Source organism: Mesorhizobium sp. M0410, assembly GCF_040321435.1.
In the GTDB taxonomy this organism is placed as follows: domain Bacteria; phylum Pseudomonadota; class Alphaproteobacteria; order Rhizobiales; family Rhizobiaceae; genus Mesorhizobium.
In genome coordinates this window covers 1-56025 of the sequence record NZ_JAMYRN010000030.1, presented here as the reverse complement: position 1 = coordinate 56025, position 56025 = coordinate 1, and the positions used below count along the sequence as shown (strand labels likewise).

48 protein-coding genes are annotated in these 56025 nt (G+C 62.5%); 17 read left to right on the top strand and 31 right to left on the bottom strand.

All coding sequences use genetic code 11. The features are described from left to right. Positions 1-119: 119 nt before the first annotated feature. From NKI63_RS27830 to NKI63_RS27815, 4 genes are all read right to left on the bottom strand, one after another. Positions 120-1925 (bottom strand): ABC transporter ATP-binding protein, encoded by a 1806-nt coding sequence (locus NKI63_RS27830; RefSeq protein WP_352691109.1) that lies wholly within the window; start codon positions 1923-1925, stop codon positions 120-122. A gap of 374 nt (positions 1926-2299) precedes the next feature. Further along, the gene (locus NKI63_RS27825) at positions 2300-2713 is read right to left on the bottom strand and encodes a GNAT family N-acetyltransferase (protein WP_352691113.1); all 414 of its coding nucleotides are present in this window, start codon (positions 2711-2713) and stop codon (positions 2300-2302) included. Between the two features lie 27 nt (positions 2714-2740). Further along, positions 2741-4426, bottom strand: coding sequence for an NAD+ synthase (locus tag NKI63_RS27820; protein ID WP_352691107.1), 1686 nt, complete (start codon positions 4424-4426; stop codon positions 2741-2743). A gap of 65 nt (positions 4427-4491) precedes the next feature. Then, positions 4492-5205, bottom strand: coding sequence for a DNA-3-methyladenine glycosylase I (locus tag NKI63_RS27815; protein WP_352507839.1), 714 nt, complete (start codon positions 5203-5205; stop codon positions 4492-4494). An 83-nt stretch (positions 5206-5288) separates the two neighbouring features. Between NKI63_RS27815 and NKI63_RS27810 the strand changes: the two genes are divergently transcribed. Both NKI63_RS27810 and NKI63_RS27805 read left to right on the top strand, forming a co-directional pair. Continuing rightward, entirely contained in the window at positions 5289-5852 is a 564-nt protein-coding gene (locus NKI63_RS27810) for a DUF1003 domain-containing protein (RefSeq protein WP_352479010.1), read from the top strand. Beyond that, on the top strand, positions 5849-6436 hold the full coding sequence (locus NKI63_RS27805) for a DedA family protein (protein WP_352823974.1): 588 nt from the start codon (positions 5849-5851) through the stop codon (positions 6434-6436). The genes NKI63_RS27810 and NKI63_RS27805 overlap by 4 nt, the downstream gene beginning before the upstream one ends. A 3-nt stretch (positions 6437-6439) precedes the next feature. Here NKI63_RS27805 and NKI63_RS27800 read toward each other — a convergent pair whose 3' ends face one another. The 6 genes from NKI63_RS27800 to NKI63_RS27775 form a co-directional block, all read right to left on the bottom strand. Next, positions 6440-7027 (bottom strand): hemerythrin domain-containing protein, encoded by a 588-nt coding sequence (locus NKI63_RS27800; protein ID WP_352508811.1) that lies wholly within the window; start codon positions 7025-7027, stop codon positions 6440-6442. A 102-nt stretch (positions 7028-7129) separates the two neighbouring features. Continuing rightward, positions 7130-7489, bottom strand: a complete 360-nt coding sequence (locus NKI63_RS27795; protein WP_352508812.1) for a diacylglycerol kinase — start codon at positions 7487-7489, stop codon at positions 7130-7132. 77 nt (positions 7490-7566) lie between these two features. Beyond that, positions 7567-7986: a GFA family protein gene (locus tag NKI63_RS27790; protein ID WP_352823973.1), complete on the bottom strand. Its 420-nt coding sequence runs from the start codon at positions 7984-7986 to the stop codon at positions 7567-7569. Between the two features lie 125 nt (positions 7987-8111). Next, positions 8112-9485: a class II 3-deoxy-7-phosphoheptulonate synthase gene (locus NKI63_RS27785; RefSeq protein ID WP_352508814.1), complete on the bottom strand. Its 1374-nt coding sequence runs from the start codon at positions 9483-9485 to the stop codon at positions 8112-8114. 180 nt (positions 9486-9665) lie between these two features. Then, positions 9666-13166 (bottom strand): transcription-repair coupling factor, encoded by a 3501-nt coding sequence (mfd, locus tag NKI63_RS27780; RefSeq protein ID WP_352508815.1) that lies wholly within the window; start codon positions 13164-13166, stop codon positions 9666-9668. 13 nt (positions 13167-13179) lie between these two features. Further along, a complete protein-coding gene (locus NKI63_RS27775) occupies positions 13180-13467 on the bottom strand; it encodes an FAD assembly factor SdhE (RefSeq protein ID WP_352491635.1) in 288 nt (95 codons plus the stop codon). A 91-nt stretch (positions 13468-13558) separates the two neighbouring features. Between NKI63_RS27775 and recG the strand changes: the two genes are divergently transcribed. After that, the gene (gene recG, locus NKI63_RS27770) at positions 13559-15667 is read left to right on the top strand and encodes an ATP-dependent DNA helicase RecG (protein ID WP_352691101.1); all 2109 of its coding nucleotides are present in this window, start codon (positions 13559-13561) and stop codon (positions 15665-15667) included. Here recG and NKI63_RS27765 read toward each other — a convergent pair. From NKI63_RS27765 to NKI63_RS27750, 4 genes are all read right to left on the bottom strand, one after another. Beyond that, on the bottom strand, positions 15619-16371 hold the full coding sequence (locus NKI63_RS27765; protein WP_352479017.1) for a DUF502 domain-containing protein: 753 nt from the start codon (positions 16369-16371) through the stop codon (positions 15619-15621). The two genes, recG and NKI63_RS27765, sit on opposite strands and share 49 nt — an antisense overlap. Positions 16372-16451: 80 nt before the next feature. After that, positions 16452-18275 (bottom strand): glutamine--fructose-6-phosphate transaminase (isomerizing), encoded by a 1824-nt coding sequence (gene glmS, locus NKI63_RS27760; protein ID WP_254820154.1) that lies wholly within the window; start codon positions 18273-18275, stop codon positions 16452-16454. A 235-nt stretch (positions 18276-18510) separates the two neighbouring features. Further along, a complete protein-coding gene (gene glmU / locus NKI63_RS27755; protein WP_352691099.1) occupies positions 18511-19872 on the bottom strand; it encodes a bifunctional UDP-N-acetylglucosamine diphosphorylase/glucosamine-1-phosphate N-acetyltransferase GlmU in 1362 nt (453 codons plus the stop codon). A 130-nt stretch (positions 19873-20002) separates the two neighbouring features. After that, positions 20003-20950 carry an AraC family transcriptional regulator gene (locus NKI63_RS27750; RefSeq protein ID WP_352508818.1) on the bottom strand — a complete coding sequence of 316 codons (948 nt, stop codon included), beginning with the start codon at positions 20948-20950 and terminating at the stop codon, positions 20003-20005. A gap of 129 nt (positions 20951-21079) precedes the next feature. Here NKI63_RS27750 and NKI63_RS27745 point away from each other — a divergent pair, with 129 nt between their 5' ends. Continuing rightward, positions 21080-21973 carry an SDR family oxidoreductase gene (locus tag NKI63_RS27745; protein WP_352691096.1) on the top strand — a complete coding sequence of 298 codons (894 nt, stop codon included), beginning with the start codon at positions 21080-21082 and terminating at the stop codon, positions 21971-21973. A 23-nt stretch (positions 21974-21996) separates the two neighbouring features. Here the strand turns inward: NKI63_RS27745 and NKI63_RS27740 are convergent, their stop codons facing one another. After that, on the bottom strand, positions 21997-22743 hold the full coding sequence (locus tag NKI63_RS27740; RefSeq protein WP_352508820.1) for a cytochrome c biogenesis CcdA family protein: 747 nt from the start codon (positions 22741-22743) through the stop codon (positions 21997-21999). Between the two features lie 55 nt (positions 22744-22798). Continuing rightward, entirely contained in the window at positions 22799-22936 is a 138-nt protein-coding gene (locus tag NKI63_RS27735) for a hypothetical protein (RefSeq protein WP_352508821.1), read from the bottom strand. A gap of 14 nt (positions 22937-22950) precedes the next feature. Between NKI63_RS27735 and NKI63_RS27730 the strand changes: the two genes are divergently transcribed. The 8 genes from NKI63_RS27730 (at position 22951) to rpmG (ending at position 32003) form a co-directional block, all read left to right on the top strand. Next, positions 22951-23328: a COG4315 family predicted lipoprotein gene (locus NKI63_RS27730; protein WP_352508822.1), complete on the top strand. Its 378-nt coding sequence runs from the start codon at positions 22951-22953 to the stop codon at positions 23326-23328. Between the two features lie 446 nt (positions 23329-23774). Further along, positions 23775-26390: a type I DNA topoisomerase gene (gene topA / locus NKI63_RS27725; RefSeq protein ID WP_352823972.1), complete on the top strand. Its 2616-nt coding sequence runs from the start codon at positions 23775-23777 to the stop codon at positions 26388-26390. A 6-nt stretch (positions 26391-26396) separates the two neighbouring features. Further along, complete coding sequence (gene rnr / locus NKI63_RS27720) at positions 26397-28700, top strand: ribonuclease R (protein ID WP_502900519.1); 2304 nt, start codon at positions 26397-26399, stop codon at positions 28698-28700. Next, on the top strand, positions 28700-29152 hold the full coding sequence (locus tag NKI63_RS27715) for a DUF983 domain-containing protein (protein WP_352823971.1): 453 nt from the start codon (positions 28700-28702) through the stop codon (positions 29150-29152). The genes rnr and NKI63_RS27715 overlap by 1 nt, the downstream gene beginning before the upstream one ends. A 72-nt stretch (positions 29153-29224) precedes the next feature. Then, entirely contained in the window at positions 29225-29959 is a 735-nt protein-coding gene (locus NKI63_RS27710; RefSeq protein WP_352706600.1) for an NUDIX hydrolase, read from the top strand. 16 nt (positions 29960-29975) lie between these two features. Continuing rightward, positions 29976-31151, top strand: a complete 1176-nt coding sequence (locus NKI63_RS27705) for an MFS transporter (RefSeq protein WP_254820145.1) — start codon at positions 29976-29978, stop codon at positions 31149-31151. Between the two features lie 109 nt (positions 31152-31260). Next, complete coding sequence (locus tag NKI63_RS27700; protein WP_352706598.1) at positions 31261-31716, top strand: YqfO family protein; 456 nt, start codon at positions 31261-31263, stop codon at positions 31714-31716. Between the two features lie 119 nt (positions 31717-31835). Continuing rightward, positions 31836-32003, top strand: coding sequence for a 50S ribosomal protein L33 (gene rpmG, locus NKI63_RS27695; protein WP_006201775.1), 168 nt, complete (start codon positions 31836-31838; stop codon positions 32001-32003). A gap of 169 nt (positions 32004-32172) precedes the next feature. On the opposite strand, the gene NKI63_RS27690 is transcribed toward rpmG, so the two are convergent. The 8 genes from NKI63_RS27690 to NKI63_RS27655 all read right to left on the bottom strand — a co-directional run bounded on the left by NKI63_RS27690 (position 32173) and on the right by NKI63_RS27655 (position 40700). Beyond that, a complete protein-coding gene (locus tag NKI63_RS27690) occupies positions 32173-33240 on the bottom strand; it encodes an ABC transporter ATP-binding protein (protein WP_352823970.1) in 1068 nt (355 codons plus the stop codon). Positions 33241-33244: 4 nt separating this feature from the next. Then, positions 33245-34093: a carbohydrate ABC transporter permease gene (locus NKI63_RS27685; protein WP_352706594.1), complete on the bottom strand. Its 849-nt coding sequence runs from the start codon at positions 34091-34093 to the stop codon at positions 33245-33247. After that, the gene (locus NKI63_RS27680; protein WP_254820141.1) at positions 34093-35016 is read right to left on the bottom strand and encodes a carbohydrate ABC transporter permease; all 924 of its coding nucleotides are present in this window, start codon (positions 35014-35016) and stop codon (positions 34093-34095) included. Before NKI63_RS27680 ends, NKI63_RS27685 begins: the two co-directional genes overlap by 1 nt. A 215-nt stretch (positions 35017-35231) precedes the next feature. Further along, the gene (locus NKI63_RS27675) at positions 35232-36509 is read right to left on the bottom strand and encodes an ABC transporter substrate-binding protein (RefSeq protein WP_352823969.1); all 1278 of its coding nucleotides are present in this window, start codon (positions 36507-36509) and stop codon (positions 35232-35234) included. A 30-nt stretch (positions 36510-36539) separates the two neighbouring features. Continuing rightward, positions 36540-37727 carry a PLP-dependent transferase gene (locus NKI63_RS27670; protein WP_254820139.1) on the bottom strand — a complete coding sequence of 396 codons (1188 nt, stop codon included), beginning with the start codon at positions 37725-37727 and terminating at the stop codon, positions 36540-36542. Further along, complete coding sequence (locus tag NKI63_RS27665; protein WP_352508833.1) at positions 37724-38458, bottom strand: FadR/GntR family transcriptional regulator; 735 nt, start codon at positions 38456-38458, stop codon at positions 37724-37726. Before NKI63_RS27665 ends, NKI63_RS27670 begins: the two co-directional genes overlap by 4 nt. 463 nt (positions 38459-38921) lie before the next feature. After that, the gene (locus NKI63_RS27660; protein ID WP_352508834.1) at positions 38922-40295 is read right to left on the bottom strand and encodes a PleD family two-component system response regulator; all 1374 of its coding nucleotides are present in this window, start codon (positions 40293-40295) and stop codon (positions 38922-38924) included. Positions 40296-40328: 33 nt separating this feature from the next. Beyond that, positions 40329-40700 (bottom strand): response regulator, encoded by a 372-nt coding sequence (locus tag NKI63_RS27655; RefSeq protein WP_006334976.1) that lies wholly within the window; start codon positions 40698-40700, stop codon positions 40329-40331. A 217-nt stretch (positions 40701-40917) separates the two neighbouring features. On the opposite strand from NKI63_RS27655, the gene NKI63_RS27650 reads away from it, so the two are divergent. After that, a complete protein-coding gene (locus NKI63_RS27650) occupies positions 40918-41217 on the top strand; it encodes a DUF3572 domain-containing protein (protein WP_352448688.1) in 300 nt (99 codons plus the stop codon). A 65-nt stretch (positions 41218-41282) separates the two neighbouring features. On the opposite strand, the gene NKI63_RS27645 is transcribed toward NKI63_RS27650, so the two are convergent. Together NKI63_RS27645 and NKI63_RS27640 are read right to left on the bottom strand one after the other, a co-directional pair. Beyond that, positions 41283-42773 (bottom strand): hypothetical protein, encoded by a 1491-nt coding sequence (locus NKI63_RS27645; protein WP_352508836.1) that lies wholly within the window; start codon positions 42771-42773, stop codon positions 41283-41285. Between the two features lie 104 nt (positions 42774-42877). Beyond that, a complete protein-coding gene (locus tag NKI63_RS27640) occupies positions 42878-43453 on the bottom strand; it encodes a GNAT family N-acetyltransferase (protein WP_352508837.1) in 576 nt (191 codons plus the stop codon). 68 nt (positions 43454-43521) lie between these two features. Here NKI63_RS27640 and NKI63_RS27635 point away from each other — a divergent pair, with 68 nt between their 5' ends. Further along, on the top strand, positions 43522-44850 hold the full coding sequence (locus tag NKI63_RS27635) for a DNA polymerase IV (protein ID WP_352823968.1): 1329 nt from the start codon (positions 43522-43524) through the stop codon (positions 44848-44850). Positions 44851-44853: 3 nt separating this feature from the next. Here the strand turns inward: NKI63_RS27635 and NKI63_RS27630 are convergent, their stop codons facing one another. After that, the gene (locus tag NKI63_RS27630; RefSeq protein ID WP_352508839.1) at positions 44854-45360 is read right to left on the bottom strand and encodes a hypothetical protein; all 507 of its coding nucleotides are present in this window, start codon (positions 45358-45360) and stop codon (positions 44854-44856) included. A 174-nt stretch (positions 45361-45534) separates the two neighbouring features. Here NKI63_RS27630 and NKI63_RS27625 point away from each other — a divergent pair, with 174 nt between their 5' ends. Next, positions 45535-46416 carry a DMT family transporter gene (locus tag NKI63_RS27625; RefSeq protein ID WP_352508840.1) on the top strand — a complete coding sequence of 294 codons (882 nt, stop codon included), beginning with the start codon at positions 45535-45537 and terminating at the stop codon, positions 46414-46416. 9 nt (positions 46417-46425) lie between these two features. On the opposite strand, the gene NKI63_RS27620 is transcribed toward NKI63_RS27625, so the two are convergent. From NKI63_RS27620 to NKI63_RS27605, 4 genes are all read right to left on the bottom strand, one after another. Further along, a complete protein-coding gene (locus NKI63_RS27620) occupies positions 46426-47229 on the bottom strand; it encodes an ion channel (RefSeq protein WP_352508845.1) in 804 nt (267 codons plus the stop codon). A 108-nt stretch (positions 47230-47337) separates the two neighbouring features. After that, complete coding sequence (locus tag NKI63_RS27615) at positions 47338-48348, bottom strand: methyltransferase (protein ID WP_352508841.1); 1011 nt, start codon at positions 48346-48348, stop codon at positions 47338-47340. A gap of 39 nt (positions 48349-48387) precedes the next feature. Continuing rightward, positions 48388-51915: a DNA polymerase III subunit alpha gene (gene dnaE / locus NKI63_RS27610; RefSeq protein WP_352508842.1), complete on the bottom strand. Its 3528-nt coding sequence runs from the start codon at positions 51913-51915 to the stop codon at positions 48388-48390. 416 nt (positions 51916-52331) lie between these two features. After that, the gene (locus NKI63_RS27605; protein WP_352753143.1) at positions 52332-54344 is read right to left on the bottom strand and encodes an acetyl-CoA carboxylase biotin carboxylase subunit; all 2013 of its coding nucleotides are present in this window, start codon (positions 54342-54344) and stop codon (positions 52332-52334) included. 213 nt (positions 54345-54557) lie between these two features. Here NKI63_RS27605 and NKI63_RS27600 point away from each other — a divergent pair, with 213 nt between their 5' ends. Both NKI63_RS27600 and NKI63_RS27595 read left to right on the top strand, forming a co-directional pair. Further along, entirely contained in the window at positions 54558-55685 is a 1128-nt protein-coding gene (locus NKI63_RS27600) for an S-(hydroxymethyl)glutathione dehydrogenase/class III alcohol dehydrogenase (protein WP_352823967.1), read from the top strand. Between the two features lie 68 nt (positions 55686-55753). Then, positions 55754-56025: GFA family protein (locus NKI63_RS27595; protein ID WP_502900518.1), on the top strand; the 272-nt coding region annotated here is incomplete at its 3' end.

The following is a 56025-nucleotide window of genomic DNA, read 5'->3' as shown; positions in this document are numbered from 1 at the left end:
GTGTTTTTGTGTTGTCCCACCCGCCCCCCGGGCGGCGGGGTGCACAAAAAAAAAATCCAACTCCTAAAAAATCCCCGGCCCCCCCCCCTTTTACACCCCGGGGGGCGCCGCCGCAACCGTCAGATCACCAGGCCTTTGGTCAGTTCAAGCGCCTGGCGTTCGAACAGCCGGCGGTAGATGCCGCCTTGCAGCCGGATCAGCTGGTCATGCGAGCCCTCTTCGACGATGCGGCCGCGATCGAACACCAAAAGCCTGTCCAGCGCCCGCACCGTCGACAGCCGGTGGGCAATCACCAGCGTCGTGCGGCCGACCATCAAGCGCTCCATCGCCTGCTGGATCAGCACCTCCGATTCCGAATCGAGGCTCGACGTTGCCTCATCCAGGATGAGAATGCGCGCATCGGCAAGGAAGGCGCGTGCGATTGCAACACGCTGACGCTCGCCGCCCGACAGCTTTACGCCGCGCTCGCCGACCAGCGTGCCATAGCCTTTCGGCAAATTGGCGATGAAGTCATGCGCGCTGGCCAACCGCGCCGCGTGCTCGATCTCGGCCTGCGTGGCGGCCGGCCGGGCATAGGCGATGTTTTCGGCCAGCGACCGGTGAAACAGGATCGGCTCCTGCTGGACGATTGCGATCTGTGCGCGCAGCGACGCCTGCGCCACCTTGGCAATATCCTGGCCGTCGATCAGGATATTGCCCGCAGTCACGTCGTAGAGGCGCTGGATCAGCTTGACGAATGTCGTCTTGCCGGAGCCCGAATGGCCAACCAACCCAACCCGTTCGCCCGGCGCGATATCCACTGAAAAGTCGCGATAGAGCGGCAGGCGGTGGCTGCCATAATGGAACGTTACCTTGTCGAAGGTGATACGGCCATCGGTGATCCGGATCGGTTTGGCTCCGGGCCGATCCTCGATGCCGAGTGGTTCGGACTGGAAGTCGACCAGTTCCTCCATGTCGTTGATCGAGCGCTGCAGATTGCGGATATGCGTGCCGATGTCGCGCAGATAGCCTTGCAGCACGAAGAATGAGGTCAGCACGAAGGCGACATCGCCGGCGCTCGCCTGCCCCCACGACCACAAAAGCAGGGAGAAGCCGATGACCGCTGCCCTCAAAAGCAGCAGCATCGTCCCTTGCGTGGTGCCGTTGACGGTGCCGCGCATCCAGGTGCGGCGCGTGCGACCGCGCCATTTGGCGACGACCTCGGCAAGCCGCGTCTCCTCGCGTTCCTCGGCGCCAAAACCCTTGACCACGGCGTTGCAGCTCACCGCATCGGCCAGCGAGCCGCCAAGCCGTGTATCCCACGCATTTGCAAGCCTTGCCGCGGGCGCGACATAGCCAAGCGACAGCATCGTCGTCACCGCGATGAACAGAACCGAACCGATGGCGACGACAGCACCCATCAGCGGCCAGAACCAGCCAAGCAGCAGCGTCGAGCCGACGAGCATGACGACCGACGGCAGCAGCGCGATCAGGATCGTGTCGTTGAGCAGGTCGAGCGCCCACATGCCGCGCGTTATCTTGCGCACCGTCGATCCGGCGAAGCTGTTGGCGTGCCAGTCGGTGGAGAAGCGCTGTACGCGGTGGAAGGCGTCAGCGGCGATATCCGCCATCATCTTCAACGTCAGCTCGACAATGGCCATGAAGGCGAGATTGCGTAGCACGACACCGGTGAGCGCCAGGGCAACCAGCATCGAAAAGGCCGCCATCGCCGCGTTCCACGCAACATCGTCGGCCGCAGCACTGCTAGCGACGGCATCCACCAGCCGGCCGGAATAGAGCGGCGTCAGCACGTCGGCCAAGGTCGACAGCAGGAACGTGCCCATAATGCCGGCAAGCCGCCACGGCTGACGCCGCCAATGGCTGAGCGTGAAGCCAAGAACGCTGCGAAAGGCGCCCGCGCGCAAATCTATTCGAAAACGAGCCATGATGTCATTCGGGCGCAAACGAGCCCGATCCCGGAAAAGGTCGAAAATTGAAAAAACCGCGTCGGGCGAATTAACACCCAAGGAATTGGCGGCTCGCCCGAATACGGGCGGCGACCGGCATCGACGAACGCCTGTTCTCAGCTCGGCTTCGCCGCAAAGGTAAGAACCTTCTGGCTTGCCGATTGAGACCTAGGCTTCGCGGCCTCGCATAACGATGTCAAATCCTGGCATTTCGGTCCTCCCCAAGGGGATCGCGGAAAGGCGTTTATAGAGACGCCTCAACGCCGCGCCAAGTCAGTAGATAGTCCAAAGCGCATCTGGTCCAAGCAGTGAGACGATTTTGCAACAATCGCGGGTTGTGCGCTGCCCCTGTTTCAGGTTGCCGTGATACGGTCGAGGCGCATATAGCGGCCGTCGGTGGAAGGTCTGAAGCCGAGCTTCTCGTAAACCGCATGGGCGTCGTTGGTCGACAGGCTCCAATGCGTGACAGTCTTGCAATCCGGATGATCGATAAGCGCCTGGACAAGCCGGGTTCCGATGCCTTGCCCGCGATACCCGGGCCAGACAATGATGTCGGCGAGATAGGCAAATACCGTACGGTCGGTGATCGCCCGACCAAAGCCGACCTGATTGCCGCCGACATAGGCGCCGACGCACAGTGAATTGGCAAAGGCGCGGCGGTGCAGTTCATCGCTGCGGCCGCTGCCCCAATAGCTCTGCTTCAAAATGTCGGACGTCGCCCGGAAGTCGATCTGCGACAGGTCAAAGCTGATCTCAAAGTTGGCCATGGCTAAACCGTTATGCAAGCCAATCGCCTACCCGCCATCCCTGAACCGGTTGGTAATGGGATAGCGGCGGTCGCGGCCAAAATTTTTCCTGGTGATCTTCACGCCGGGCGCCGCCTGCCGGCGCTTGTATTCGGCGACGTAAAGCAGGTGCTCGACGCGCGTCACGGTCGCCCGGTCATGGCCGCGCGCAACGATCTCGTCGACGCCCATCTCGTTCTCGACCAGGCACTCCAATATGTCATCGAGCACCGGATAGGGCGGCAGCGAATCCTGGTCGGTCTGGTTCTCTCGCAGTTCCGCCGAGGGCGCCTTGTCGATGATATTATTCGGGATCACCTCGCCGGACGGACCGAGCGCACCCGGCGGCACATGCGCGTTGCGCCAGCGCGCCAGCGCATAGACCTGCATCTTGTAGAGATCCTTGATCGGATTGAAGCCGCCATTCATGTCGCCATAAAGCGTGGCATAGCCTACCGACATCTCGCTCTTGTTGCCGGTAGTGACCACCATCGAGCCGAACTTGTTGGAAATCGCCATCAGGATGGTGCCGCGGGCACGGCTCTGCAGGTTTTCCTCGGTGATGCCTTCCTTGGTGCCCTCGAAAAGCTGCGTCAGTGTGTGCAGGAAGCCCTCGACCGGCTCGAAGATCGGCACGATATCGTAGCGGCAGCCGAGCGCGCGGGCGCAGTCCTCGGCGTCCTTGAGCGAGTCCTTCGAAGTGTAGCGGTAAGGCATCATCACGGCGCGCAGCCGCTCCTCGCCCAGCGCATCGACGGCAAGTGCCGCGCAGATCGCCGAATCGATGCCGCCGGAAAGGCCAAGCACGACATTCTTGAAGCCGTTCTTGTTGACGTAGTCGCGCAAGCCCAACATGCAGGCGCGATAGTCGGCCTCCTCCTTTTCAGGGATTTTCGACATCGGTCCGTCAGAGCAGACCCAGATGTCATTCTTTCGCTTCCAGGTGGTGACGTTGACCGTCTCCTCGAACTGGCTCATCTGGAAGGCCAGCGTCTTGTCAGAACCGATGGCAAACGATGCGCCGTCGAAGACCAGTTCGTCCTGGCCGCCAAGCTGGTTGGCATAGATGATCGGCAGTCCGCATTCGATGACCTGGCGGATGACGATCTGGTGGCGGACATCGACCTTGCCGCGATAGTAGGGCGAGCCGTTCGGCACCAGCAGGATTTCGGCGCCGCTTTCGGCCAGCGTCTCGCAGACGGCAACTTCGCCCCAGATGTCTTCGCAGATAGGCACTCCCACGCGCACGCCGCGGAAATTGACCGGCCCCTGGATCTCGGGGCCGGCCTGGAAGACGCGCTTCTCGTCGAACTCACCATAATTCGGCAGATCGAGCTTGTAGCGTTCGGCAAGGATTTTGCCGCCATCAGCAAAGATGATCGAATTGTGCGTGCCGGTCTTGCGCTTCAACGGCGTGCCGATGATGAAGCCCGGGCCGCCGTCGGCGGTATCGCCGGCGAAATCCTCCGCCGCCCGCTCGCACGCCGTCAGGAATGCCGGCTTCAGCACCAGATCCTCAGGCGGATAGCCGGCAAGGAAAAGCTCGGTGAACAGCACGAGGTCGGCGCCTTGGCGGGCGGCATCCGCCCTCGCCTCGCGCGCCTTGGCGAGATTGCCGGCGACGTCGCCGACCGTCGGATTGAGCTGGGCGACGGCGATGCGCAATATGTCTGGAGCGGTCCTGTCTGTCGTCATGCCCGTGGGTTTAGCGCGGCAAAATTCGTCGGGCAATGGCGTTCGTTTGGACCAAACAATCGATCCTATTCGCCCATATATTCGCGCAAGGCTTCCGGCGGATGGTTCTCGCCGATCGACATTGCCAGAATACGGGAAATGTGTCGGCGCGGCAGCCCGGTTTCCGCCGCCCAGGCGTTGATCTGCGCTTGGATCCTGCCCAAATCCCTCTTCGACGTCGGGCTCTCCGCGATGTCGAGTCCGGCATCGCGCAGTGCGGCCGCCATATCGGCCGAGACAACAAAAGCGTCCCACTCAAGCCAGCGCAGAAAATACTGGCCGGTATTGCCGCCGAGCCGGCTGCCGTGCTTGCCCAGATAGGTCATCAACCCGACCTGGTCATCCGCCGGCCAATCGGCCAGGAACTTGCCGAAGCCGCCGTGCTCCTTCGACACACGCTCGACGAAGGCCGCGTTGTCGCGTACGGATTTGATCTTCTGCGGATTGCGCACGATGCGCTTGTCGGCCGTGAGATCGTGCCAGAAATCGTCAGGCTGGAATAGCAGCCGCTTCGGTTCGAAGCCAAGAAATGCTTCCTCGAAACCCGGCCATTTCTGCTCGATGACGCGCCAGACGAAGCCGGCGGCAAAGACCCGCTCAGCCATGGTCGACAGGATCCGGTCATCCGCAATCTTTGCCACCGCGGCATTGTCAGGCATTGGACCCAGCAGCGACGTAAGGGCTGCCTCACCGCCTTTGCGTTTTGCTGCACGGGCGCGAATTTTCTGAAAATCCACCATTGTTTCCTGATCCCATCGCGTCAATCTACCACTTCCCGTATGAACCGGCAGCTTCTACCTCATCGCTGACGACGGAGGCGACGATGAACAAAACGATCGAGGACCTGGCAAGCCGCTGGCTGAAGCGAAAGCCGGACGGCCTCAGCGCGCTCGAAAGCCGGGTACTGCAATCTACGCTCGAGCGCACCACGATCTCCAAGGACACCAACAAGGCCGTCGCCTTTCACCAGACGTTTGGAGATCGCCTGGCCGACACCATCGCCCGGATCGGCGGCTCGTGGTCCTTCATCCTGGCATTCATTGGCTTCCTGATCCTGTGGACGGCAGGCAATGTCTGGCTCTTGTCGAGCGCCGCCTTCGATCCCTATCCATTCATCTTCCTCAATCTCGTGCTTTCCATGGTTGCCGCCCTGCAGGCGCCAGTGATCATGATGGCGCAGAACCGCCAGACCGAGCGCGATCGAATCGACGCCGCCCACGACTATGAGGTTAACCTCAAGGCCGAGATCGAGATCATGGCGTTACACGAAAAGCTCGACGAACTGCGCCACAGCCAGATCATCGGCATGCGAGACGAGATCGCCCGGCTGGCCGAGCAGGTGAAGCGCATCGACGGCATTCTGTCGAAGCAGCGAACGTCTTCATGACGGAAGCCATCCATCGTCTCATTGAGCAATATGGGTTGGTCGCGGTTTTCCTGGGCTGCGTGGCCGAGGGCGAAAGCGCCGCCATCCTTGGCGGTTTCTTCGCGTATCAGCATGTTTTCGTCCTGTGGCAGGCTTTCCTCGCGGCAGCGCTCGGCGCTTTCGGTGGCGACACGTTCTTCTTCATCTTGGGGCGGAGCTTCGCTGACCATAAATTCGTGATCAGGCTCCGTGCCCGGTCGGGCTTCAGCCACGCCTATCGTCTCGTCACCTCTCATCCCAACATCTTCGTGCTGTCGAACCGCTACATCTATGGCCTGCGCCTGGTCGGTGGTATCGCGGCGGGGCTGTCCGGCATTGCCGCGTCGCGTTTCGCCATCCTCAACGCCATCTCATCGGTGGTCTGGGCGGCGCTGTTCTGCACGGTCGGTTATGTGTTCGGGCTGGGTGCCGAGCGCATCGTCGGCCAGGCACTGGCCCGTCACGAGCGGCTGCTGATCGCTCTGGCAATCGGCCTGGTTGTGGCTATCCTCGGCTGGGTGGCGTCGCACTTCTTCGCCAAGAAGGAGCTTCGCAAGGGAAGCTGATCGTCAATCTATGCCGAGCGCACGGTCACCCTTTTCCAGGATCAGCGGGATGATCAGGTCTTCCTCGTCGGCAAGATGCCTGGTCAGCATGGCGATCAGCCGGCTGTTCTCGTCGGCATAGGCATCGGCGGCGAAGCGCTGCTTGACCTCGCTCTCCTGAAGCGTGCGGATGAAGGCATTTGCCGCCTCGGCATTGCGCTCCAGTCCCTCATGGATTGTGTGGTGATCGGCATCGAGAATCTCGAAGCCGCGCTTCAGACGGGTCTCGGCCCTGGCGAAGACCGGGAAATAATGATGGTCCTCGACATTGTGATGGCCGTCGAGATTGCCGAGGAAATGGTTGAGGCGCGGCGCGAACCAGCGCGCGAATTCCGGCGCGTTCAGCCTACCTTCTCGATAATCGCCGATACCACTGGTGAGCATGTCGCCAAGCTCGCGGAACATATCGTGCCGCTGCAGCCACATATTGGCCACGCCGTGAATGTTGGCATGCGCCTGCCAGATCTTGCGCGGATATTTTTCGGCCAGCCAGCGCAGATCGTCCGGCAGGCCCTCACGTTCAAGCAGCAGAAATCCGGCGGTATTGGTCATGTCGGTTCCCTCAGACCATGATCCCGAAAAGTGGTACCGGTTTTTCGGAAAAGATCATGGTCAAAACGAGAAATGCAGTGACGGCATGTAGTGTCTGAAACGTCAGATCGGCACCCCGAGGATCCGCTCGACGATGGCGACGCCCCAGACGCCTGCAGCGATTACCACCGAAATAAGCACCGCCAGCGAACCGCAATCCTTGGCCAGTTGGATATCGACGTTGAATTCACGGCTGAACGCGTCGCAGGCCGCCTCGATGCCGGTGTTCAGCACCTCGATCATGATCATGAGCAGCACCGCGCCGATCAGCAGCGCATAGCCGCGCCACGATTCCGAAAGGAACCAGCCGAGCGGCAAGGCAAGCACAAGCAGCGTCAGCTCCAGCTGGAAGGCCTCCTCGCTGGCGGCCAGTTTGCGAAACGCCCGCACCGAGTTGTAAAAAGCGTCGATCAGCCGCTGCATGCCAAAACCCTTCGGAATCACCGGCAGGGGATTAGCGCAATGGCTGGACCAAGGGAATAAGGCGACCTCTTCAAAAATCAGTCGCCTGCCACCTTGATCGACGGCGTTGACTTCTCGAACTGCGGCAGCCCGTCGTCGACCGCGTAATAGTCGCCCTTGTCGCCGACGAAGATGTGACATTCCCCTTGAAGTCCGGTTGGCGCGTCGAACAGCCCGGCCAGGACTGAAACATAGCCATCATCCGTCGGCTTCCAGAACAGCAGCGAGCCGCATGTCTTGCAGAAACCCCGTCTGGCAAACGGAGATGCCTCGTACCAGGTGATGCTGTCCGCGCCCGTGATCGTGATGTCGCGGTCGGCAACATTGGTCGCCGCATAAAAATGCCCGCTCTGCTTCCGGCACTGCGAGCAATGGCAGTAGATAACACCGCGCAGCGGTCCTCGTGTCTGGAACCGCACTGCCCCGCACAAGCATGATCCGGTGTGACTGTCAGCCATATCGGCCTCCCGATGCAATTGCCGTCGCTTCGCAGGATTCCAGTTTTGCGTGCGTTAGGCACGAGCAAATGCGACACCCGCCGGACGCGTTTCGCTGACCACCTCGATGATCGAATACGTTCTAATCAGCCGTTGACGGCCTGCTTGTGCTGGACCGGATGGCTCTTCTTGAGCAGATCGGACACCAGGAACGCCAATTCGATCGCCTGGTCCGCGTTGAGCCGCGGATCGCAATGGGTGTGGTAGCGATCCTGCAATTCTTCGGCGGTGATGGCGCGGGCACCACCGGTGCATTCGGTGACGTTCTTGCCTGTCATCTCGATGTGTATGCCGCCGGGATGCGTGCCTTCGGCGCGGTGCACCTCGAAGAACGTCTGCACCTCCTTCAGGATGCGGTCAAACGGCCGTGTCTTGTAGCCGGCGGCCTCGATCGTATTGCCATGCATCGGATCGGAAGACCACACCACACTGCGGCCTTCCTTCTGTACCGCTCGCACCAGCCTCGGCAGATGGTCGGCAACCTTATCGGAGCCGAAACGAGCGATCAGCGTCAGCCGGCCGGGCTCGTTCTCCGGATTGAGCAGATCGATGAGTTGCAACAGGCCGTCCGGCGTCAGCGACGGCCCGCATTTCAGCCCCAGCGGGTTCTTGATGCCGCGGCAATATTCGACATGCGCATGGTCGGGTTGGCGCGTGCGATCGCCGATCCAGATCATGTGGCCAGAGGTGGCGTACCAGTCGCCCGAGGTCGAATCGACGCGGGTCAGCGCCTCTTCATAACCGAGCAGCAGCGCCTCATGGCTGGTATAGAAATCGGTCTCGCGCAGCGCATAATTGGTCTCCGAGGTGATGCCGACGGCCTTCATGAAGTCCATCGTCTCGGTGATGCGGTTGGCGAGCGACTCGTATTTCTCGCCCTGCGGGCTGTCGGAGACGAACCCGAGCATCCATTGATGCACGTTCTCCAGGCTGGCGTAGCCGCCCTGGGCGAAGGCGCGCAAAAGGTTGAGCGTCGCCGCCGACTGGCGGTACGCCATCTCCTGTCTTGCAGGATCGGGAATGCGCGACTTGGCATCGAACTCGATGCCGTTGATGATGTCGCCGCGATAGCTGGGCAGCGTCACACCGCCCTTGGTCTCATTGTCGGACGAGCGCGGCTTGGCGAACTGGCCGGCGACACGGCCGACCTTCACCACCGGTTGAGCGCCAGCGAAGGTCAGCACCACCGACATCTGCAGGAAGACGCGGAAGAAGTCGCGGATATTGTCCGCGCCATGTTCGGCGAAGCTCTCGGCGCAATCGCCACCTTGCAGAAGGAATGCGTCACCGGCAGCGACGGCTGCAAGCTGCTTCTTCAGCTTGCGTGCCTCACCTGCAAAAACCAGCGGCGGAAAGGTGGCGAGCTGGGCTTCCGTGTTCCTCAGCGCGGCAAGGTCCGGATAGGCAGGAACCTGCTGGATCGGCTTAGCTCTCCACGAATTCGGCGACCATTTCGTCATCGAAGCACCTAACGCTCTTTTCACGCGGACGCCATCGCCCGCCAATCCGCCCCATATGGGGTCGCGGCTGCATACACGAAGCCGATTTCCTATTCTAGACCGGAATCTCAGCGCTGGCGAATGGCACGGCAGGGCGAAAGTACCAGCGCCGTCATGGTCCAGAGCACCAGCGATACCCTGCTACGCCGCCGCCTTCTCCACCAGCCGTGCCAGCTGCGTCATGACAACCGCTGAGCCTGCCAGCCGCTTTTCGGGCGTCGGCCAGTCGCGGCTGAAGACGACGCTCTGGTCCGGCCGGATCTTGGCCAGCGAACCCTGTTCGCCGATGAGCTTGACCAGCCCGACCGGATTGGGGAATTCGCGCTTGCGGAAATGGATGACGACGCCTTTCGGTCCGGCATCGAGTTTTTCGACATTGGCCTTGCGGCAAAGTGCCTTGATGAAGACGATCTTCAATAAATGCTTCACCTCTTCCGGCAGCGGCCCGAAACGGTCGATAAGCTCGGCGCCAAAAGCGTCGATCTCTTCAGTGTTTTCGAGATCGCCAAGGCGGCGATAGAGCGCCAACCTGAGCTGCAGATCCGGGACATAGCTTTCCGGGATCATCACCGCTGTGCCGACGGCGATCTGCGGCGACCAGCCGCCGTCCTGCACCTCGCCGGAATCCTTCACTTCGGCCACTGCCTCCTCCAGCATCTGCTGGTAGAGCTCGAAGCCGACCTCCTTGATGTGGCCCGACTGCTCTTCGCCAAGCAGATTGCCGGCGCCGCGAATGTCGAGGTCGTGGCTGGCCAGCTGGAAACCGGCGCCTAGCGTATCGAGCGACTGCAGCACTTTCAGCCGGCGCTCGGCTGTATCGGTGAGCTTGCGGTTGGCGGGCAGCGTGAACAGCGCGTAGGCGCGCACCTTAGAGCGGCCGACGCGCCCGCGCAGCTGATAGAGCTGAGACAGGCCGAACATATCGGCGCGGTGTACGATCAGCGTATTGGCAGTCGGAATATCGAGGCCGGATTCGACGATTGTGGTCGACAAAAGCACATCGTACTGGCCGTCATAGAAGGCGTTCATGATGTCGTCGAGTTCGCCGGGCGGCATCTGACCATGGGCCACGGCCACTTTCAGCTCAGGCACGGATTCGCGCAGGAAATCATGGATTTCCGCGAGATCGCTGATGCGCGGTACGACATAGAAAGAATGGCCGCCACGGTAGCGCTCGCGCAGCAGCGTCTCGCGGATGACCAGCGGATCGAAAGGGGAGATGAAGGTGCGCACGGCCATGCGATCGACCGGCGGCGTGGCGATCAGCGACAACTCACGCACCCCGGTCAAGGCAAGCTGCAGCGTTCGCGGGATCGGCGTCGCCGATAGCGTCAGAACGTGGACGTCGGTCTTGAGATCCTTCAGCCGCTCCTTGTGCTTGACGCCGAAATGCTGCTCCTCGTCGATGATCAGCAGGCCGAGATTCTTGAACGAGATCGAGGAGCCGAGCAGTGCGTGCGTGCCGATGACAATGTCGACTTGGCCTTCGGCGACGCCCTTCTTGGTCTCGGCCAGTTCCTTGGCGCCGACCAGCCGCGAGGCCTGGGCGACGCGGATCGGCAGGCCGGAGAAGCGCTGCGAGAAGGTCTTGAAATGCTGGCGCGACAACAATGTCGTCGGCACCACCACCGCGACCTGAAAGCCTTCCATCGCCGCGATGAAGGCAGCACGAAGCGCGACTTCGGTCTTGCCGAAGCCGACATCGCCGCAGATCAGCCGGTCCATCGGCTTTCCAGCGCCCAGATCATCCCTGACCGAATCGATCGCCGTTTGCTGGTCGTCGGTTTCCTCATAGGGGAAACGCGCTGCAAACTCGCCATAGAGGCCTTCCGCCGGCAGCAGCGCCGGTGCGGCCCGCATTTGTCGCTCGGCGGCGATGCGGATCAACTGCCCGGCCATGTCGAGCAGGCGTTTCTTCAGCCGTGCCTTGCGCGACTGCCAGGCGCCGCCGCCAAGCTTGTCGAGTGTCGCCTCGGCCGAATCCGAGCCATAGCGCGACAGCAACTCGATGTTTTCCACCGGCAAGAACAGCCGATCGTCGCCGGCATAGTGGATTTCGAGGCAATCGTGCGGCGCACCGAGCGCCTCGATGGTGCGCAGCCCGATGAAGCGGCCAATGCCATGGTCGGCATGGACGACGATATCGCCTGAGGACAATGCCGAAGCCTCGGCGATGAAGTCGGACGCGCGCTTCTTGCGCTTCGAACGCCGGATCAGTCGGTCGCCGAGAATGTCCTGCTCGGCGATGACGACCAGTTTCTCCGTCTCGAAGCCGGATTCGAGCGGCAGCACGGCCAGTCCCGCTTGCCCAGGCTCAAGCTTTTCGGCTTCGGCAAGCGTCGCCACCGGTTTCAGATTGCCAAGATGATGCTCGGCCAGGATTTGGCCGAGCCGGTCGAGCGAACCTTCAGTCCAGCCGGCGACGAGGACACGGCGGCCTACAGCGCGCTCGTCGGAAATGTGTTTTACGACGACGTCGAAGACGTTGGCGTTAGGGTCGGCGCGCTCCTCGACGAAGCTGCGACCATGGCGCGAGCCAGCATGGAAAACCTTTTTCGCACCGGCATCGGGCGCATCGAAGGACGTGAAGTCTATCGCTTCGCGTGGGCCAAGCGAGGCAATCAGGTTTTCGGGCGACAGATAAAGCAAATCCGGCGACACCGGCTTGTAGGGCACGGCATCCTTCAAGGCGCCGTCGGCCTGTTTTTTGCGCGCCTCATAATGATCGAGGATCAGCGCATGGCGCTCGGCCAGTGCCTCATGCGCCAGATGATCAAACACCACCGGCGCATCCGGCAAATAATCGAACACGGTTTCCAACCGCTCATAGAAGAACGGCAGCCAGTGCTCCATGCCGGCAAACCGCCTGCCCTCGCTGACCGCCGCATAGAGTCCATCTTCGCGCGAGGGCGCGCCAAAGGCTTCGATGTAGGCGCGGCGGAAGCGGCTGATCGTCTCTGGCGTCAGCGCCACCTCGCTCATCGCCTGTAGCGCCATCGACTTGCGCTGGCCGGTGGTGCGCTGTGTTGCGGTATCGAAGACGCGGATCGATTCCAGCGTATCGCCGAAGAAATCGAGGCGCAGCGCCTCAGTCCAGCCGGGCGCGAGGAGATCGAGAATGCCGCCGCGCACCGCGAATTCGCCGATACCGCGCACCGTCGGCACTCGCTCGAAGCCGGAATTCTCCAGCCGCGACACCAGCACGTTCATGTCTATCTGGTTGCCCGGTTTGGCGTGGAAGATCTGCGCCTCGACGAGTTCAGCCGGCGGAATGCGTTGCAACAGCGCATTCGCGGTGGTGAGGACGACGGCGCGGTGGGGCTTCTTCGCCAGCGCAATCATTGCAGCCAGTGCATCGAGCCGCCTTGCGGCGGCATCGGCGCCGGGCGAGACACGGTCATAAGGCAGGCAATCCCAGGCCGGCAGTTCCAGCACCGGGAGGCCCGGCGCGGCAAAGGCAAGCGCCTCGACGATCGCCGGCAGGCGCTGGCCGTCGCGGGCCACGAACAGCACCGGCTTGTCGGGGGCGATCTCGTGCGCAGCCTGCACCAGGGCAAAGGCTTCGTAGCCGTCGGCGACGCCATCGACAATGAACTGGCCGGCGCGGCCTTTCGGCAGACCGATCGTAGGGATAAGGCTCATGGCTACACGTTGTTCAGAAGGTCATCTCCCGGCGCGAAGCCAGGATTTTTTGCAGGACGGCACAGTCGACATCCGCCGGAACCGGGCGTTCGCCAGTGACGAGAGGCAGGAATTCGGTGTCGGGAATATCGAGGAGCCTCTCATATTGGTCGATTTCGTCGCCGGTCAAGGCGCCGATCTCGGCGTCGGCGAAGCTGCCGAGTATAAGGTCCATCTCGCGCATGCCGCGGTGCCACGAACGAAACAAAAGCTTGCGGCGGCGGGCATCGAGGCCCTCGCTTGATCGTTTCGTTCCGGTCATCTTGCAACATCCTTGCCTAGGCGGCGCATATAGCGTGGATAGAAGGCGGTGTCAGCCTTGCGCTACAGTCGCCGCAACATAAGCTGACATCATGCGTCCTTCCCTCCTCGATCCGCTGTTTGTCCCGATCACCTCGCTTGCCGGCGTCGGGCCGAAAGTTGGCGCCCTGATCGAAAAAGTCGTAGCAGCCGACCTCGGCGACCGGGCCGCGCGCGCCGGCGACCTCTTGTTCGTGCTGCCGCATACTGTCATCGACCGCCGCAACCGCCCGGGCATCGCCGGTTCGGCCGAGGGCGCCATTGTCACACTCGACGTACGCATCGACCGCCACCAGCCGCCGCCACGCGGCAACAGGTCGGTCCCGTACCGGGTCTACGCCCATGACGACACCGGCGAGATCGCGCTGACCTTCTTCCATGCCCATGCTGCCTATCTCGAAAAAGCAATGCCCGTAGGCGAGCATGTCGTCGTCTCAGGCCGCATGGAATGGTTCAACGGCCGCCCGACCATGGTTCACCCCGACCATATCGCACTTGCCGGCGACGCGGAAAACCTGCCGCTGGTCGAGCCGGTCTATCCGCTGACCGCCGGGCTCTCGGGCAAGGTGCTGCGCCGGGCCATCGGCCAGGCGCTGGCCCGCCTGCCGGTGCTGCCCGAATGGCAGGACGGCGAGTTCCGGCGCCGCCATGCCTTTCCTGCTTTCACCGATGCGCTCAACCGCATCCACAATCCTGCCGACCCGATCGACGTCTCGGTCGACGGCGCAGCATGGCGGCGCCTTGCCTATGACGAGTTCTTGGCCGGCCAGGTATCGCTGGCGCTGGTGCGGGCCAAGGTCCGCCGATTATCGGGCCGGCCACTCGTCGGCGACGGCCGCATAGTCGAGCAACTTCGCGTGGCACTACCCTATTCGCTGACCATGTCGCAGGAAATGGCGCTTGCCGAAATCAACGCCGATCTCGGCGACCCCGAACGCATGCTGCGCCTTTTGCAGGGCGATGTCGGCTCCGGCAAGACGGTGATCGCGCTGCTTGCCATGGCGCGTGCCGTCGAGGCCGGCGGCCAGGCGGCATTGATGGCACCGACCGAAATCCTGGCGCGCCAGCATCTTGCAACGATTGCGCCGTTGGCGGAACGGGCCGGGCTGCGTGTCGCCGTCCTCACCGGTCGCGAAAAGGGCCGCGAGCGTGCCGACACGCTGACCGGGCTGGCCAATGGTGACATCGACATCGTCGTCGGCACTCATGCGCTGTTCCAGGAAACGGTTACGTTCCATGACCTCGTGTTCGCCGTCGTCGACGAGCAGCACCGTTTCGGCGTCCACCAGCGCCTTGCGATCACCGCCAAGGGCGACGCGCCCGACATGCTGGTGATGACGGCAACGCCGATACCGCGAACGCTGGTGCTGACTGCATTCGGCGACATGGATGTGTCGAAGCTGACGGAAAAGCCGGCCGGCCGCCAGCCAATCCGCACCGTCACCTTGCCGCTTGAACGGCTCGACGAACTGATCGGACGCATGCTCGACGCCGTCGCCGATGACCAGAAAATCTACTGGATCTGTCCGCTGGTCGAGGAATCCGAGGAAATCAAACTGATGTCGGCCGAGGACCGTTTTGCCTCGCTGAAGCCACTGTTCGGCGACCGCATTGGCCTGGTGCACGGCCGCATGAAAGGCACCGACAAAGACGAGGCGATGCGCGCCTTTAAACAGGGCGACACCCGTATCCTGATCGCCACCACCGTCATCGAGGTCGGCGTCGATGTGCCTGATGCGACGATCATGGTCATCGAGCATGCCGAGCGCTTTGGCCTCGCCCAGTTGCACCAATTGCGCGGCCGGGTCGGGCGTGGCGACAAGCCTTCATCCTGCGTGCTGCTCTACAAGGACCCGCTTGGCGAGACGGCAAAACGCCGTTTGTCGGTGATGCGGGAGACCGAGGACGGTTTCCGTATCGCCGAAGAGGATCTGAAGCTACGCGGCGAAGGCGAGTTGCTCGGCACCCGCCAGTCCGGCACGCCGGGCTTCCAGGTGGCGCGCATCGAGGTGCATGCCGACCTGCTCGAGGCCGCTCGCGACGATGCGCGGCTGATCCTGTCGCGCGATCCGGAACTGCAGTCCGAACGCGGCACGGCGCTACGCCTGTTGCTCTATCTGTTCGGCCGCGACGAGGCCGTGCGGCTCCTGCGTGCCGGCTGAGGCATCGTGTCGAGCGGAGGATTGGCAAGCGCGCCGTGGATCTGCTCGCCGTTCACCGTCATCATTTTGACAGCTGGCGCCACCAGGCCGGCCGACACGATCAGCTTGGCTCCGTCCTCGATCGTCATGTCGAGCGATACGATGTCGGATTTCGGCACATACATCAGAAAGCCTGTCGTCGGGTTGGGCGTACACGGCATGAACACGGCAATCAGCGGATCGCCTTCCCGGTCGAGCTTCTGGTTGATCTCGGTTTCCTTCTCGCTGGCGACGAAGACAAGCGACCAGACCCCTTTGCGCGGATATTCTACCAACCCGACCTGGCGGAACATGTCGCCCTTGTTCGACAGCACCGTCTCGAAAATCTGCTTCAGCGAACGGTAGATGCCGCGCACCAGCGGCATGCGACCAAGCAGGCGCTCGCCGAAGTTGACGATGGCGCGGCCAACGATATTGGCGGTCATAAAGCCGATGAAAGTGATGAGGATCAGGGCAACGATCAGCCCAAAACCCGGCACTGGAAACGGCAGGTAGGTGTCCGGATTGTAGCGTACCGGAATGTAGGGTTTGACCCAGGAATCGACCCAGCCGATAAGCGACCAGGCAATGTAGGCGGTAATCGCGAGCGGCGCGCAAACGACGAAGCCGGTCAGGAAATAGTTTCTCAGCCGGGTCATGCCTGAGGTCTTGAGAGCGTCCGACATGGTTCACCGCAGCGTGTGTTTGCAGCGCGACACTACTGAACCGGAAGGCGCTTTGGAATGGCGAAGTTTTTAAACGAGACCTATTCCACCGTTACCGATTTCGCCAGGTTGCGAGGCTGGTCGACGTCCGTACCCATGAACACGGCGGTGAAGTAGGCGAGCATCTGGATCGGCAGCGCGTAGATGATCGGCGAGATGATTTCCGGCACGTCCGGCAAAACGATCGTCTCCATCGTCTTCACCGTAGCGTGCGCCGCGCCCTTGCCGTCAGTGATCAGGATGATCTTGCCGCCGCGCGCGGCCACCTCCTGCATGTTCGACACGGTCTTTTCGAAGATGCGGTCATGCGGGGCGATGACGATGACGGGCATGTTCTCGTCGATCAGCGCGATCGGGCCGTGTTTCAGCTCGCCGGCAGCATAGCCTTCGGCATGGATATAGGAGATCTCCTTGAGCTTCAGCGCACCTTCCATGGCCAGCGGAAAATTGGTGTCCCGGCCGAGATAAAGCACATTCTTGTAGTGCGAGAGGTCGCGCGCGATCTTTTCGATCTGCCCGTCGAGCTTTAGCACCTGGTTCGCATAACGCGGCGCTTCCGACAGCTCGCGTATCAGCGTTTTCTCGTGCTCATGCGAAATCGTTCCGCGCGCCACGCCGGCCCGCACCGCCAGCGAGGCCAGCACGGAAAGTTGGCAGGTGAACGCCTTGGTCGAGGCAACGCCGATCTCCGGGCCGGCCAATGTCGGCAGGATGACGTCGGATTCGCGCGCCATGGTCGATTCGCGCACATTGACGACCGCGCCGATCTTCATGCCAGCCTTGCGGCAGTAGCGCAGCGATGCCAGCGTGTCGGCGGTCTCACCCGATTGCGAGATGAAGAAAGCGGCATCGTTCTTCGACAGCGGCATCTCGCGGTAGCGGAACTCCGAAGCGACATCGATGTCGACCGGCAGCCGCGCATAGCGCTCGAACCAGTATTTGCTGATCAGCCCGGCGAGATAGGCGGTGCCGCAGGCCGAAATCGCCAGCCGGTCGATCTTGGCGAAATCGAACGGCAGAGCGAGCGGCTTCGAGGCGCCACCGACGAAATCGACATAATGCGCCAGCGTGTGCGAGATCACTTCCGGCTGCTCATGGATTTCCTTTTCCATGAAATGGCGGCGGTTGCCTTTGTCGACCATGAAGCTCGTGCTCAGCGACTGTTGGCGTTTGCGGTCGACCTTGTTGCCGCCCATGTCGAAAATATCGACCTCGTTGCGGCGCACTACCGCCCAGTCGCCGTCTTCCAGATAGGTGATCGAATTGGTGAACGGGGCAAGCGCGATGGCGTCGGAGCCAAGGAACATCTGGCCGTCGCCGTGACCGACGGCGAGCGGCGGGCCATTGCGCGCGCCGACGATCAAATCCTCGTCGCCCTTGAACATGATGGCGAGCGCAAAGGCGCCTTCTAGCCGCTTCAGCGCCTTATGCGCCGCCTCGACCGGCTTCAGCCCCCTGGCCAGTTCGCGCGCCACCAGATGCGCGACGACTTCGGTATCGGTCTGTGAGGCGAAGCTGTAGCCGTCGCGCATCAGCTCGTCGCGCAATTCGGCGAAATTCTCGATTATGCCGTTATGGACGATTGCGACGCCGTCGGAAAAATGCGGATGCGCATTGCTCTCGTTCGGAACGCCATGCGTGGCCCAGCGCGTGTGGCCGATGCCGATCATGCCGTCGAGCGGTTCGTCCTTCAGCCGGCGCTCGAGATTGACCAGCTTGCCCTCGGCGCGGCGGCGGTCAAGCCTGCCGTGCTCGATCGTGGCGACGCCGGCCGAGTCATAGCCGCGATATTCGAGCCTTTTCAACGCATCGACGATAAGCGGCGCGACCGGCGAGTTACCGACAATTCCAACGATACCGCACATCGCGCCTGCCCCCGATTCCGACCTCAAACCCGGCGCCATTTAGAGACTGCCGGGCTGTCGCGAAAAATCACATTCCATTTCGTCCGGTATCAGCCGGACTATCCTGCACAGATGCACCATGACAGGGCGCACTTGCAATCCGGTTACTGCAATTGCTCAGTTTCTCCGCTTCTGTATCCTATCTCGGCCCAACGGCTCCAGAAATCAGTCAAAGACATGATCCCGCTCGTCGCGCCTACCCTTTTTTGCGGGCCGCCGCGGCCGAAGCAAACCGTTCGCGCAACTCCTTGCCCTTGCCGGGTAGAGTCCGCTGACGGGCGCGACCGAAGGCCAGCGCATCGTCGGGTACGCTTTCGGTGATGACGCTGCCTGAGGCGATGTAGCCGTCCTTGCCGATCGACACCGGTGCCACCAGCGAGGAGTTCGAGCCGATGAAGGCACCCTCGCCGATATCGGTGAAGAATTTCGAATAACCGTCATAATTGCACGTGATGGTGCCGGCGCCAATATTGGCGCCTGCGCCGATGCGGGCATCGCCGATATAGGTCAGATGGTTGACCTTGGCGCCCTCCTCGACGATCGCCTGCTTCACCTCGCAGAAATTGCCGACCTTGGCTTTGTTTCTCAGATCGGCCCCGGGCCGCAGCCGCGCGAACGGCCCGACATCGCAATTCGACGCGATAGTGGCGCCTTCGATATGGCTGAAGGCATGGATCTTGGCGCCCGTCGCGATTTTCACGCCTGGGCCGAACCAAACATTGGGCTCGACAATCGTGTCGGCGCCGATCTCGGTGTCGTGCGAGAAGAACACGGTTTCGGGCGCAACCAGTGTCACCCCGGAAAGCATCGCTTCCTGCCGTCGACGCGCCTGCCAGATACCTTCCGCCTGGGCAAGCTCGGCACGGTTGTTGATGCCGAGCGCATTCTCGAAACTGGCTTCGGTGGCTACGACATCAAGTCCCTGCGCAGCGGCGATCTCGACGATGTCGGTGAGATAATACTCACCCTTGGCGTTCTTGCTGCCGACTTGATCGAGCAGCTTCAGCGCGTGCCTGCCGGCGACCGCCATCAGCCCGCCATTGCAGAAGGTGATTTTCTTCTCCTCGTCCGAGCAGTCCTTCTCCTCGCGGATGGCCACGAGCTTGCCGGCCTTTTCGATAAGCCGGCCGTAGCCCGAAGGATTTTCCGTACGGAAGCCGACCACGACGACGGCCGTACCTTCGGCCAGCTTCAGCCGCGCCGCCGCGAGCGCTTCTGGATCGATCAACGGCGTGTCGCCAAACATCACCAGGATGTCGTCATACCCCTTTGATATTGCTGCGCGCGCGGCAAGCACGGCGTGCGCGGTGCCAAGACGTTTCTCCTGGACGAAAGCTTCGGCCTTGGGCGCAAACTTGAGTGCGGCCTTGCGCATGTCATCGGCGCCATGGCCGATCACCAGCGCCACATCGCCGCTGCCGGCGGCTTCGGCCGCCTTGACGACATGGGCAACCATTGGCAGGCCGGCGATTGTGTGCAGCACTTTCGGCACGGCACTCTTCATGCGCGTGCCTTCGCCGGCAGCGAGGATGATGGACAGGCAGGATCTCTGGCTCATGGGGACAGCAACCGTTGAAAGGGATCTGGAATCGGAGCGTTAGTAGCACCGGCGCCATGCTGCACCAATGCGGTTAAATTCCGGTGAGACGGTGGAACCTCCAACCCGCGGCACGCTCAGGCCGATCGGCTCAGGCGGCTTCCGCCTCGTTGCGTGATGCGAAGCTGGGGGCTCGGCCACGGCCGTATTGCCGTGGCGAACAGTTCATGACCCGCTTGAAAGCAGTGCTGAAGGCGCTTTCGGATTCGTAGCCGAGCGACAGCGCGATGACGGCGACGGGATCGCTGGAATTCGTCAGCCGATCCCCGGCCAGCAGCATTCGCCAGCGCGTCAAATAGTCCATCGGCGACGCGCCGACCGTCTCCTTGAATCTGAGCGCAAAGGTCGATCGCGACATGCCGGCCCGTTCCGCCAGTTCCTGTAACGTCCAGCCATGCGCCGGATTCTCATGCATGGCGCTGATCGCCGCGCCCATCTGTTTGTCCGAGAGGGCAAAGAGCCAGCCGACGCCACCTTTCAATCCTTCTGAAAGATGCAGCCGCAACGCCTGAACCAGCATCATGTGAGCAAGGTGCTGGATCACCAGAAAGCCGCCCGGTTGTGGCTCGCGCAGCTCCTGCATCATCCGCTCCACCGACCAGCGCAGGGCCGACTTGTCCGACTCTTTGCGGATATGCACAATGGCTGGCAGCATCCGCAACAGGATGCCGGCATGATTGCCGCCAAGCGCGAAGCGGCTGCTGACCAGAAAGAAATCACCGCCGCCATTGTGGGTCACAACACCGCCGGCTCGCGCAGGCGGAAAAATCTTGACGGCTTCAACAGGCGACAAACTCATGTCGCTTGCAAGGCGGAAAGGCCGCCCACTCGGCAACAGGAAGCAGTCCCCCGTCTCAAGGCGCACTGCGTCGGCAACGCCCTCTACTGACAGCCAGCACCGGCCGGAGACCACCGCTCCGGTCTTAATGCTTTGCTGCTGGTCGGGGAACTGGATCGACCATTCACCACCTGCATCGAAGCCGGCCGACATATAGTTTCGCGGCTTCAGCAGCGAGAGCACATCTGAAAGAGGATCCACGTGTCATTCCGGACGATTGCGAAGATAATTCGGACTTTACCGCATAGATCGTATTTTCTCAAGCGCCTATCACGACGTCACCGGGCCGCGAAAATGGTCGTGGTCAGAAACGAACAAGGACAAGTCGTGATGCGTGTTTTCGTTACCGGAGCGACCGGATTCGTCGGTTCTGCCGTCGTTCAAGAACTCATCGGCGCCGGCCATCAGGTGCTCGGCCTCGCCCGCTCGGAGGCATCGGCCAAGTCGCTCGCCGCCACTGGAGCCGAGGTGCATCGAGGCGACCTCGAAGACGTGGAGAGCCTGCGCAGGGGCGCGGCAGCCGCCGATGCGGTTATCCACACCGGGTTCAACCATGACTTCTCGAAGTTCGCGCAAAACTGCGAGATGGACCGGCGTGCCATCGAGGTGATGGGCGGAGCGCTCGAAGGCTCCGAGCGCCTCCTGCTCGTCACCTCGGGGACCGCGCTCCAGGCGCGGGCCCGTATCGCGACGGAGCAAGATGCGCCTGTCCCCTCGTCCGCTTCCTATCCCCGCGCCTCCGAAGCGACAGCCGCCGCGCTGGCGGCACGCGGGGTGCGCGCATCGGTTGTCCGCCTTCCTCCGTCGGTCCATGGCCAGGGCGACCACGCCTTTGTTCCTATTCTCATCGACCTCGCTCGTAGGAAGGGCGTGTCGGCCTATATCGGCGAAGGGCTCAATCGCTGGCCTGCCGTGCATCGGTTCGATGCCGCCCGCGTCTACCGGCTTGCGCTCGAGCATGGAGCCGGTGGCGGGCGATATCACGCGATCGCCGAAGAAGGCGTGCCGTTCAAGGACATCGCCGGCGTGATCGGCCGGCGCCTGAACGTGCCGGTCCTCGCCAAGTCTGCGGAAGAAGCCGCCGATCATTTTGGCTGGTTCGCGATGTTCGCGGCGATGGATGTCCCGACCTCGAGCGAACGGACTCGCGCGCTGCTGGGGTGGCAGCCGAGCGGACCTGGGCTGATCGCTGATATCGACCAGCCGGGCTATTTCGAAGGCTGAACAGACCACGTCGGGCTACAAACCTAGCCCAATTGCCCCAGCACCGGAAAATTCTCGAGCAGCCAATATGACATCGTCTGCACGCCGCCGGTCAGGAAAAACACGCCGGCGACCACCAGCAGCGCGCCGATGGCTTTTTCGACGCGGCCGAGATGGAGGCGGAATTTCGAGAGAAAGCGCATGAAGGCGCCGGAAAACAGCGCAGCGATCAGGAACGGAATACCGAGGCCGAGCGAGTAGGCGGCAAGCAGCAACGCGCCCTCGCCCACCGTCTCGCGGCCGCCGGCAAGCGTCAGGATCGGCCCCAGCACCGGGCCGATACAGGGTGTCCAGCCAAAGGCGAAGGCCAAGCCCATGACGTAAGCGGCGATCAAGCTGGCCGGCTTGCCTTGCGACTGGAAGCGCGCCTCGCGTGAAAGCAAAGGGATACGCAGTACGCCGAGGAAATTCAGCCCCATCAGGATGATCAGCACACCGGCCACCATTGCCAGCGGCTCCTGCCAGACCCGTAACAAATGGCCGATGGTCGAGGCGCCAGCGCCAAGCGCGACGAAGACGGTCGAGAAGCCGAGCACGAAGGCGATGGAGGAATTAACCAGCGCGCCTCGCACACCGGCCTTTGCCGTAATGCCGGCTTCGCCGCGGAAATCGTCGACGGACACGCCGGCCATATAGCACAGGTAAGGCGGCACCAGTGGCAGCACGCAGGGGGACAGGAACGAAATTGCTCCCGCCCCGATCGCACTGACATAGCCGACGTCCAACGCCATTTCCATCTCCAGATGACTGCGCAGCCATATAGCCGCGACAACGTCCGTCCGCCAATCACCATCGCGTGGCCCCCATCAGATTGGGTAGCAAGTCGACGCCGTCGCCTGGATCAATGGAGAACAGCGCGGGAAGAAAGGGCAGCCGGGCAGCGTTGATCAGAAGAAGTCGCGGTTCCGCGCGCTTTTCGAACATTCAGGGAGAAGTCCATGAAAACGATCGCAATTGGCATGGCGGCGCTTTTGCTCGGCACTGCCGGATCCTTAGCCGCCGAGGCGTGGAAGGAAGCGGAGGTCGGCGGCACCAAGATCTACACCGACGCCAGCGGCATGACGCTCTACACCTACGACAAGGACGAGGCCGGCAAGTCGAACTGTTACGACAAATGCGCCGCCAATTGGCCGCCGCTGAAGGCTGACGCCAACGCCAAGGCCGAGGGCGAATGGACGATCGTCGACCGCACCGACGGCACCAGGATGTGGGCCTACGAAGGCAAGCCGCTCTACACGTTCATCAAGGACAAGAAGGCCGGCGACGTCACCGGCGAGGGCGTCGGCGGCGTCTGGCATATCGCCAAGGCCGACTAAGCCTTGAGCTTCTGATCCGCTGTAACAGGCGGTAACACGGCTGGTCGCTGGGAGCTTGACCCAACCGCCCCGGCGGCCGACTTTTCAGCACGCCAATTCCTTGCAACTATCCGGGCAAATGCCGGGCTACCGATTGCGCGCTTCACAGCATCTGTTCAAGCGGGGCTGGCGCGTGCTCGATGTTTCTCTTATATCCGCGGGAGAGTTTGTCCCGTTCTCCAGGATCAATTGCCGGGTTTGTCCAGCGATAGGCTGCTCATTTCCCTTGTCCAGGATTGCGGAAATCGCATGGCGCGCCGTTGGGTTGCGCATTCGGTGCAGGGCCGCATTTTGACTGCTTGGCCTTGACCGGATGCAAAAGCGCGGCCATGTGAGCGACACATTGAACGAGATTTCGTCGCGCGCAGCGGAATTCTTCTGCCGCATCACAACTGATATGAGACCGTATGGACGTCGTCGTCGTCGAATCGCCGGCCAAGGCGAAGACAATCAACAAGTACCTCGGCAAGAACTACAAGGTTCTGGCTTCGTTCGGCCATGTCCGCGATCTGCCGGCCAAGGATGGCTCGGTGCGTCCGGATGAGGACTTTGCCATGTCCTGGGCCGTCGACACCGCGTCTGGAAAGCGTCTCGCCGATATCGCCAAGGCGGTCAAGGACGCCGACGGGCTGATCCTCGCCACCGATCCGGACCGCGAGGGCGAAGCGATCTCCTGGCATGTCCTGGAAGTGCTGAAGCAAAAGCGCGCGTTGAAGGACAAGCCGGTCAGCCGCGTCGTCTTCAACGCCATTACCAAGGCGTCGGTGCTGGAGGCGATGGCCAATCCGCGCCAGATCGATGCGCCGCTGGTCGATGCCTATCTCGCCCGCCGTGCGCTCGACTATCTGGTCGGCTTCACGCTGTCGCCCGTGCTGTGGCGCAAGCTGCCCGGCGCCCGGTCCGCCGGCCGTGTCCAGTCGGTGGCGCTGCGTCTGGTCTGCGACCGCGAATCCGAGATCGAGCGCTTCGTCCGCGAGGAATACTGGCAGGTCGCCGCCATTCTTGGCACGCCGCGCAAGGAAAATTTCGAGGCGCGGCTGACCACCTTCGAGCGCAAGAAGCTGCAAAAGCTCGACATTTCCAACAAGGCGCAGGCCGACGACATCAAGGCGATGCTCGAAGGCGCCAGCTTCAAGGCGGCGTCGGTCGAAGCCAAGCCGACCAAGCGCAATCCCGGGCCGCCCTTCACCACCTCGACGCTGCAGCAGGCAGCCTCGTCGGGTCTCGGCTTTTCGGCCAACCGCACCATGCAGGTGGCGCAGCGGCTCTATGAGGGCATGGAGATCGGCGGTGAGACCACCGGCCTGATCACCTATATGCGGACCGACGGCGTGCAGATGGCACCGGAGGCGATCTCTGCCGCACGCGATGCGATCACCAAGGAATTCGGTGCCAAATACCTGCCTGAAAAGGCGCGCTACTATTCCGCCAAGGCCAAGAATGCCCAGGAGGCGCACGAAGCGATCCGTCCGACCGATTTCATGCGCACGCCGGCTTCCGTCAGGCAGTATCTCGACGCCGACCAGGCGCGGCTTTACGAGATGATCTGGAAACGCGCCATCGCCAGCCAGATGCAGCCGGCCGAGATAGAGCGCACCACGGTCGAGATCGAGGCCATCAACGGTTCGCGTACCGCCGAGCTTCGTGCTGTCGGCTCCGTTGTTCGCTTCGACGGCTTCCTTGCTGCCTACATCGAGCAAAAGGAAGAAGATTCGGAAGACGAGGAAAGCCGCCGCCTGCCCGAGATCCGTGCCGGCGAGCAGCTCACACGCGAGGCGATCAACGCCACCCAGCACACCACCGAGCCGCCGCCGCGTTATTCGGAAGCTTCGCTGATCAAGAAGCTGGAAGAGCTGGGCATCGGCCGGCCGTCGACCTATACGGCGATCCTGAAGACGCTCGAGGATCGCGATTACGTCGCCATCGACAGGCGCAAGCTGGTGCCACAGGCCAAGGGCCGGCTATTGTCAGCCTTCCTCGAAAGCTTCTTCGAGCGTTATGTCGAGTACGATTTCACCGCATCGCTCGAGGAGAAACTCGATGAAATCTCCGACGGCAAGCTCGCCTGGAAGGACGTGCTGCGCGACTTCTGGAAGGATTTTTCCGGCGCCGTCGCCGACATCAAGGAGCTGCGGGTCACCGACGTCCTCGATGCGTTGAACGAGGAACTGGCGCCGCTGGTGTTTCCCGCGCGCGAAGACGGTTCGAACCCGCGCATCTGTCCGAAATGCGGCACCGGCAACCTGTCGTTGAAGCTCGGCAAGTTCGGCGCCTTCGTCGGCTGTTCGAACTATCCCGAATGCTCCTTTACCCGCCAGCTTGGCGACGCCGCCAATCCCAATGGCGAGAACGGCGGTGGCGAAGACGGCACCAAATTGCTCGGCAAGGACCCCTATACCGCCGAGGAGATCACGCTGCGCAATGGCCGGTTCGGCCCCTATGTCCAGCGCGGCGACGGTAAGGATGCCAAGCGCTCCAGCCTGCCCAAGGGCTGGACTGCCGATTCGATCGATCATGAAAAGGCGCTCGCCTTGTTGTCGCTGCCGCGCGACGTCGGCAAGCATCCGGAATCCGGCAAGATGATTTCGGCAGGGCTGGGGCGCTACGGGCCGTTCGTGCTGCATGACGGCACCTACGCCAATCTCGACAGCATCGAGGACGTGTTCTCGATCGGCCTCAATCGCGCCGTCTCGGTGATCGCCGAGAAGCAATTGAAGGGCAAAGGCGGCCGCAATGGCGGCACAGCCGCTGCGCTCAAGGAACTTGGCGAGCATCCTTCCGGCGGCGGCAAGATCGTCGTGCGCGACGGCAAATACGGCCCTTATGTGAATTTCGGCAAGGTCAATGCGACGCTGCCGAAGGGCAAGGACCCGCAATCGGTGACGATCGACGATGCCGTGGCGCTCATTGCGGAAAAGGAAGCCAAGGGCGGCAATGGCGCCAGGAAGCCCTTCCGCAAAGCGGCCGCGCCTGCCAAGAAACCAGCTGCAGCCAAAAAACCGGCGGCCAGGAAAAAGGGATAGGACGGGTTGGCGCGCAAAGTCTCCGGAAGAAGCCACGGCGATCTGCGCACCGCCGATACCCGCGCCAAGGTCAGGGACAATTACCGGCCGTCACGCGACGAGATACTGCGTTACATCGCCGAAAATCCGGACCGCGCGGGAAAACGCGACATCGCAAAGGCGTTTGCGCTACGCGGCGAAGACCGTATCTGGCTGAAGGACGTCTTGCGCGACCTGCAGGACGAAGGCCTGCTGACCAAGGAGCGCAAGCGGCTCGCCCGTGTCGGCGCCCTGCCCCACGTCGCGGTGCTCGACATCTTCGGCCGTGACGCCGACGGTGTGCTGCTGGCGCACCCGACCGAAGCGATCGGCAATGGCGAACCGCCGGTCATAGCGATCCGCGTGTCGCGCGGCAATGGGCCGACGCCTGGTATCGGCGACCGCGTGCTGGCCAAGACCTTTCCGACCGACGACCCGGCAGGCCCCGCCTATACCGGCCGGGTTATGAAGATATTCGAGAAGCGCACCGATGCGGTTCTCGGCGTTTTTCGCGTGCTGAAGGACGGCACGTTCCGCATCGAGCCGGTGGAAAGGCGCCAGCCGGAGCTGGTCGTCGACAAGGAATTCCAGAACGGCGCCAAGAACGGCGACCTGGTCGAGGTCGAGCCGGCGCGGGCCTCCCGCTACGGGCTGCCGAGAGCCAAGGTTCTGGCGGTGTTGGGCTCGCTGACCAGCGAAAAGGCGGTCTCGATGATCGCCATTCACGCACACGACATTCCGCACATTTTTCCCGCCGACGTCATCGCCGAGGCGGAGGCGGTCAAGCCTGCCACGCTTGCCGGCCGCGAGGATTGGCGCGAGCTGCCGCTGCTCACCATCGATCCGGCCGACGCCAAGGATCATGATGACGCGGTGTTCGCCATGCCCGACACCGACGAGAAGAACGCCGGCGGCGTGGTTGTCACCGTCGCCATTGCCGATGTCGCTGCATACGTGCGCTATGGCACGGCGCTCGATCGCGAAGCGCTGAAGCGCGGCAATTCTGTCTATTTCCCCGACCGCGTCATGCCGATGCTGCCGGAGCGCATCTCGAACGACCTCTGTTCACTGCGCGAGGGCCAGGATCGTCCGGCGATAGCGGTGCGGATGACTTTCTCGGCCGATGGCCACAAACTCAGACACTCGTTCCATCGCGTCATGATGAAGTCGGCGGCGAAACTCGCCTATCAGCAGGCGCAAGCGGCGATCGACGGCGCACCGGACGACACGACTGGCCCGATCCTCGATGCGGTGCTGAAGCCGCTATGGGACGCCTACGGGATCCTGAAGCGCGGCCGCGACACGCGCCAGCCGCTTGAACTCGATCTGCCCGAGCGCAAGATCCTACTCAAGCAGGACGGCACCGTCGACAAGGTCGTCGTGCCGGAGCGGCTCGACGCGCACAAGCTGATCGAAGAGTTCATGATCCAGGCCAATGTCGCCGCCGCCGAGACACTCGAGGCGAAGCGGCAGGCGCTGGTCTACCGCATCCACGATGCGCCTTCGCTTGCCAAGCAGGAATCGCTGCGTGAATTCCTGCAGACGCTCGGCCTGTCGTTGGCGCGCGGCGCGCAGATGCGGCCGAACCAGTTCAACGGCATCCTCGCTCGTGTGCGCGGCGCCGACAATGAGGGACTGGTCAACGAAGTGGTGCTGCGCTCGCAAAGCCAGGCCGAATATTCGCCTGCCAATATCGGCCATTTCGGCCTCAATCTTAAGCGCTATGCGCATTTCACCTCGCCGATCCGCCGCTATGCCGACCTGATCGTGCATCGCGGGCTGATTGCCGCACTCGGCCTTGGTCCGGGCGGCCTGACGCAGGACGAGGCGGAACGGCTGGAAGAGGTCTCGGCGCTGATTTCGGCGACCGAGCGGCGTGCAATGGCCGCCGAGCGCGACACGGTCGACCGGTTGATCGCCGCCCATCTCGCCGAGCGCATCGACGACCGTTTCGACGCCCGTATCTCGGGCGTCACCAAATCGGGCCTGTTTGTCCAATTGCCGCAGTATGGCGCGGATGGCTTCATTCCGGTTTCAACCCTGGGCGGCGACTACTATATATACGACGAAACTGCTCGATCGCTTTTCGGAGAACGCACCGGCAAGGGCTACCAGCTTGCTGATCGCGTCGAGGTTCGCCTGATCGAGGTGGCGCCGATGGCCGGCGCGATGCGTTTCGAGATGCTGACCGAGCCAAAGCCGCTGCCCGGCTCCAAACGGTCGTTCCACAAGGCCAAAGGCCGCGCCCGGGCGTCGCAATCGCGCCCAGGTTCGCGCGGCAGGAGACGGTAATGCCAACAGAACTGCAGGTGGAAAAACGGGTTTTCGGTGGCGAACATCACTCGGGCCGGACCGCCCGGCCACTATGGACGGCAATGAAGCGCGGCATGCTCGGCCGCTGCCCGCATTGCGGCGAGGGCAAGCTGTTTCGCGCCTTCGTCAAGACCGTCGACAAATGCGGTCGTTGCGGCGAGGAGCTCCACCACCATCGCGCCGACGACCTGCCGGCCTATCTTGTGGTGGTCATTGTCGGCCACATCGTGCTTGGCGCTTTCATGGGTGTGGAGGCGACCTCGACGCTGTCGACCTGGCAGCACATCGCCATCTGGGTGCCATTGACCATCATTCTCGCCGTCGTCCTGCTGCAGCCAGTCAAGGGCGCTGTCATCGGCTTGCAATGGGCGTTTTATATGCACGGCTTTGGCGGTGACGAAGATCTGATCGAGTCGCATCCCGAGGCTTGAAACCGAGGCTGGCGCAATCGGCATGGCTGGACGCCACTTTCGCATCGGAGAAGATTCCGCTAGGTCGAGCGCATGGACGTTGTGACCAAGGCGGAAGTCGACAAGGTTGAGCGGGTCGCGCTCGACGCCAAGCCTATACGCCCGCGCGACGCCGCGACGCTGATCCTGCTCGACGGCAAGGGCGACGAGATCCTGGTGCTGATGGGCCGCCGCCACGCCCGTCATGCCTTCATGCCGGGAAAATTCGTGTTTCCGGGCGGCCGCACCGATCCGGCCGACAGCCACATCCCGACAGCCACCGCACTTCATCCCGACGAAGAAGCGAGATTGACCGCTGGCATCGGCCGCACCAGCCCGGCCCGCGCCCGCGCCATTGCCCTGTCGGCAATCCGCGAAACCTATGAGGAGGCCGGCCTGCTGATCGGCCAAAAAGGGGTCTTCGCAACCGCCAAGCGCGACTGGCAGGGCTTTGTCGAGCACGGCGTCATCCCATCACTGCAAGCGCTGCGCTTCGTCGCACGCGCCATCACCCCGCCCAACCGGGTGCGCCGGTTCGATACGCGATTTCTCGCCGCATGGCGCGACGATGTCGCCGTGGAACTGCCGGATGGCGGTCCGACCAACGAATTGGAGGACGTCGTTTGGCTGCCGCTGGCCAAGGCCAGGCAAGCAGATATCCCAGACATCACGCGCACGGTCCTGGAGGGACTGGAAATCCGCCTCGCCCAGGATCCGCTGCTGAGCCCCGGCGGTCGCGTGCCGTTCTACCGGCTTGTCCGCAATCGCTTCGTCCGCGAAATTCTCTAGAGCAGCCAGGCATTCCATGACAGTCGACATCCAGCCGCAGGGCAAGGAACGCGTACACTGGCTGCCGATGGTCGCGGCGATCTCGTCGATCAGCGTCGTCGGCATTGCCATCGGGCTCGGCATGCCGCTGCTCAGCGTGATCCTTGAAACACGCGGCCACTCCGCGTCGATGATCGGCCTCAACACCGCGGTCGCCGGCCTCGCCTCGATCGCCGGCGCGCCGCTCGCCACTCCGCTTGCCATGCGGTTCGGGGTCGCCTGGACAATGCTTGCCATGATTGCGGCCGGAGCGCTGGCCTTTGTCGGTTTCCATTTCGCGCCAGCTTTCTGGATGTGGTTTCCGCTGCGGGTCCTGCTGCATATCGCGCTGACGGTGCTGTTCATCCTCTCGGAATTCTGGATCAGCACCTCGGCGCCGCCACACCGGCGCGGACTGGTCCTCGGCATCTATGCCACCGTGCTGTCTCTCGGCTTTGCTGCCGGGCCTTGGCTGTTCGCCCACCTTGGCAGCAGCGGTTTCCTCCCTTTCGGCGTCACCATCGCGCTGGTTACGCTGGCTGCCATACCGGTGCTGGCGGCACGCAACGAGAGCCCGACGATCGTCTCGGACGGCGAAACCAGCAATTTCCTGCGTTATATCTGGCTGGTGCCGACGGCGACCGCCGCCGTGCTGGTATTCGGCGCGGTCGAGACCGGCGGCTTTGCGCTGTTCCCCGTCTATGGTAGCCGCATCGGCTACTCAGAGGCGGACGCAGCCCTTTTGCTCACCATGATCGGCCTCGGCAACGTGCTGCTGCAGATCCCGATCGGCATGATCAGCGACCGCGTCAGCGACCGCCGCTATCTGCTGATGGCCTGTGCCACCGTCGGGCTTGCCGGCACAATCTTCATGCCGTTCTTCGCGCAGAACTGGCATTTGATGGCAGCGCTTCTGTTCGTCTGGGGCGGTGTGGTCGCTGCCATGTACACAATCGGCCTGGCGCATCTCGGCTCGCAGCTTTCCGGCCATGAATTGGCCTCCGCCAACGCCGCTTTCGTGCTCTGCTACGGCGTCGGCATGGTGCTTGGCCCGCAGGCAATCGGCATCGGCATGGACGCTTTCGGGCCGTCGGGCTTCGGTTGGGCGCTCGGCCTGTTCTTCGCGTGCTATATCGTGCTGGTCGGCACCAGGCTGCTCCGCAAAATCCTCTGAGTCGGTCCAGCTTCCGACATCGCTCCCACTGCTGACCAACTACTGACACAACCGTGTCAGGAGGGCTCGAGTATATGCTCCCCCAAGTGCATAAGCAGGGAGACCTCGGATGATCGATAGTGGCTTTGAAACGAAATCGCTGCGGATGGAATTGCTGCTGCTGGTGACCTTTCAGGCACCGGCAGCTGATGTCGATCGCATCATGGAAGCGGTGGTCGCGATCGCGCCGCTCAGAATGGGCAAATATGACAGCAATGCCTTTCAGTCGGCGGAGGGCATCGAACGCTACCGGCCGCTTGAAGGTGCCGCCGCCGGCGCCGAGACGGAATTGCGCAGGCGGCCTGGGACTGTCGAGGTGTCGTTCGAACTGCCAGATGATCAGAAGCTCGCCGCTCGCGTCGTCGAAGCGATTTACCAGGTTCACAGCTATCAGGAGCCGGTGATCCGCATTCAGCCGCTGCTTGCCAGCCGCTCCAAGGGTCTGGACGACCGCGCCAACCCGAACCGCTGGTGGAACACGACGGGCGATTGGAAGAAGGTGTTGCCAGTCACGGAAGACGCATGAACCTGGACAAGGGTTGACTTTCCGGGCGCGTTCTTTATGTGTCGCGGCAAGTTTCCCGCGTCCGGGTGTTTCCCGTGCTCCAGCGGCCAAAACTCCACGAACATTAACGGACGAACATCATGGCCAAAGCCGCAAACATCAAGATCAAGCTTCTGTCGACCGCCGACACCGGTTTCTTCTACGTGACCAGCAAGAACAGCCGCACCAAGACGGACAAGCTGTCGTTCCGCAAATACGACCCGGTCGCCAAGAAGCACGTCGAATTCAAAGAAACCAAGATCAAGTAATCGGGTTTCTCTCGCAGTACTGAAACGCCGCCTTCCGGGCGGCGTTTTTCGTTTCGGGAATTCAGGACTAGAGCATTTTGCAGCCAAATGGAATCATTTGGCGTCCGCATAAATGCGGCAAACCAGATAATTAGAGCGAGTTACCGGTTCCACGAGAACCGGAACCGCTCTAGTCGATGCGATCGCCGCTTGCCGGATCGAACAGATGCAGCGACGCCGGATCAGCCGACAGGCGCACGCCTTCACCCGGTTTCACGCTGGCCCGGCCCATGGCAAACACGCAGACCTGCTGGCCGGCAAGCCTGGTATAGAACTGGGTCGACAAGCCGAGCGGCTCCACCACGCCCACCTCGCCTTTCAGCGCGCCATTGTCGGCGAGCCGGATATGGTCGGGCCGCAAGCCTACGGTGATCGCATCGCCATCCCTGAGCGGCAGGCCGTCGGGCAGCCTCAGCTTCTGGCCGTCGGCCAGGATGGCATCCGGCCCGGCGCCCTTTTCAACCACGGCAGGCAGAAAATTCATGCCGGGCGAGCCGATGAACCCGGCGACGAACATGTTGACCGGCCGGTCGTACAGATCGAGCGGCGCGCCGACCTGCTGGACTAGGCCGTCATGCATGACGACGATACGGTCGGCCATTGTCATCGCTTCGGTCTGGTCATGGGTGACATAGACCGAAGTGGTCTTCAATTGCTGGTGCAGCGCCTTTATCTCGGCACGCATGTGGACGCGCAGCTTGGCGTCGAGGTTCGAAAGCGGCTCGTCGAAGAGAAAAACCTTCGGGTCGCGCACGATGGCCCGCCCCATGGCGACGCGCTGGCGCTGGCCGCCGGACAGTTGCCGCGGCAGGCGTTGCAGAAGGGCATCGAGCCCGAGCCGCTTGGCGGCGGCGTCCACCCTTGCTTCGATAGCTGGCTTGCCGGCCTTCCTCAACATCAGGCTGAAGCCCATGTTCTTCGACACGTCCATATGCGGATAGAGCGCGTATGACTGAAACACCATGGCGATGTCGCGGTCCTTTGGCGCGATGTCGTTAACCAGGCGCTCGCCAATATGGATCTCGCCGTCGGAGACCTCCTCCAGCCCGGCGATTATGCGCAGCAGGGTCGATTTCCCGCAGCCGGACGGGCCGACCAGGACCACGAACTCGCCGTCGGCGATTTCGAGATCGACCGCGTGCAGGACGCGCACGGCTCCATAGTCTTTGCGGACTTTGTCGAGTGTGACGGAGGCCATCGATTTATCCCTTGACGGCGCCGGCGGTAAGGCCGGTGACGAGGTAACGCTGCAGGAAGGCAAAGAAGACGCAGACGGGGATCAGCGCCAGGATGGAAGCCGCCATCATTTGTCCCCAGTCGACCGCGAATTTGCCGATATAGGTGAGCAAGCCGACCGCGAAAGTCTTCTGGTCGTCGCTGGAAATCAGCATCAGCGCAAACAGCAACTCGCTCCACGCGGCGGTAAAGACGAAACCAAGCGTCGCCCCCATGCCGGGCAGCGTCAGCGGCACGATCACCTTGCGCATGGCCTGCAGGCGCGTGCAGCCGTCGATCATCGCTGCCTCTTCCAGGTCTCGCGGGATGCCGTCGAAGAACGACTGCATCAGGAAGGTTGCAAAGGCTGTATTGAAGGCGGTGTAGATGATGACGAGGCCGGTCAGGCTGTTGATGAGACCGATCTGCCCCATGATGCGGTAGATCGGCGGAATGACCATGACCAGCGGAAAAGTCTGGGTGAGCAAAAGCAGGATAGCCAGGGTCGCCTTGCCGCGGAACGAAAAACGCGACATGGCGTAGCCGGCAAGCGTGGCAATGACCGTTACGAAGGCAGCCGTCGACACCGAAACGATAACGCTGTTTAGGAAATAGCGCGGAAAATCGGTGGCTTCGAGCACGGTGACGAAGTTCTGCAGCGTCGTTTGCGACGGCCAGAAAGTGATGCCTTCGGAATAGAGCAGCCGCTCCGGCGTGACCGAGATCTTCAACGTCCAGAAGATCGGGAACAGCGCGAAGGCCATGTAGGCTCCGATCGCGCCGTAAAGGCCGATGCCGCCGAGAACGCGCGAGGAGACGGAGCGTCCGGCAATCATCAGACGTGCCTTACCAGCGAACGGCGGATGCCGATCAGCGCAACCGCATAGACGATGAGCAGCACAAGCAGCAGCACCGCCACAGCGGAGGCATAGCCCTTGTCCAGCGACTTGAACGCGCTGACGTAGATATAGACCGGCACCGTGGCCGTCGAACCGGCAGGCCCGCCTTCAGTCATGACGAAGATCAGGTCGGCGAAGGTGGCGATCCATATCGTGCGCAGCATGACGGTAATGACGATGGTTGGCGCCAGGAACGGCAGCGTCACCTTGGTAAAGCGTTGCCACGGCGAGGCGCCGTCGATGGCCGCTGCCTCATGCAGTTCTGACGGGATCGACTTCAACGCCGCCAAAAGCGTGATGGCAAAAAAGGGAATGCCGAACCAGACATTGGCGACGATCGGTCCCCACATGGCTGTCGAGGGATCGGAGAGCACGTTGGTTGGCTCGGTCTTCAGCCCCGAGGCGTAGAGCCAATGCGGCAGCGGCCCGATGATCGGGTTGAACAGCCAGGCCCAGGTCAGGCCCGAGAGGAAGGACGGTACCGCCCAGGGCAGGAACACCACCGCCTGCACGATCTTTCTGCCCCGGAACGGCGTGTCTAGCAACAGCGCCAGGCCAAGGCCGAGGAAGAACTGGAAGAACAGGCTGGCTGCCGTCCACCACAGCGTGTTGACGAGCGCCTGCCCGAGCACGGGATCCGACAGCATCGCCTGATACTGCCCAAGTCCGACATATTCGGATTTGAAAGCGGAGAATTTGCGGAACGAGTAACCGATACCGATAACCAGCGGCACCAGCAGCACGACGACCAGCAGCACGATCGCCGGGCTGAGATAAAGCCAGGGCTCGATTGCGGCATGGGATAGCCGCTTTTTTCGCGGCCTGCCGACGGATCGTATTTCGGACACGGCGTAGGTCATGGGTGCTGGATTGTCTCCTGGGGCAAGCATGGGCTGGCGACAGCGCCTTTCCCGTTTACGGGGAGATGCCGGTCCACCCTCCGCAGCTGCAGCGCAGCTGCTGCGGGGGACGGGCAGGCAGATGAGAGGCAACACGAGCCACGACGGGTTAGCGCCGCCCCTCATCCGTCACTTTGTGATGCCTTCTCCGCGTGAACGGGGAGAAGGGAGGAAAGCTATTTCTTGTTCTTGGCCATCCAGTCCTGCTGTTCCTTGGTCAGGAACTTGGCCCATTCGTCGGCCACGTCCTTTGCCGCCTTCTGACCAAGCAGCACTTCCTGAAAATTCTTGATCGCTACCTGGTCGACGAAATTGCCGAGATTTTCCAGATGCGTCGGAGGCGTCACCATCTCGTATTTGTCGCCGTTGTTCAGTTCCTCGAACCAGCCTTTGAACTGCTCGGTCCTGAAGTGAGCGTCCTGGTCGGCGCCATTGTGGATTGGAATGACTCCGACTTCCTTTGCCCATTCCAGATTGTCCTTGGGCGACAAAAGCGTTGCCATCAGCTTCCAGGCATCGTCCTTGTGCTGGGAATTGGCGAACATCGCCCAGCCGGCATAACCGAGCGTCGGATAGGATTTGCCGCTCGGCCCGACTGGCATCGGCGCCACGGCGAAGTCGTCGGCGCTCATCTTGTCGGCGATGCCGAGCAGCGCGTCGGGATCCTGGTTCAGCATGGCGCAGGTGCCGCTATAGAACCCGGTGACGGTCTCGTTGAAACCCCAGCTCACCGCGTCCTTAGGCGCCAGGCCGTTCTTGTACATGTCGGCGAGCATCTGCAGGCCCTTGACTGAGCCTTCCTCGTTGATGGTCGAGGTGCCGTCCTCGTTGAAATAGCCGCCCTTGCCGGCGGCAATGTTCATGAACATGTGCATGCCGTTGAAGGCGCCAGGGCCGCCGCGCAGGCAGTAGCCGTATTTGCCCGGTATTGCCGAGATCTTCTTGGAGTCCTCGACGAATTCATCGAGCGTCGCCGGCGGACCGTCCAGACCGGCCTCCTTGAACAGCTTCTTGTTCCAGAACAGCGCGTTCAAGTAATAGCCGTAAGGGATCATGTACTGCTTGTTGTTGACGGTCGAGCCGAACTGCTTGGCACGCTCGCCCAGCGTTTTGGCATCGTCCCATTTGGCCATATATGGCCCGAGATCCTCGAGCTGGCCGTTGGTCGCATAGAGGCCCATCCAGCGTTCCGGCATCTCGACGATGTCGGGCGTGTCGCCGGCCTGCACCATGGTAAGGAACTTCTCGAACGCCTGGCCCCAGGGCAGCGATACCAGCTCGACCTTGACACCCGGATTGGCCGCCTCGAACTCGGCGATCTGTTTCTTGAGGAATTCGGTACGCGGCGGGCTGGTGATGACCTCGACCATCTTGACCGTGGAATCGGCCAGCACGCTGCCGGCGGAAATCGCCAGACCTGCGACGGCACCAAGAAGGATGCTCAGTTTTTTCATGTTCAGCACTCCCATTTTGAACGGCTCCATTTATCTTTTTGCTTTGTCGAACGCCTGGGCAACGTCAGCCCACAGGCCTTCGACACTTTCCAATCCGACACTGAACCGGATGGTTCGCGGGCTGACGCCGAAGCGCGCCATCGAATTCAGGCCCGGCGTCTGCTCGAGCGAGGCCTTTGCTGGAACGACCAGGCTCTCATGGCCGCCCCAGCTGACGCCGATGCGAAAGAGTTTCAGCGCATCGACGAAAGCCGGGATGTCGACGTCTTCCGTCACCTCGAATGAGAACAGCCCGGCATAGCCGGCAAGCGTCGCCTTGCCCGGATGGTTGGAATAGGCCGGGTGGTTGACCCGCTCGACATGGCCATGCGCTTTCAGCCGTTCGGCGATGGTCAGCCCGCTCTTCATGTGATGCGGCAACCGCAGCGGCAATGTGCGCAGCCCGCGCAGCAACAGCCAGGCCTCGAAAGGCGAAAGTTTGCCGCCGAGGTAGGAATAGGTCTGCTCGTTGATATGTCGGATATGGGCAGCCGAACCGGCCACCACACCGGCGACGGTATCGCTGTGGCCGCCGAGGTATTTCGAGGCCGAATGCAGCACCAGGTCGACCCCGTGCGAAATCGGCTTCTGGAACACCGGCGTCGCCCAGGAATTGTCGATCGTGGTGACGATGCCCTGCTCTTTGGCCAGCCGCGCCAGGTGGGTTATGTCCTGGAGCTCGAACATCATCGACGTCGGGCTTTCCAGGTAGAGCAGCTTGGCGCCGGGGAGTGCCGCGGCGACCGCGTCCGGATCGGAACCGTCGACATAGTCGACCTTGATGTTGAGCCGTGGCAAAAGCCGTTCGAACAGCCGGTAGGCATCGCCGTAGCAATTGCGCACGACAACCATGCGCTCGCCGGCACCGACGAAAGCAAGCACCGTGGCGCTGATCGCCGCCATGCCGCTGGAAAAGCCGCGCGCGGCCTCCGCGCCTTCGAGAGCGGCGACACGCGCCTCGAACTCCATGACCGTCGGGTTGTCGCCGCGCGAATAGATCGGCTGGCGTCGCCTGCCGGCGAATGTATCGGCCATCTCCGAATAATTGGAGAAGGTGAAGAGCGAAGTCTGGTAGATCGGCGGCACCACGGCACCGCCGGGGAAAGGTTCGTCATGGGCGAGAAGCGTCGCCGCCTCGGCGAGATAGTCGTTTTCGAAACCGGCGGGATGATCGCTCATTTCTGGCCTGAAAGTTCGAGTTTGGCCGCGCCGCGCTTCAGATCGTCCTCGACGGTGGCGATCAGCTTGAGCGCCTCGGCCCGGGCCCCCTCCGGATCGTGCGCGGCAATGCGTTCGTAGATGGTGCGGTGGTAAGGAAAGCTGGCGTGGCCGAAATCACGCACGCCGAGCGGATGCTCCCAGAAACGGTGGAACAGTTCGTGCATGGCGGCGATGATCTGCTCGAAGAGCGGATTGCCGGAACTGCGGTAGATCGACTGGTGGAATTCCCAGTCCTCCTCCGCCGACATCCCTGCGCGGGTGTGGAAGGCCTGCTCCATAATGTCGAGCTTGCGCGCGATCTCGGCGATCTCGGCCTGGTCCGCGCGAACGGCGCACAGGGCGGCGGCTTCCGCTTCCAGTGCCCGGCGGATTTCCAGCGTCTGCATCAGGCTGGTGAAATCATTGCCGCCGGCCAGCGTCAGCGGCATGTGCAGCATGTCCAGCGAGACCACTCCCTTGAGATAGGTGCCGCTGCCTTGCCGCCGTTCGACCAGGCCGAGCCCTTCCCAGCGCGTCAGCGCCTCGCGCACGGTGTTGCGGCTCACCTTGAGGCGCTCGGCCAGGATGCGTTCGGTCGGCAGTCTCTGGCCGGGCCCGAGAGCTTCCCGCATTACAAAGCCGGCCAGCGCCTTCAGCACCGCGTCGTCGCGAGCAGTTGCCTGTATGGGGGAAAGGCCGAATTCGGTCATGCCAACGGGTCACCAAATGGCTCAATGGTCCAACCAATTTCTGCATAGAAGACAGGCCCTGTCAACCGACTGCGGGCGCATACGCTCTGCCCAGCCGGCTATTTCAAAGGGCGCTGTCGCTGTCGCAACAAAACCAAAGCGTTTTCCGGGTCTTGGCGCAGAATCCTGATGTGTTTTGAAAATTGGGGGCCGGCCGGCGTTTGGCAGCGGTACGAGGAGGCCACTATGTGCCAGCGCCGGCCAGCCGACCCCACGGACCCAGGAGATGCGGCGGACCTGAGCATCATGGGGTATTCTTTCGGTCGAACCGGCGATCTAGACCTCGTGCCGGTTACGTCTAAGGGCTGCACATTTGCGCAACAACTTATGAAAATCAACAGTTTCTTAACCAAGCCTCGCAACTCGCTTGGATTAAGGTAAATTCGTAACCTTGTCGGGTTGACTGGCTAATTCGTCCATGGTGCTACGCCGCCTTGGCGACGACGCGATTGCGGCCGCCGCTCTTGGCCTCATAGAGCGCAAGGTCGGCGCGTTTCATCAGCGCCGCGACCGTGTCCATGCCTTTCAGCACCGACGACACGCCGACGCTGACGGTGACTTCGATCGCTTTGCCCTCGCTGCCAACGGCAAACGGCAGTTGGGCGATTTCGGCGCGAATGCGTTCGGCTACCTTTTCGGCTACCGCGCCGTCCGTGTCCGGCATCACCACCACGAACTCCTCGCCACCGAAGCGGCAGGCTAGATCGATGCCGCGCACGTTCTTGCGCAGCCGCCGCGCGAATTCGCGCAGCACGTCGTCGCCGCCGTCATGGCCATGCGCGTCGTTGATGCTCTTGAAGCGGTCCAGATCGGTGATCATCACCGACAGCGGCCGGCGCCGTGCCACGGCGCGGTCGAACAGCGTCTGCAGATGGCTGTCGAGATAGCGGCGGTTGTGCAGACCGGTCAGGGCATCGGTCACCGCCATCTCGATGGTCTGGGTGACACTGGCGCGAAGCTGGTCGTTGTAGCGCTTGCGGCGCACCTGCGTACGCAGCCGCGCCGTCAGCTCCTGCTGGTCGATCGGCCGCATCAGATAATCGTTGATGCCGAGTTCGAGGCCGCGGATGATACGCCCCTCCTCGCCCTCGTCCGCCAGAAGGATGATCGGCAGGAAACGGGTGCGATCAAGCGAGCGCAATTGCGAGCAGAGCCTAAGCGGGTCGAAATCGGCGAAGGCCGTCGAGATCATCACGCATTCGTAGGGCAGCTCGGCGGCCTGGAAGAAGCCGGCATGCGGATCGTTGGCGACGTCGAGAGCGGCACTGCCGCGCAGCATCTTCTGGATGCGCTCGAACGAGGATTTGCGCTCGTCGACCAGCAGCACCTTCGGCACCGCGTCATCGGTAGCGAAGTTGCGGCTCAAAAGCTCCTCGATGCCGATATTGCGTGTCGTCGAGGCGCGCAGCCGCAGCTCATCGGTCAGCGACTTCAGCCTGACCAGGCTCTTCACGCGCGTCATCAGCTGCAGATCGTTGACAGGCTTGGTCAAAAAATCGTCGGCGCCGGCCTCGAGGCCGCGCACCCGGTCCGAAACCTGGTCGAGCGCGGTGATCATCACGACCGGGATGTGCGATGTCGCCGGGTCGCCCTTCAGCCGCCGGCAGACCTCGAACCCGTCCATGTCGGGCATCATCACGTCGAGCAGCACGACATCGACCTTGCCGTTCTCGCAGATCTCGATCGCGTCCGGCCCGTTGGTGGCGGTCAGAACCTCGAAATATTCGGCGAGCAGCCGAACCTCCAGCAGCCTGACATTGGCTGGGATGTCGTCGACGACGAGGATCCGCGCGGTCATTTCACAAAGCTCCGGCTCGGCTGGAAAAATACATCAGGCATCGCCCAGGTAGGATTTGATGGTTTCGATGAAACGCGGCACCGAGATCGGCTTGGAGATATATGCCTCGCAGCCACCCTGGCGAATGCGCTCCTCGTCCCCCTTCATGGCGAAGGCGGTGACCGCAATGACCGGGATGACGTGGAGATCATCGTCCTCCTTCAGCCATTTGGTGACCTCGAGGCCCGATACTTCCGGCAGCTGGATGTCCATCAGTATGAGGTCCGGCCTGTGCTGCCGCGCCAGATCCAGCGCTTCGAGGCCGTTACGTGTGCGCACCGTCTCGTAGCCGCTCGCTTCGATGAGGTCGCGAAAGAGCTTCATGTTGAGCTCGTTGTCTTCGACGATCATAACCTTCTTTGGCATCGATTTCCCGTCCCGGCTGACCTTCCACTCGAAGGGTGCCGTCATGCGCCCCTTGTCGGCACGCACCAAACCTGTTCCCACTATACGGCAATATGATTGACGAAACGGAAACCGGCCGCCCTAAAAGCTTTCGGATTCCAGGTCGGCGAGCTTGCTGCCGGCGACACTTGCCACTACTGCGAAAACAGAACGATTCCGCCCACGAAGGAAGGTAGCGATGGCAAACGCAGCGTCAATGCGCGAGGAAGCGGAAACCATTGCCGTAAAGGCGCTGGGCTTCGTCGCCGCCGATCCGGAACTTCTGCCCCGCTTCCTGGCGATCACCGGCATCGAAGCTCATTCCATCCGCCAGGCGGCGGGTGAACCGGGATTCCTGGCCGGCGTGCTGCAGTTCATCCTTGCCCACGAGCCGACGCTGATGCGTTTTTCCGAGGAGACCGGAACGCCGCCCGCCGCAGTCGGCAAGGCATTGCGGGCGCTGCCGCTCGGCGACGACAATCACGAGCATTCGATATAAGCGGCGATCCCGAGACTGCGGGCAGATCGAAGAACCTGCCGCAGACGACGGCCACTGCTGGTGCTTTACGGCGTTGCCTCTTCCCCACTGTCGTCAGTCCCGACGGAGTCGGCCGGCTTCAGCATGGCGCCGTTGACCGTCACCGAACCGTCGGCTTTGGTGTTGATCACCCATTCCAGCCGGCCGTCCGGCAGCGTCTTGCCAAACCCTTTGATCGCCAGCGCGCCGCTAAAATACTGCGCGGCCTGCGGGTCTGTCTTCGCCGCCGTCTGCAAGGTCTCCACGATTTTTTCGTATCCGGTGATGTCGAGGGTTACATTTGCCATCGGCGTCGCCCCTGGAAACGTCATCTCGCCCTCCAGCACGATCTCGATGCCGCCGTTCTTCACCGTGCTGTGCCCGATGACGAATTTCGGCGTCTTGGCCATGAAATCGGCCTTGATCTGATCGCCAAAGTCGGCCGGCAGCGGCGGTTTGTTGTTCAGGTCAAAGGCTTCGATGGCCTTCTTAGTCATACTGTCGAGATCGATATTGGCGCCGCCGAAATTCAGGTCGATGTCGGTGGGCAACAGCGCGGCACTCCAGCTCGGCAGCACGTTTCGAGGTATCGTCAGCCCTGCCGCTCTGATTGCATAGTTGATCGTCCCGTTCTGCGCGATGCCGTCGCTCCCGAAACTGGTGCCCAGTTCCGCCGCGCCGAAACGTCCGACGGGGCTGTCCACGGCGAAATCCTTGAACCCGTAGGTTCCGTCGATCCGCTCCCATAGCGGCAATGCGGCGAGCAGCAGCGATTTGAGTTGCGCCTGATTGCCTTTGAGCTTGGCCTCGTCCTCATTGGCCACTGCAAATGCCAGAAGATCGAGAAGCGGCTTTGTTCGTATGCCTTTGCCGGTCGCATTGACCGACAGTCCCGGCGACGTGATTGCGAGCGGGAATTTCAGCCCGCTATTGGGGTCGTCAAAGTCGATCGCTTCGGCAAAAACCGCTATCGTCTGCGTCATGGTGAAGTCGGCGCCGCCATTCACCGCCTTGGCGGCGCTCATGGTGGCCGTACCGGGGCCGGTGCTCACTTTCACGCGTTGCATGGCGTCCCGGGAGTCCATCGTCATGCCGGTCATCGATGTAGTGGCGCTGGCGAAAGCCGCCAACTCGGGATCATAGACGCCGGCGAACTTGCCGCCTGCGATTGCTAACTGGGTGCTCTGCGGCCCTTGCGGCCCCTCGACCTCGAAGGAAGCGCTGGTCGACATGTCCGCCGAGACGTCCCATTTCCCATCCCTGCGCGGTTTGGCAAGGAGGGCATAGGGCGCCAAGTTGAATTTCGCGAAATTCTGCTTCGGCAACATCCCGGCAAGCGCCTTGAAGTCGAAGGCGATCTTATAGGCGTCGCCCTCAAGCGAAACCTTTGCGACACCCTTGTCGATTGCCTGGCTGCCGACATAGCGGGCCAGATTCTCGGAAAGCTGCTTCGCGCCCTGCTCATCAACGGTTTGGCCGAAGGCGGGTGCGCTGAGCGCGAGCACAAAGACGACTGGCAGGACACGGTTCACGCTCATTCTCCGTTGGGCCATTGGAATTATCTGCACTTTCTCATTTCGTAGGAAATTACCACCCCAACCGCAAGGCGAGGCGGCGCGACCCGAATGGCCTGCGGCATTGCCTAAAGCACCAGCCGCACCAGCGGTCGGCCTGGCTTGCGTTCGACCAACCGCTGGAACCCGGCCTTTTCGAAGACCCGCGACGAGCCGACGAACAGCCCTATCGACCGCGAATCCTTCGACAGGTCGATGGGGCAGGCCTCGATCAGGCGCGCGCCGTTCTGGCGGGCGAACTCGATGCCGCCTTGGACCAGGCGGTGCGACAGGCCCCTGCCGCGTGCCTTGGTGCGGATGAAGAAGCAGGAGATCGCCCAGACGCCCGGATCGGCGGCGTCGGCGGGGTCGATCGGCGCCGACCCCCTGCCCTGGTTGTTCCATTCGGGCACGTCGGCACGCGGGCCGATCTGCATCCAGCCGACCGCCTGGCCACCCTCGAAAGCCAACAGGCCGGGCGGCGGCCCGGCCTCGATTCGCGCCTTGATGTGGTCCTTGTTGCGCTCGCGATTGCTCGCGCGGCGCACCGCAGGCGCTAACCGGAAATGCGTACACCAGCAGCCGTAACAGGCGCCCTGCTTGCCGAAAAGATCCTCGAAATCCGCCCAAAGCTCAGGCACTAGCGGCGCTATGGTCGTATTCATGAGCTCTCTCCCGGCCCACCGCCTTGTCGTGGCGTCCGTCCTGACGTACCATTGCATTTGTTCTCTTTATGTTCGCAGCGATGGCGGCTCCTGTCAACAACCCCGAACACGGTTTTTGCCGCGACTGCCTGAATTTTCAGCGCAGCGAGGCACGCCGTTGCGAGCGCTGCGGCAGTCCAAGGCTCGCGCGCCATCCGGAGCTCTACCGGTTGCGCCTTGCCCATATCGACTGCGACGCGTTCTACGCGGCGGTCGAAAAGCGCGACAACCCGGCGTTGAAGGACCGGCCATTGATCATCGGCGGCGGCAAGCGTGGCGTCGTATCCACCGCCTGCTACATCGCCCGGATCCATGGCGTTCGCTCGGCAATGCCGATGTTCAAGGCGCTCGAAGCCTGTCCCGAAGCGGTGGTCCTCCCGCCGGACATGGAAAAATACGTGCGCGTCGGCCGCGAGGTGCGCGCCATGATGCAGGCGCTGACGCCGCTGGTCGAGCCGCTCTCGATCGACGAGGCCTTTCTCGACCTCGCCGGCACCGAGCGCTTGCATGGCCTGCCGCCTGCGGTGGTGCTGGCGCGCTTCGCACTCGGCGTGGAAAAGGAGATCGGCATCACCGTTTCGGCCGGCCTTTCCTACTGCAAGTTCCTGGCCAAGGTGGCGTCGGACTTCCGCAAGCCGCGCGGCTTTTCGGTGATCGGCGAGGCCGAGGCTATCGGCTTCCTGGCCGAGCAGCCGGTGACGCTGATCTGGGGGGTCGGCAAGGCCTTTGCCGCCACGCTCGAGCGCGACGGCATCCGCACCATCGGCCAGTTGCAGCGCATGGAACGTGGCGATCTGATGCGCCGCTACGGCGTCATGGGCGACCGGCTCTACCGGCTTTCGCGCGGCGAGGACGACCGTCGCGTCGTTCCCGACCAGGACGCGAAAAGCGTCTCGGCGGAAACCACTTTCGATACCGACATCGCCTCCGTCGACGACCTGGTTTCGGTGCTGAGGGCGCTGTCGGAAAAAGTCTCGGCCCGGCTGAAGAAATCCGGCATTGCCGGACGCACCGTCGTCCTCAAGCTGAAGACCCAGGATTTCAAGATCCGCACGCGCAATCGCCAACTCGGCGATCCGACCCGGCTGGCCGACCGCATCTTTCAGACCGGGCTCGAGCTGCTGCGCAAGGAAGCGGATGGCACGAAATACCGGCTGCTCGGCATTGGCGTCAGCGATCTCTCCGACGATGACCGGGCGGACCCGCCCGACCTGGTCGACGTCCAGTCACGCAAGCGCGCCATGGCCGAAGGCGCCATCGACACGCTGCGCGGCAAGTTCGGCCGCAGGGCGGTGGAAACCGGCTATACCTTCGGCAAGGGCCGCGATGCCCATCCGCCCGAACCGGTCGAGGAGTGATAGTCAGGTGCGCCGCAGATCGATCCTGCTGGTCACCACACTCTTGCCGGTTTTCGGATCGGTATCGACGACGGTCAGCCGCATGCCGTCCTCGCCGGTTTTCTCAACAGTCATTTGCGCCCTGCGGTCGCCATTGACCTCCTTGGCCCAACGAATGCCGAGATTGATTGCGTTGCCGGAGCGGCTGCCGCTCAATTGCGCCGGCCCGGTGCGCGATCCGACATAGGTGCCGGTGTATTTCGTCCCGCTCGATTTGAGATCGGCGCTGATGGCGCGCGTCACCACGATAAGACCGCGGCAGCTGCCGTCGAGCGATAGCGAGATCGATGTTGCGTCGGAATTGAAATGACAGGAGACATTCACCGTCGGCGCATCGGTGGTGACCTTGACGGTGCCTTTGCCGGCGAAATTCCCCTGGAATGAGCGAAGAAAATCCGGATCGTCGGCATGCGCTGCGCCGGCCCCGGCCGTCAGGCACCCGGCAAGTACAAATCGTGCAAGTGATTTCATCGGACCGCTCCTCGTTGGTATCCAAAACACAGCACGCAAACACTGAGGGACCAACGCTTCCCTCAGCAGCGGGTTCCGACTTCAACATCACTGTTTGCAACGCTTCACGGCTGGCCCAGTCGAATGCGTCGGCTAGCGGTTGCGATGAAAGCGCCGGCTTGCGACATAGCGCCCATGACACCCGCACCCTCGATCCCCAAGGCCGCGTTCTGGATGGCGCTGTCGATCGCCTCGTTCCTGGCGATGTCGGTGGCCGGCCGCGCCACGACGGCAGAACTAAACGTCTTCCAGGTGCTCGAGCTGCGCTCGGTGATCGGCTTTTTCATCCTGCTGCCGCTGGTCATGATGTCAGGCGGTTTTCCGGCGATGCGCACCGGACGCCCGTTGGCCCATCTCGCCCGCAACGTCGTCCATTATACCGGCCAGGCTGCCTGGCTTTATGCCTTGACGCTGATCCCGCTTGCGGTGCTGATCTCGATCGAATTCACGACGCCGATCTGGACTGCGCTGCTGGCGGTAGCTTTCCTCGGCGAAAGGCTCTCCCGGCCAAGGCTGGCGGCGATCGTGCTGGGGCTGATCGGCGTGGTGATCATCGTGCGTCCGGGCGTCGGCGCGGTGAATCCGGGGCATGTTATCGTGCTGGGAGCAGCGGTCTGCTTCGGCGTCTCGGTGGTTCTCGTCAAGTCGCTGACGCGGACGGACAGCGTCGTGCGCATCATCTTCTGGATGCTGATCATCCAGTCGGTGCTTGGCCTCGTCCCGGCGCTGTACGAATGGCGCAACCCGTCGCTCGAGCTCTGGCCGTGGATCCTGCTGATCGCGTTTACCGGCATGTCGTCGCATTTCTGCATGGCCCGCGCACTTGTCTATGCCGATGCGACGGTCATCTCGCCAATGGACTTTTTGCGCGTACCGCTGTCGGCGATGATCGGATGGCTGCTTTATCACGAGCAGATCGACGCCTTCACCGCCGGGGGCGCCCTGCTGATCCTGCTTGGCAATCTGCTCAACCTGCAGAAAAAAGCCGCCAAACCTGCGGAAGTGGCGGCAGCGTAGCCCTGCGTTTCAATCGCCGTCGTCGGGTATGTTCAGAACGTGCCCACAGGCCTTGCAATGAACGGCGTCGGGCTCGTGCCGCTGCAGCCCGCATTGCGGGCAAGGAAAGAACACCTTGGTGGGACGGAAGAGCGCCTGTGCAAGCCGGACGAACAGCGATATGCCAATGATCATGGTGGCGATCGCGGTGAGCTTGCCGGCCACACCGGGCAGGACGATGTCACCGAAACCGGTCGTGGTGACCGTGGCGACCGTGAAATACAGCGCATCGACATAGCCCTCGAGACCACCCACGGTGCGGAAGAAGAAGGTGTAGACGAAACCCGTGATGACAAAGAGGAATGTCAGGAAATTGATGACCGCACGGCTCGCCTCGCGCCATCGCCTGAAGCCGCGCATCTCGAGAAATCGCCACAGCGCGCCGCTACGCGACAGCGACCACAGCCGCAGGATGCGCAAAAAACCGAGATTGGCCAGCGCCGTAGGCATCAGCAGAGTCAGCAGGATGAAGGCATCAATCCACGACGCCGGCTGTTTCATCAGGCGCAGCATGTCGTTGGAGGCAAGCAGCCGGGCAATCATGTCGGCGGCGACAAGTGCTGCCACGGAGTAGTCCAGCCAGAGGAACGAAGACGACTTCTGGATCACCGGCGTGGCGATGAAAAAGGCAATGATGGCAAGGTCGATGACAACGGCCGCAAGCTGAAACCGGAACGCCGCCGCTGTGCGCCCGTGATACAGCTTGCGCAACATGTCGCGCAGCCGGGCCAAGGCTGAAATATCTTGGGCTCCGTTCTTGTCAGCTACCTTCATGACGATCGCGATAGCCTTCGCTGCGACGGCCGTCCATTCGACAAGGCAGGCGGAAGCTTGCGCCATCCGACCGATCCCGGCGGTTGCGGCAAATGGCTTCAGCCGCGATCAAACCGGCCTTGCCTCTAGAACGCTGATGCGTGGCCCCGCCTGGATGATCTCGGTCACCTCGAAGCCACCCTTTGCCAGCAGCGACTTGAATTCATCGGCCGTCCGCTCCTGGCCATCGGGCGCGACCAGCATGTTGAGGTCGGAGAATTTGGCATTCGCCCCCTGATTGGGCGGCTCAAGCACGGCCTCAAAAACCAGCAACTTGCCGCCCGCACGGATCGCCTGGCGACAGTTTTGCAGGATCGCGACGTTGGTCTCGTCGTCCCAGTCATGCAAAATCCATTTGAGCAGCAGCGCGTCGGCCGCCACGGGCAGCTCGGCAAAGAAATCGCCTCCGACGATCTCACAGCGATCGGCGACACCTTTCGCCGCCAGCACCGAGGCGGCCGGCGCTACCACATGCGGCTGGTCGAAAAGGATGCCGCGGCTGCCCGGGGTCGCGGCCAGGACTTCGGCAAGCAGCGCGCCCTGGCCACCGCCGACGTCCATGATGACCGGAAACGACGAAAAATCATACGCCGCCAGGATGGCTGCCGCCACGCCGCGCGAATTCGCTGCCATGGCGCGATCGAAGATAGCGGACTCCTCTGGATGCTCTGCCCGGTATTCCCAGACGCCCTTGCCATGCGCGTGGCGAAATGCGTTCGTGCCGGTTTGGATGCTGTAGAGCAGTTCGCTCCACGCTTGCCGGTAATAGGGTCTTCCGACGAAGGCGGCCCAGGGTGCAGCGGAAAACTCAGCATCGGAGCGCAAGGCGCCGCCAAGCGGCGTTAGCGAGAACTGCCCGTCCTCTGCCTCGTGAAATATGCCGACCGCCGCAAGCGCCCGCAGCAACCGATAGAGCGCGCGCGGATGTGTGTCGGTCAGGCTTGCCAGATCTGCTGCCGAGCGCTTGCCGTCCTTGATGTGGTCGGCGATGCCGAGCGTCGCGGCGACCGAGATCGCCTGCGAGACGCGGTACCCGTTGACCATCCGTGTTAGTTCGAAAGCGGCTGCGCGTTCATCCATGGCGCCCCCCAATCGCCAAAACCCGAAGGTTTCGGTATTTTAAACCAGCTCCACTTCAACCACGCCCGGCACCGCGCGCATGGCTGACGCGATCTGAGGCGAGATACGATAACGACTGGGCAATTCGATCTCGACCTCCCCCTGGCCGTCATCCTTTATCAGCACAAAGCTTACCTGTCCCTCGCCCTTGACGGCAAGCTGGCCGGCAAGCGTGCCGATCGGTGCTGCGTCGCGCACGAAGATGCGTAGCGCTTTCTGGATGCGGCTTGCCTCGTCCTCCAGCGACTGCACGGTCTGGATGCGCAGATTGACGCCTTCCGGCCTGTCCTCGGCCGAAACGGTGATGACCACCGAGCGGCCGGGCTCGAGCAGGTCGCGATATTGCGCCAGTCCCTCGGAAAACAGCACCGCTTCATACTGGCCGGACGTGTCGGAAAACTGCACGACGCCCATCTTGTTGCCGGTGCGCGTCTTGCGTTCCTGCTTGGTGGTCACCGTCCCGGCGAGCCGGCCGGCGGCCGCACCGCGTTTGACGGCGGCCGAGAATTCGGCCCAGGTCTGCACCCGCATTTTCTGCAGCGCCGCCTTGTATTCGTCGAGCGGATGCGCCGAGAGATAGAACCCGACCACCTGGAACTCGCGGTGCAGGCGGTCGGCCGCGAGCCAGGGGTCGGTCGCCGGCAAGTTGAGTGCCTGCGACTGTGCGCCCAGCGAGGCGCCAAAGATGTCGTGCTGGCCGGTGACGGCATTCTGCTGCGCCAAGGACGCCAGCCCCATCATCCGCTCGACGCCGGCCATCATCGCCGCCCGGTCGAGACCGAAGCAGTCGAGCGCGCCGGCCATGATCAGGCTCTCGAAGACGCGTTTGCCAACGATCTTCGGATCGACCCTTTCGCAGAAATCGGCGAGGCTCTTGAACGGTTTTTCGCCGCGCGTGGCGACGATGTGCTCGACTGCGGCGTCGCCGACGCCCTTGAGCGCGGCCAACGAATAGAAGATGCGGTTCTCGCCGACCTCGAAATCCCGGAACGACGTCATCACCGACGGCGCCACCACCTCGATGCCGAGGCGCAGCGCATCCTGGCGGAAATCGGCGAGCTTGTCCGTATTGCCCATGTCGAGCGTCATCGATGCCGCCAGGAATTCGACGGGGTAATGCGCCTTCAGATAGGCGGTCTGGTAGGAGACGACGGCATAGGCGGCGGCATGCGATTTGTTGAAACCGTAGTCGGCAAACTTTGCCAGCAGGTCGAAGATGAAGTCGGCTTGCGGCTTGCCGACGCCGCGCTCGACCGCGCCCGAAACAAAGCGCTCGCGCTGCTTGTCCATCTCGGCGCGGATCTTCTTGCCCATGGCGCGGCGCAGCAGATCGGCTTCGCCCAGCGAATAGCCGGAGAGCTCCTGCGCAATCTGCATCACCTGTTCCTGGTAGACGATGACGCCTTGCGTCTCCTTGACGAGATGGTCGATCTTCGGGTGGATCGACGCCATCTCCTCCTCGCCGTGCTTTCTGGCGTTGTAGGTCGGGATGTTCTCCATCGGCCCCGGCCGGTAGAGCGCAACGAGCGCGATAATGTCCTCGATACAGTCGGGCCGCATGCCGATCAGCGCCTTGCGCATGCCGGCACTTTCCACCTGGAACACGCCGACCACTTCGCCGCGCGACAGCATGGCGTAGGTTTCTGGGTCGTCGAGCGGAATGTGGGCGAGATCGATCTCGATGGCGCGGCGGCGGATCAGCTTGACCGCCCTGTCCAGCACCGTCAGCGTCTTCAGGCCAAGAAAGTCGAATTTCACCAGCCCGGCCTGCTCGACATACTTCATGTTGAACTGGGTGACCGGCATGTCCGAGCGCGGATCGCGGTACATCGGCACCAGTTCCGACAGCGGCCGGTCGCCGATGACGATGCCGGCGGCATGAGTCGAGGCGTGTCGGTACAGACCTTCCAGCTTCTGCGCCGTGTCGAGCAGCGTCTGTACGATCGGCTCGCGCTCGGCCTCCTCGGCAAAGCGCGGCTCGTTGGCGATGGCGTCGGCGAGCTTGACCGGATTGGCCGGGTTCGACGGCACCATCTTGCTCAGCTTGTCGACCTGCCCGTAAGGCATCTGCAGCACGCGGCCGACGTCGCGCAGCACGGCGCGCGCCTGCAGGGTACCGAAGGTGATGATCTGGCCGACCTGGTCGCGGCCGTATCTCTGCTGGACGTAGCGGATGACCTCCTCGCGCCGGTCCTGGCAGAAGTCGATGTCGAAGTCGGGCATCGACACGCGATCGGGATTGAGGAAGCGCTCGAACAGCAGCGAAAAACGCAGCGGATCGATGTCGGTGATGGTCGTCGAATACGCGACCAGCGAGCCGGCGCCTGATCCGCGGCCCGGGCCGACTGGAATGCCTTGCGCCTTGGCCCATTTGATGAAGTCGGCAACGATCAGGAAATAGCCGGGATATTTCATCTTCTCGATGACCCCGAGCTCGAAATCCAGCCTCTCGCGATATTGCTCGACTGTATAGCCGGGCGTCGGCCCGTGCGCCGCCAGCCGCGCCTCCAGCCCTTCATGCGCCTGCCTGGCAAGCTCCTGCGCCTCCGCCTTGACCGCCGCATCGGCGTCGGCGACATCGCGGCCGGCAAAGCGCGGCAGGATCGGGTTTCGTGTCTTCGGATAGTAGGAGCAGCGCAGTGCGATCTCGACCGTGTTGTCGATTGCTTCCGGCAGGTCGGCGAACAGCCTCGCCATGTCGGCCTGGCTTCTCAGGAAATTGTCGGGCGACAGGCGGCGGCGATTATCGGCCGCAACCACGGAACCTTCGGCGATGGCGATCAGCGCGTCATGCGCCTCATAGTCTTCACGAGAGAAGAAAAACGCTTCGTTGGTGGCAACCAGCGGCAGATCGTGGCGGTAGGCGAGATCGACCGACGACTGCTCGATGGCGCGGTCGTAGCCGGAGACCCGTTCCAGTTCGACATAGAGCCGGTCGCCGAACAGGCCCTTGAGCGCCAGCAGCCGGGTCTCGGCTAGTTCACGGCGGTCCTCTTTCAAGGCATTGCCGATCGGACCGCGCGGCCCGCCGGTAAGGCAGATCAGACCGTCGGAATTTCCCTGCAGCATCTCGCTCGTCAGATGCACCGCCTCGCCGGGCGGTGTCTCGAGGTAGACGCGGCTGACCAGCCTGACCAGATTGCCGTAGCCGGCCTCGGTGGCGGCGATCAGCACCACCGGCCGCATCTCCGGCCCCTGCCGCCTGCGGTCGCGCTGGCTGTCGTTCGCCTCACCGGAAAAGGCGAGGTCGATCTGGCAGCCGATGATCGGCTGGATGCCGTCCTTCACTGCCTTTTGCGCGAATTCCAGCGCACCGAACAGGTTGTTAGTGTCGGTGACGGCGATTGCCGGGCATTCGTCCTGCACCGCATGGCCGACGATCTTGCCGAGCTGCAAGGCACCTTCGAGCAGCGAATAGGCCGAATGCACGCGCAGATGAATGAACCGACGCGCCGCCGCCTCTGCCCGCGACGCCTTTGCATAGGCCTCGCGCAGCAAGGGATCGCGTGGAAGTCTCTCATCCGTCATGGTTTTTTCGCGCCGCCTCACAGGGACTCAGTCGATCAAGATGTATTGTCCGGCAGCAGATAACATGAGTCCAGCAGAAGCGATTGGAGCTTTGGACGTTTAGAGCAACCGCCGAAGCTGCCGATCTCCCCCCTCGTGGGGGAGATGTCCGGCAGGACAGAGAGGGGCGCCGCCAACCTCAGGCCGGAAACACAAAACCCGCCACAGCGGGCGGGTCGTTGGAGCCATTTAGCACCATATCCAAATTACTAGCATAGCTGCCGGCACAAAGCAAGAACAAAATACGTTGTGAGGCAAAAAAAGCGAATTCCGCACGCCCCTCGCCTTGTCCCTCCTCAAGCGAGCGTGCTCAACCAATTGCAAGGTCGCGTTCCTTCGCTCCCCTTTGTCCCACCAACCTCAAGCAGATTACAGCCTCACGCGAATTCCATGATCACCGCATCGACGGCAAGGCTGTCGCCGGGCTTGGCGTTGAGCTTCGAGACGATGAGGTCGCGCTCGGCGCGCAGCACGTTCTCCATCTTCATCGCTTCGACCACGGCAAGCGTCTCGCCGGCCTTGACCTCCTGCCCCTCGGCAACAGCGATCGATACGACAAGGCCGGGCATCGGGCAAAGCAGCATCTTGGAGGTATCCGGCGCCACTTTTTCTGGCATCAGCCTTTCGAGCTCGGCAGTGCGCGGCAGCATGGCGCGGGCTGTCACCGAAATGCCTTTCCAGGCGATGCGGAACCCGTTCAGCACCGGCCTGACTTGCGCCGCGACCTTGCGGCCGCCGACCGTGCCGCGCCAGATGAGATCGCCCGGCCGCCAGTCGGATGCCACGGTCAGTGCCTTGCCACCGTCGATTGTGAGGTCGAGCTCCATCGGAATGGAAATCATCCCTTCGACGATGGCGACCGAAAGATAGTCCGGGCCGATCTTCACCACCCAATCGCGTTTCAAGGCGCCGGAATGCGGCGCCAGCCGCCCGCCCAGCCGGTCGAGCCGATCGCGGCGCAGCAGTTCCACCGCGGTGGCAATCGCGGCCAGCACCGCTTTCTCCTCGGCGTCTGGCACAATGGGCGCGAAGCCGTCGGGATACTCCTCGGCGATGAACCCGGTCGATATCTGACCTTCTCGCCAGCGCGGATGCTGCATCAGCGCCGCCAGGAACGGTATGTTGTGCTCGATGCCGTCGACGACGAAACTGTCCAGCGCTTCCGACATGGCGTCGATCGCCACCAGCCGCGTTGGCGCCCAGGTGCACAGCTTGGCGACCATCGGGTCATAGAACATCGAGATTTCCGAGCCTTCGGTGACACCGGTATCGTTGCGGATAACGATGTCGCCGAACTTTCCTTCCTCGGGCGGCCGATACTTCGTCAGCCGGCCGATCGACGGCAGAAAATTGCGATAAGGATCTTCGGCATAGAGGCGGCTTTCCACCGCCCAGCCGTTCAGCCTGACGTCGCTCTGCTTGATGGCGAGCTTTTCGCCGGCTGCCACGCGGATCATCTGCTCGACCAGGTCGATGCCGGTGACCAGTTCCGTCACCGGATGCTCGACCTGCAGCCGCGTGTTCATTTCCAGAAAATAGAAGTTCTTGTCGCTGTCGACGATGAACTCGACCGTGCCGGCGCTCTGGTAGTCGACGGCCTTGGCCAGCGCCACCGACTGCTCGCCCATGGCTTTGCGGGTCTTGGCGTCGAGGAACGGCGACGGCGCCTCCTCTACGATCTTTTGGTTGCGGCGCTGGATCGAGCATTCGCGCTCGCCGAGATAGAGCGTGCTGCCATGCGCGTCGGCGAGCACCTGGATTTCGATATGGCGCGGATCGACGATGAACTTTTCGATGAAGACGCGGTCATCGCCGAACGAGCTTTTGGCCTCCGACCGCGCCCGGTCGAAGCCGTCGCGCACCTCTGCCTTGCTCCAGGCGATGCGCATGCCCTTGCCGCCGCCGCCGGCCGAGGCCTTGATCATCACGGGATAGCCGATTTCGCCGGCTATTCTTTCGGCATGGGCGGCGTTTTCGACGACGCCGAGCCAGCCGGGCACCGTCGACACCTTGGCCGCATTGGCGAACTTCTTCGATTCGATCTTGTCGCCCATCGCCTTGATGGCCTTGGGCTTCGGGCCAATGAAGACGATGCCTTCCTGCCCCAACGTTTCGCAGAAGGATGCCCGCTCGGACAGGAAACCGTAGCCGGGATGCACGGCCTCTGCTCCTGTGGCCTTGCAGGCGGCGATGATCTTTTCCGCGACCAGATAACTTTGCGCGGCCGGCGAAGGCCCGATATGCACCGCCTCGTCGGCCATTTCGACATGCACGGCGTCGCGGTCGGCATCGGAATAGACCGCGACGGTGACGATGCCCATCTTGCGCGCCGTCTTGATCACGCGGCAGGCGATCTCGCCACGGTTGGCGACCAGGATCTTTGTGAACATGCAGGCCTCGTCCCTCGGCTGCCCTTTTTTAACGGGCTTCCCGTTTTATGGGCTTCAGAAGGGCGGTCAAGGCAAAGTCGGAGCCTATCCCGGATGTAGATCGGTGAGCGCTGACGAAAATCCGGGGTCGGAACGTCGCTTCGTGCATAGCGCGGAGCTGAATGGTAAGTTAAATCTAGCTTGGATTGCAGACCGTCTTGGGAGGATTGCCTGATGAAAACGCGCGCCGCTGTTGCTGTCGCCGCCGGAAAGCCGCTGGAGATCATGGAGGTCGACCTCGAGGGTCCTCGCGATGGCGAGGTGCTGGTCGAGATCAAGGCAACCGGCATCTGCCACACCGACGAGTTCACGCTGTCGGGCGCCGACCCCGAAGGCCTGTTTCCGGCGATCCTCGGCCATGAGGGCGCCGGCATCGTCGTCGACGTCGGCAAGGCCGTCACCTCGGTCAGGAAGGGCGACCATGTCATCCCGCTCTATACGCCGGAATGCCGGCAGTGCCCGTCCTGCCTGTCGCGCAAGACCAATCTGTGCACCGCCATCCGCGCCACGCAGGGACAGGGCCTGATGCCCGACGGCACCTCGCGCTTCTCGATCGGCAAGGACAGGCTGTTCCACTATATGGGCTGCTCGACCTTTTCCAACCTCACCGTGCTGCCCGAGATCGCGGTGGCCAAGGTCAATGCCGACGCGCCGTTCGACAAGATCTGCTACATCGGCTGCGGCGTCACCACCGGCATCGGTGCTGTGATCAACACCGCCAAGGTCGAGCAAGGCGCGACGGCGGTCGTCTTCGGCCTCGGCGGCATCGGCCTCAACGTCATCCAGGGATTGCGGCTTGCCGGCGCCGACATGATCATCGGCGTCGACCTGAACAACGACAGACGAGAATGGGGCGAGAAATTCGGCATGACGCATTTCGTCAATCCGAAGGAGATCGACGGCGATGTCGTGGCCCATCTCGTCAACATGACCAAGCGCGGCGCCGACCAGATCGGCGGCGCCGACTACACGTTCGACTGCACCGGCAACACGAAAGTCATGCGCCAGGCGCTTGAATCATCGCACCGCGGCTGGGGCAAGTCGGTCATCATCGGCGTTGCCGGCGCCGGCCAGGAGATCTCGACGCGGCCGTTCCAGCTGGTCACCGGCCGCACCTGGATGGGCACCGCCTTCGGCGGCGCGCGCGGCCGCACCGACGTGCCGAAGATCGTCGACTGGTACATGGCCGGCAAGATCGAGATCGATCCGATGATCACCCACACGCTGAGGCTCGAGGACATCAACAAGGGCTTTGACCTGATGCACGAAGGCAAGTCGATCAGGAGCGTGGTGGTTTACTGAGGAGGAGAAAGCCGCCGGCTAACCAGCCAACGGCCGAAAATGCATGTTCAACACGGGAGGAGATAAAAATGCCGGAAAAACTGCATCCTAAAATCGACAATGGATTGCCACGGGAAAAGCCCGATTTTGCCGGCGGCACGCTGGTCTGCGCCTGCACCAGCAACCCGGTCAAGGTGAAGGTCAAGGGCCAGATCGCCCACAACCATGCCTGCGGCTGCACCAAATGCTGGAAGCCGGAAGGCGCGCTGTTCTCGATCGTGGCGGTTGCCGGTACAAACGACGTGACGGTGACCGAAAACGGCGACAAGCTGAAGGTGGTCGATCCGGGCGCGCTGATCCT

Bases quoted from the DNA above. Each gene is read 5' to 3' on its own strand.
- NKI63_RS27830 (WP_352691109.1), bottom strand. From the start codon at position 1,925: ATGGCTCGTTTTCGAATAGATTTGCGCGCGGGCGCCTTTCGCAGCGTT.
- NKI63_RS27825 (WP_352691113.1), bottom strand. From the start codon at position 2,713: ATGGCCAACTTTGAGATCAGCTTTGACCTGTCGCAGATCGACTTCCGG.
- NKI63_RS27820 (WP_352691107.1), bottom strand. From the start codon at position 4,426: ATGACGACAGACAGGACCGCTCCAGACATATTGCGCATCGCCGTCGCC.
- NKI63_RS27815 (WP_352507839.1), bottom strand. From the start codon at position 5,205: ATGGTGGATTTTCAGAAAATTCGCGCCCGTGCAGCAAAACGCAAAGGC.
- NKI63_RS27810 (WP_352479010.1), top strand. From the start codon at position 5,289: ATGAACAAAACGATCGAGGACCTGGCAAGCCGCTGGCTGAAGCGAAAG.
- NKI63_RS27805 (WP_352823974.1), top strand. From the start codon at position 5,849: ATGACGGAAGCCATCCATCGTCTCATTGAGCAATATGGGTTGGTCGCG.
- NKI63_RS27800 (WP_352508811.1), bottom strand. From the start codon at position 7,027: ATGACCAATACCGCCGGATTTCTGCTGCTTGAACGTGAGGGCCTGCCG.
- NKI63_RS27795 (WP_352508812.1), bottom strand. From the start codon at position 7,489: ATGCAGCGGCTGATCGACGCTTTTTACAACTCGGTGCGGGCGTTTCGC.
- NKI63_RS27790 (WP_352823973.1), bottom strand. From the start codon at position 7,986: ATGGCTGACAGTCACACCGGATCATGCTTGTGCGGGGCAGTGCGGTTC.
- NKI63_RS27785 (WP_352508814.1), bottom strand. From the start codon at position 9,485: ATGACGAAATGGTCGCCGAATTCGTGGAGAGCTAAGCCGATCCAGCAG.
- mfd (WP_352508815.1), bottom strand. From the start codon at position 13,166: ATGAGCCTTATCCCTACGATCGGTCTGCCGAAAGGCCGCGCCGGCCAG.
- NKI63_RS27775 (WP_352491635.1), bottom strand. From the start codon at position 13,467: ATGACCGGAACGAAACGATCAAGCGAGGGCCTCGATGCCCGCCGCCGC.
- recG (WP_352691101.1), top strand. From the start codon at position 13,559: ATGCGTCCTTCCCTCCTCGATCCGCTGTTTGTCCCGATCACCTCGCTT.
- NKI63_RS27765 (WP_352479017.1), bottom strand. From the start codon at position 16,371: ATGTCGGACGCTCTCAAGACCTCAGGCATGACCCGGCTGAGAAACTAT.
- glmS (WP_254820154.1), bottom strand. From the start codon at position 18,275: ATGTGCGGTATCGTTGGAATTGTCGGTAACTCGCCGGTCGCGCCGCTT.
- glmU (WP_352691099.1), bottom strand. From the start codon at position 19,872: ATGAGCCAGAGATCCTGCCTGTCCATCATCCTCGCTGCCGGCGAAGGC.
- NKI63_RS27745 (WP_352691096.1), top strand. From the start codon at position 21,080: ATGCGTGTTTTCGTTACCGGAGCGACCGGATTCGTCGGTTCTGCCGTC.
- NKI63_RS27740 (WP_352508820.1), bottom strand. From the start codon at position 22,743: ATGGCGTTGGACGTCGGCTATGTCAGTGCGATCGGGGCGGGAGCAATT.
- NKI63_RS27735 (WP_352508821.1), bottom strand. From the start codon at position 22,936: ATGTTCGAAAAGCGCGCGGAACCGCGACTTCTTCTGATCAACGCTGCC.
- NKI63_RS27730 (WP_352508822.1), top strand. From the start codon at position 22,951: ATGAAAACGATCGCAATTGGCATGGCGGCGCTTTTGCTCGGCACTGCC.
- topA (WP_352823972.1), top strand. From the start codon at position 23,775: ATGGACGTCGTCGTCGTCGAATCGCCGGCCAAGGCGAAGACAATCAAC.
- NKI63_RS27715 (WP_352823971.1), top strand. From the start codon at position 28,700: ATGCCAACAGAACTGCAGGTGGAAAAACGGGTTTTCGGTGGCGAACAT.
- NKI63_RS27710 (WP_352706600.1), top strand. From the start codon at position 29,225: ATGGACGTTGTGACCAAGGCGGAAGTCGACAAGGTTGAGCGGGTCGCG.
- NKI63_RS27705 (WP_254820145.1), top strand. From the start codon at position 29,976: ATGACAGTCGACATCCAGCCGCAGGGCAAGGAACGCGTACACTGGCTG.
- NKI63_RS27700 (WP_352706598.1), top strand. From the start codon at position 31,261: ATGATCGATAGTGGCTTTGAAACGAAATCGCTGCGGATGGAATTGCTG.
- rpmG (WP_006201775.1), top strand. From the start codon at position 31,836: ATGGCCAAAGCCGCAAACATCAAGATCAAGCTTCTGTCGACCGCCGAC.
- NKI63_RS27690 (WP_352823970.1), bottom strand. From the start codon at position 33,240: ATGGCCTCCGTCACACTCGACAAAGTCCGCAAAGACTATGGAGCCGTG.
- NKI63_RS27685 (WP_352706594.1), bottom strand. From the start codon at position 34,093: ATGATTGCCGGACGCTCCGTCTCCTCGCGCGTTCTCGGCGGCATCGGC.
- NKI63_RS27680 (WP_254820141.1), bottom strand. From the start codon at position 35,016: ATGACCTACGCCGTGTCCGAAATACGATCCGTCGGCAGGCCGCGAAAA.
- NKI63_RS27675 (WP_352823969.1), bottom strand. From the start codon at position 36,509: ATGAAAAAACTGAGCATCCTTCTTGGTGCCGTCGCAGGTCTGGCGATT.
- NKI63_RS27670 (WP_254820139.1), bottom strand. From the start codon at position 37,727: ATGAGCGATCATCCCGCCGGTTTCGAAAACGACTATCTCGCCGAGGCG.
- NKI63_RS27665 (WP_352508833.1), bottom strand. From the start codon at position 38,458: ATGACCGAATTCGGCCTTTCCCCCATACAGGCAACTGCTCGCGACGAC.
- NKI63_RS27660 (WP_352508834.1), bottom strand. From the start codon at position 40,295: ATGACCGCGCGGATCCTCGTCGTCGACGACATCCCAGCCAATGTCAGG.
- NKI63_RS27655 (WP_006334976.1), bottom strand. From the start codon at position 40,700: ATGCCAAAGAAGGTTATGATCGTCGAAGACAACGAGCTCAACATGAAG.
- NKI63_RS27650 (WP_352448688.1), top strand. From the start codon at position 40,918: ATGGCAAACGCAGCGTCAATGCGCGAGGAAGCGGAAACCATTGCCGTA.
- NKI63_RS27645 (WP_352508836.1), bottom strand. From the start codon at position 42,773: ATGAGCGTGAACCGTGTCCTGCCAGTCGTCTTTGTGCTCGCGCTCAGC.
- NKI63_RS27640 (WP_352508837.1), bottom strand. From the start codon at position 43,453: ATGAATACGACCATAGCGCCGCTAGTGCCTGAGCTTTGGGCGGATTTC.
- NKI63_RS27635 (WP_352823968.1), top strand. From the start codon at position 43,522: ATGTTCGCAGCGATGGCGGCTCCTGTCAACAACCCCGAACACGGTTTT.
- NKI63_RS27630 (WP_352508839.1), bottom strand. From the start codon at position 45,360: ATGAAATCACTTGCACGATTTGTACTTGCCGGGTGCCTGACGGCCGGG.
- NKI63_RS27625 (WP_352508840.1), top strand. From the start codon at position 45,535: ATGACACCCGCACCCTCGATCCCCAAGGCCGCGTTCTGGATGGCGCTG.
- NKI63_RS27620 (WP_352508845.1), bottom strand. From the start codon at position 47,229: ATGAAGGTAGCTGACAAGAACGGAGCCCAAGATATTTCAGCCTTGGCC.
- NKI63_RS27615 (WP_352508841.1), bottom strand. From the start codon at position 48,348: ATGGATGAACGCGCAGCCGCTTTCGAACTAACACGGATGGTCAACGGG.
- dnaE (WP_352508842.1), bottom strand. From the start codon at position 51,915: ATGACGGATGAGAGACTTCCACGCGATCCCTTGCTGCGCGAGGCCTAT.
- NKI63_RS27605 (WP_352753143.1), bottom strand. From the start codon at position 54,344: ATGTTCACAAAGATCCTGGTCGCCAACCGTGGCGAGATCGCCTGCCGC.
- NKI63_RS27600 (WP_352823967.1), top strand. From the start codon at position 54,558: ATGAAAACGCGCGCCGCTGTTGCTGTCGCCGCCGGAAAGCCGCTGGAG.